Origin of the sequence: Flavobacterium psychroterrae, assembly GCF_018380615.1 — a bacterium.
Classification (GTDB): Bacteria; Bacteroidota; Bacteroidia; order Flavobacteriales; family Flavobacteriaceae; genus Flavobacterium; species Flavobacterium psychroterrae.
Genome location: NZ_JAGYVZ010000020.1, coordinates 57,672 through 114,439 on the forward strand (window position 1 = coordinate 57,672; position 56,768 = coordinate 114,439).

The 56,768-nt window shown below is 35.6% G+C and carries 40 protein-coding genes and 2 tRNA genes (1 of these 42 only partly in view); 21 read left to right on the forward strand and 21 right to left on the reverse strand.

Annotation, left to right across the window (positions count from 1 at the left end; translation table 11 throughout):
- The 3 genes from KHA90_RS19000 to proS form a co-directional block, all read right to left on the reverse strand.
- A tRNA-Glu gene (locus tag KHA90_RS19000) sits at nucleotides 1-6 on the reverse strand; it reaches 66 nt to the left of the window's first position.
- Between the two features lie 46 nt (nucleotides 7-52).
- A tRNA-Glu gene (locus tag KHA90_RS19005) sits at nucleotides 53-124 on the reverse strand.
- A gap of 77 nt (nucleotides 125-201) precedes the next feature.
- Nucleotides 202-1,680, reverse strand: coding sequence for a proline--tRNA ligase (gene proS / locus KHA90_RS19010; RefSeq protein WP_213304742.1), 1,479 nt, complete (start codon nucleotides 1,678-1,680; stop codon nucleotides 202-204).
- A 101-nt stretch (nucleotides 1,681-1,781) separates the two neighbouring features.
- Between proS and KHA90_RS19015 the strand changes: the two genes are divergently transcribed.
- From KHA90_RS19015 to KHA90_RS19035, 5 genes are all read left to right on the forward strand, one after another.
- Nucleotides 1,782-2,783, forward strand: a complete 1,002-nt coding sequence (locus KHA90_RS19015; RefSeq protein ID WP_213304745.1) for a hypothetical protein — start codon at nucleotides 1,782-1,784, stop codon at nucleotides 2,781-2,783.
- Nucleotides 2,784-2,827: 44 nt separating this feature from the next.
- Complete coding sequence (locus KHA90_RS19020; protein WP_213304748.1) at nucleotides 2,828-4,330, forward strand: OmpP1/FadL family transporter; 1,503 nt, start codon at nucleotides 2,828-2,830, stop codon at nucleotides 4,328-4,330.
- A gap of 245 nt (nucleotides 4,331-4,575) precedes the next feature.
- Nucleotides 4,576-5,889, forward strand: a complete 1,314-nt coding sequence (rimO, locus tag KHA90_RS19025; protein WP_213304763.1) for a 30S ribosomal protein S12 methylthiotransferase RimO — start codon at nucleotides 4,576-4,578, stop codon at nucleotides 5,887-5,889.
- Between the two features lie 42 nt (nucleotides 5,890-5,931).
- Nucleotides 5,932-6,507 carry a hypothetical protein gene (locus tag KHA90_RS19030; RefSeq protein WP_213304766.1) on the forward strand — a complete coding sequence of 192 codons (576 nt, stop codon included), beginning with the start codon at nucleotides 5,932-5,934 and terminating at the stop codon, nucleotides 6,505-6,507.
- Nucleotides 6,508-6,540: 33 nt separating this feature from the next.
- The gene (locus KHA90_RS19035; protein WP_213304784.1) at nucleotides 6,541-7,446 is read left to right on the forward strand and encodes an N-acetylmuramoyl-L-alanine amidase; all 906 of its coding nucleotides are present in this window, start codon (nucleotides 6,541-6,543) and stop codon (nucleotides 7,444-7,446) included.
- Nucleotides 7,447-8,108: 662 nt separating this feature from the next.
- On the opposite strand, the gene KHA90_RS19040 is transcribed toward KHA90_RS19035, so the two are convergent.
- From KHA90_RS19040 to KHA90_RS19070, 8 genes are all read right to left on the reverse strand, one after another.
- On the reverse strand, nucleotides 8,109-9,203 hold the full coding sequence (locus KHA90_RS19040; protein WP_213304797.1) for an outer membrane beta-barrel protein: 1,095 nt from the start codon (nucleotides 9,201-9,203) through the stop codon (nucleotides 8,109-8,111).
- Nucleotides 9,204-9,813: 610 nt separating this feature from the next.
- Nucleotides 9,814-10,533 carry a glycoside hydrolase family 5 protein gene (locus tag KHA90_RS19045; RefSeq protein WP_244860435.1) on the reverse strand — a complete coding sequence of 240 codons (720 nt, stop codon included), beginning with the start codon at nucleotides 10,531-10,533 and terminating at the stop codon, nucleotides 9,814-9,816.
- 22 nt (nucleotides 10,534-10,555) lie between these two features.
- On the reverse strand, nucleotides 10,556-10,777 hold the full coding sequence (locus KHA90_RS25460) for a hypothetical protein (RefSeq protein ID WP_244860437.1): 222 nt from the start codon (nucleotides 10,775-10,777) through the stop codon (nucleotides 10,556-10,558).
- A 13-nt stretch (nucleotides 10,778-10,790) separates the two neighbouring features.
- Entirely contained in the window at nucleotides 10,791-12,026 is a 1,236-nt protein-coding gene (locus tag KHA90_RS19050; protein WP_213304800.1) for a glycoside hydrolase family 27 protein, read from the reverse strand.
- Between the two features lie 93 nt (nucleotides 12,027-12,119).
- Nucleotides 12,120-13,175 (reverse strand): IPT/TIG domain-containing protein, encoded by a 1,056-nt coding sequence (locus KHA90_RS19055; protein WP_213304803.1) that lies wholly within the window; start codon nucleotides 13,173-13,175, stop codon nucleotides 12,120-12,122.
- Between the two features lie 18 nt (nucleotides 13,176-13,193).
- On the reverse strand, nucleotides 13,194-14,792 hold the full coding sequence (locus KHA90_RS19060; protein ID WP_213304821.1) for a RagB/SusD family nutrient uptake outer membrane protein: 1,599 nt from the start codon (nucleotides 14,790-14,792) through the stop codon (nucleotides 13,194-13,196).
- Nucleotides 14,793-14,803: 11 nt separating this feature from the next.
- Nucleotides 14,804-18,001, reverse strand: coding sequence for a SusC/RagA family TonB-linked outer membrane protein (locus tag KHA90_RS19065; RefSeq protein WP_213304824.1), 3,198 nt, complete (start codon nucleotides 17,999-18,001; stop codon nucleotides 14,804-14,806).
- 312 nt (nucleotides 18,002-18,313) lie between these two features.
- A complete protein-coding gene (locus tag KHA90_RS19070) occupies nucleotides 18,314-19,192 on the reverse strand; it encodes an AraC family transcriptional regulator (RefSeq protein ID WP_213304827.1) in 879 nt (292 codons plus the stop codon).
- Nucleotides 19,193-19,493: 301 nt separating this feature from the next.
- Between KHA90_RS19070 and KHA90_RS19075 the strand changes: the two genes are divergently transcribed.
- From KHA90_RS19075 to KHA90_RS19100, 6 genes are all read left to right on the forward strand, one after another.
- Nucleotides 19,494-20,630, forward strand: coding sequence for a glycoside hydrolase family 26 protein (locus KHA90_RS19075; protein WP_213304830.1), 1,137 nt, complete (start codon nucleotides 19,494-19,496; stop codon nucleotides 20,628-20,630).
- 332 nt (nucleotides 20,631-20,962) lie between these two features.
- On the forward strand, nucleotides 20,963-22,354 hold the full coding sequence (locus KHA90_RS19080) for an MFS transporter (RefSeq protein WP_213304833.1): 1,392 nt from the start codon (nucleotides 20,963-20,965) through the stop codon (nucleotides 22,352-22,354).
- A gap of 28 nt (nucleotides 22,355-22,382) precedes the next feature.
- Nucleotides 22,383-23,573 (forward strand): glycoside hydrolase family 130 protein, encoded by a 1,191-nt coding sequence (locus KHA90_RS19085; RefSeq protein ID WP_244860439.1) that lies wholly within the window; start codon nucleotides 22,383-22,385, stop codon nucleotides 23,571-23,573.
- Nucleotides 23,574-23,578: 5 nt separating this feature from the next.
- Nucleotides 23,579-24,772, forward strand: coding sequence for an AGE family epimerase/isomerase (locus KHA90_RS19090; RefSeq protein ID WP_213304836.1), 1,194 nt, complete (start codon nucleotides 23,579-23,581; stop codon nucleotides 24,770-24,772).
- Nucleotides 24,773-24,970: 198 nt separating this feature from the next.
- The gene (locus tag KHA90_RS19095; RefSeq protein WP_213304839.1) at nucleotides 24,971-26,260 is read left to right on the forward strand and encodes a glycoside hydrolase 5 family protein; all 1,290 of its coding nucleotides are present in this window, start codon (nucleotides 24,971-24,973) and stop codon (nucleotides 26,258-26,260) included.
- 102 nt (nucleotides 26,261-26,362) lie between these two features.
- Nucleotides 26,363-28,342 (forward strand): glycoside hydrolase family 97 protein, encoded by a 1,980-nt coding sequence (locus KHA90_RS19100; RefSeq protein WP_213304853.1) that lies wholly within the window; start codon nucleotides 26,363-26,365, stop codon nucleotides 28,340-28,342.
- A gap of 109 nt (nucleotides 28,343-28,451) precedes the next feature.
- Here the strand turns inward: KHA90_RS19100 and mgrA are convergent, their stop codons facing one another.
- The 4 genes from mgrA to KHA90_RS19120 all read right to left on the reverse strand — a co-directional run bounded on the left by mgrA (nucleotide 28,452) and on the right by KHA90_RS19120 (nucleotide 34,600).
- Nucleotides 28,452-29,408, reverse strand: coding sequence for an L-glyceraldehyde 3-phosphate reductase (gene mgrA / locus KHA90_RS19105; RefSeq protein ID WP_213304856.1), 957 nt, complete (start codon nucleotides 29,406-29,408; stop codon nucleotides 28,452-28,454).
- Between the two features lie 206 nt (nucleotides 29,409-29,614).
- On the reverse strand, nucleotides 29,615-31,912 hold the full coding sequence (gene bglX, locus KHA90_RS19110; protein ID WP_213304859.1) for a beta-glucosidase BglX: 2,298 nt from the start codon (nucleotides 31,910-31,912) through the stop codon (nucleotides 29,615-29,617).
- A gap of 239 nt (nucleotides 31,913-32,151) precedes the next feature.
- On the reverse strand, nucleotides 32,152-33,531 hold the full coding sequence (locus tag KHA90_RS19115) for a sialate O-acetylesterase (RefSeq protein ID WP_213304862.1): 1,380 nt from the start codon (nucleotides 33,529-33,531) through the stop codon (nucleotides 32,152-32,154).
- Nucleotides 33,521-34,600 carry an SGNH/GDSL hydrolase family protein gene (locus tag KHA90_RS19120; RefSeq protein ID WP_244860441.1) on the reverse strand — a complete coding sequence of 360 codons (1,080 nt, stop codon included), beginning with the start codon at nucleotides 34,598-34,600 and terminating at the stop codon, nucleotides 33,521-33,523. Before KHA90_RS19120 ends, KHA90_RS19115 begins: the two co-directional genes overlap by 11 nt.
- Before the next feature lie 220 nt (nucleotides 34,601-34,820).
- Here KHA90_RS19120 and KHA90_RS19125 point away from each other — a divergent pair, with 220 nt between their 5' ends.
- On the forward strand, nucleotides 34,821-35,330 hold the full coding sequence (locus tag KHA90_RS19125; protein WP_213304868.1) for a C40 family peptidase: 510 nt from the start codon (nucleotides 34,821-34,823) through the stop codon (nucleotides 35,328-35,330).
- A 105-nt stretch (nucleotides 35,331-35,435) separates the two neighbouring features.
- Here the strand turns inward: KHA90_RS19125 and KHA90_RS19130 are convergent, their stop codons facing one another.
- The gene (locus KHA90_RS19130) at nucleotides 35,436-37,010 is read right to left on the reverse strand and encodes a L,D-transpeptidase family protein (RefSeq protein WP_213304871.1); all 1,575 of its coding nucleotides are present in this window, start codon (nucleotides 37,008-37,010) and stop codon (nucleotides 35,436-35,438) included.
- Between the two features lie 344 nt (nucleotides 37,011-37,354).
- On the opposite strand from KHA90_RS19130, the gene KHA90_RS19135 reads away from it, so the two are divergent.
- The 6 genes from KHA90_RS19135 to KHA90_RS19160 all read left to right on the forward strand — a co-directional run bounded on the left by KHA90_RS19135 (nucleotide 37,355) and on the right by KHA90_RS19160 (nucleotide 43,644).
- On the forward strand, nucleotides 37,355-38,200 hold the full coding sequence (locus KHA90_RS19135) for an RteC domain-containing protein (protein WP_213304874.1): 846 nt from the start codon (nucleotides 37,355-37,357) through the stop codon (nucleotides 38,198-38,200).
- Nucleotides 38,201-38,448: 248 nt separating this feature from the next.
- Nucleotides 38,449-38,814, forward strand: a complete 366-nt coding sequence (locus KHA90_RS19140; protein WP_213304877.1) for a helix-turn-helix domain-containing protein — start codon at nucleotides 38,449-38,451, stop codon at nucleotides 38,812-38,814.
- Between the two features lie 12 nt (nucleotides 38,815-38,826).
- Nucleotides 38,827-39,135, forward strand: coding sequence for a helix-turn-helix domain-containing protein (locus KHA90_RS19145; protein WP_213304880.1), 309 nt, complete (start codon nucleotides 38,827-38,829; stop codon nucleotides 39,133-39,135).
- 85 nt (nucleotides 39,136-39,220) lie between these two features.
- A complete protein-coding gene (locus KHA90_RS19150) occupies nucleotides 39,221-40,678 on the forward strand; it encodes a DUF3945 domain-containing protein (protein WP_213304895.1) in 1,458 nt (485 codons plus the stop codon).
- 6 nt (nucleotides 40,679-40,684) lie between these two features.
- Complete coding sequence (locus KHA90_RS19155; RefSeq protein ID WP_213304898.1) at nucleotides 40,685-42,769, forward strand: type IA DNA topoisomerase; 2,085 nt, start codon at nucleotides 40,685-40,687, stop codon at nucleotides 42,767-42,769.
- Entirely contained in the window at nucleotides 42,769-43,644 is an 876-nt protein-coding gene (locus KHA90_RS19160) for an ORF6N domain-containing protein (protein WP_213304901.1), read from the forward strand. Before KHA90_RS19155 ends, KHA90_RS19160 begins: the two co-directional genes overlap by 1 nt.
- Nucleotides 43,645-43,672: 28 nt before the next feature.
- Here the strand turns inward: KHA90_RS19160 and KHA90_RS25735 are convergent, their stop codons facing one another.
- Nucleotides 43,673-46,948, reverse strand: a complete 3,276-nt coding sequence (locus tag KHA90_RS25735) for a protein NO VEIN domain-containing protein (protein WP_213304904.1) — start codon at nucleotides 46,946-46,948, stop codon at nucleotides 43,673-43,675.
- A 26-nt stretch (nucleotides 46,949-46,974) separates the two neighbouring features.
- Here KHA90_RS25735 and KHA90_RS19170 point away from each other — a divergent pair, with 26 nt between their 5' ends.
- From KHA90_RS19170 to KHA90_RS19180, 3 genes are all read left to right on the forward strand, one after another.
- Complete coding sequence (locus KHA90_RS19170; protein WP_213304907.1) at nucleotides 46,975-47,565, forward strand: MT-A70 family methyltransferase; 591 nt, start codon at nucleotides 46,975-46,977, stop codon at nucleotides 47,563-47,565.
- A 112-nt stretch (nucleotides 47,566-47,677) separates the two neighbouring features.
- Nucleotides 47,678-48,115 carry a DUF1896 domain-containing protein gene (locus KHA90_RS19175; RefSeq protein ID WP_213304910.1) on the forward strand — a complete coding sequence of 146 codons (438 nt, stop codon included), beginning with the start codon at nucleotides 47,678-47,680 and terminating at the stop codon, nucleotides 48,113-48,115.
- Entirely contained in the window at nucleotides 48,102-53,507 is a 5,406-nt protein-coding gene (locus KHA90_RS19180) for an N-6 DNA methylase (RefSeq protein WP_213304924.1), read from the forward strand. The genes KHA90_RS19175 and KHA90_RS19180 overlap by 14 nt, the downstream gene beginning before the upstream one ends.
- A 10-nt stretch (nucleotides 53,508-53,517) precedes the next feature.
- Here the strand turns inward: KHA90_RS19180 and KHA90_RS19185 are convergent, their stop codons facing one another.
- From KHA90_RS19185 to KHA90_RS19200, 4 genes are all read right to left on the reverse strand, one after another.
- Complete coding sequence (locus KHA90_RS19185; protein ID WP_213304927.1) at nucleotides 53,518-54,342, reverse strand: RteC domain-containing protein; 825 nt, start codon at nucleotides 54,340-54,342, stop codon at nucleotides 53,518-53,520.
- A 155-nt stretch (nucleotides 54,343-54,497) separates the two neighbouring features.
- On the reverse strand, nucleotides 54,498-54,845 hold the full coding sequence (locus KHA90_RS19190; RefSeq protein ID WP_213304930.1) for a nuclear transport factor 2 family protein: 348 nt from the start codon (nucleotides 54,843-54,845) through the stop codon (nucleotides 54,498-54,500).
- 353 nt (nucleotides 54,846-55,198) lie between these two features.
- Nucleotides 55,199-55,600 carry a hypothetical protein gene (locus KHA90_RS19195; RefSeq protein WP_213304933.1) on the reverse strand — a complete coding sequence of 134 codons (402 nt, stop codon included), beginning with the start codon at nucleotides 55,598-55,600 and terminating at the stop codon, nucleotides 55,199-55,201.
- Between the two features lie 460 nt (nucleotides 55,601-56,060).
- Nucleotides 56,061-56,666, reverse strand: coding sequence for a LysR substrate-binding domain-containing protein (locus KHA90_RS19200; RefSeq protein WP_262899369.1), 606 nt, complete (start codon nucleotides 56,664-56,666; stop codon nucleotides 56,061-56,063).
- Between the last annotated feature and the right edge of the window lie 102 nt (nucleotides 56,667-56,768).

The following is a 56,768-nucleotide window of genomic DNA, read 5'->3' on the forward strand; positions in this document are numbered from 1 at the left end:
CGGGCCATTTTAATTCTCAGTATTTCAAGAAAATTTTGCAATAAAAAAGTAGTAGCCCGTAGCGGAATCGAACCGCTCTTACATGGATGAAAACCATGCGTCCTAACCGATAGACGAACGGGCCTGCTTCTCTAATGCGGATGCAAAAATACAACTATTTTTAAGATGTACAATACCTGATGCAAAAAAAAGTAAAAAAAATTAATATGCCTTTGCAAACAACACTCTTTTCGAAGAAGGATTCCCAGTAAATACACAGGTTCCCGCCTCTTCTACAGCGTCTAAAGGAATACAACGAATCGTTGCTTTTGTTAAGTCTTTTATTTTCTCTTCTGTCTCAGCCGTACCGTCCCAATGTGCCGAAACAAAACCACCTTTTCCATCTAAAATTTCCTTAAATTCCTCAAAACTATTTACTTCCGTAATATGAGTATCACGATAATTTAATGCTTTATTAAATAAATCAGTTTGGATCTGTTCAAGAAGGTCATTTATGTAAGTAACGATTCCTTCACCAGAAACTGTCTCTTTTGTTAATGTATCACGTCTGGCAACTTCAAAAGTTCCGTTTTCTAAATCTTTTGGTCCAACAGCAATTCTAACAGGAACACCTTTCAATTCCCATTCAGCAAACTTGAATCCTGGTTTTTGAGTCGTTCTGTCATCATATTTAACTGAAATCTTTAATTTCTTAAACTTAGCCGTTAATTCATTAACTGCTGCGCTAATTTCAGCAAATTGCTCATCTGTTTTATAAATAGGAACAATAACCACTTGTATAGGCGCTAAATTTGGAGGTAAAACTAATCCCTGATCATCAGAATGCGTCATTACTAAAGCTCCCATCAAACGAGTAGAAACTCCCCAGGAAGTTCCCCAAACATGCTCTTGTTTCCCTTCGGCATTTGTAAATTTTACATCAAAAGCCTTTGCGAAATTTTGCCCTAAAAAGTGAGATGTACCTGCCTGTAATGCTTTTCCGTCTTGCATTAAAGCTTCGATACAATACGTTTCATCCGCACCTGCAAAACGCTCTGTTTCGGTTTTAATACCTTTAACTACCGGAATTGCCATGAAATCCTGAGCAAAATCAGCATAAACATTCATCATTTTTTCAGATTCCTCTAAAGCTTCTGCCTTTGTTGCGTGAGCTGTATGCCCTTCTTGCCATAAAAACTCAGCAGTTCTTAAAAACAAACGAGTACGCATTTCCCAACGAACAACATTTGCCCATTGATTTATCAATAAAGGTAAATCCCTGTAAGATTGCACCCATCCTTTATAAGTAGACCAGATGATCGCTTCACTAGTAGGACGAACAATAAGCTCTTCTTCTAATTTAGCATCCGGATCCACCATTAGTTTTCCGGGTTTGTCCGGATCATTTTTTAATCTGTAATGTGTTACAATAGCACACTCTTTTGCAAATCCTTCAGCATTTTTTTCTTCAGCTTCAAACATGCTTTTAGGCACAAATAAAGGAAAGTAGGCGTTTTGATGTCCAGTTTCCTTAAACATTCGATCTAACTCAGCCTGCATTTTTTCCCAAATAGCATATCCGTACGGCTTAATAACCATACATCCTCTAACTCCTGAATTTTCGGCTAGATCTGCCTTAACAACCAGCTCGTTATACCATTTCGAATAATCTTCTGATCTTGTAGTGAGGTTCTTACTCATATTGAATAGTTTGGCACAAATTTTGTTTTAATAATTTTAACTAAATAGTTTGACAAAACTAACTATTTTTGTAATGTGCAACAATAAAAAACACCACAGATATGAAAACTTCTACATCTCTCCGCCAAAACTCAAGTCATTTTTATATAATTGGATTTCTGAGTTTTCTATTAGCATCTTGTGGTTCTTACCAAAATACTTCATATAATGACAATGACGGAGTATATGGTGGCTCAACAAGAACATATGCTACAAATACCACAAACACCAACAATCAATATAAAGACTACTTTAAATCATTGCAAGATGATAATCAGCCAACTGAAATTTTCACAGACGTTGATTCTTACGGTAATTACTCAGATAACGACAGTACACAAACAGCTGCAACCGCTTATCCTGCCTGGGGAAGCGCAAATTCAGAAGTTGCTGTAAACGTATATTCTGACCCTACATGGTCAATGGGATTCGGAATTGGTTTCGGATTCCCATATTATGGATGGGGTTACGGAGGCGGTGGTTATTGGGGCTACCCAAGTTACTGGGGACCTAGATGGGGTTATCCGGGATGGGGATACCCAGGATATTGGGGTGGAGGTTATGGATATGGTTATAATAACTACTCTTACAGCTACGGAAGAAGAGGATCTGCCGCTTATTACGGAGGCAGAAACTATGCATCTAACAGAAGCTACATGACAAACAGAGGTTATAATACCAATAGAAACTACACTTCAGGAAGAAATTATAACACAAACAGAAATAGCTATAATTCATCAAACAGACAAAATGGCTACTCTGACTTTAGAAGAAGTTCTTCTGCAAGCGGAAGAACATATAATTCATCAAGTCCAAGTTTCACAAATAGAAGAGCTACAACTCAAGGTCAAAGCAATAGCTATGATTATTCTAACAGAAGATCAAGCAGCAACACAACCACAAGAAGTTACAACAATAACACAAATAGCTCACCATCAAGAAGCTACTCTCCTAGCCCATCTCGCTCTACGAATAATAGCGGCGGAGGAAGCATGAGATCATCTGGCGGCGGTGGAGGCGGTGGCGGAAGATCATACGGCGGAGGTGGAGGCGGAAGAAGATAATTAACTCTTCACAAATCTAAAAAATCACAATAAAACTTATCCAAATGAAAAAAATATTATTCCTACTTATTACAGGACTAACTGTCAGCGTCTCACATTCACAAGAAATATCAGATGCTGTTCGTTACTCACAAGACAACTTAACAGGAACAGCAAGATTTAGAGCAATGAGCGGTGCTTTTGGAGCTGTTGGTGGAGATTTATCCTCCATGAGTGTCAATCCTGCCGGATCTGCAATTTTCTCTAATAACCAAATGGGAGTAACTTTAAGCAATCAGAACATTAAAAATAACTCAGACTATTTTGGAAATCAGACGAGTGATAAAGAAAACTCATTTCTACTGAACCAAGCCGGAGCTGTATTCGTTTTTCATGATCATAATCCAAATAGCTACTGGAAAAAAATTGCTATTGGTGCAACGTATGAAAACACAAATAATTTTAACAATAATACTGTATCGGTAGGGACTAACCCAACAAATTCTATTGCAAATTATTTTCTGGCGTATGCTAACGGAATTTCATTAGGCGATATAACTCAAATACCTTACAGAGATCAATTTTACAATGAACAACAAGCGTATTTTGGATATAAAGGATATGTAATAAATCCAGTTGCAAATACTGACAACAACACTCAATACACTTCTAATGTTCCTGCAGGAGGTAATTATTATCAGGAAAACGAAACTCACACCAGCGGTTATAACAGCAAATTAAGCTTCAATATTGCTACATCATTTAAAGACAGACTTTATTTGGGAGCTAACTTAAATGTACACATTACAGATTTTAGAAGATCAAGCACATTCTACGAAGACAATGATAATCCATTACAAGCAACAGAAACTATATCAAATTTACGTTTCAACAACGAGCTTTACACATACGGTAACGGATTTTCATTTCAACTTGGTGCAATTGCTAAAGTTACGGAGTCATTCAGACTTGGTTTAGCATATGAATCTAACACCTGGTACGAACTTTATGACGAGGTTTCTCAAAGTTTATACACAACAACGCAAGCTACAGGAGGACAACCAATAAACAATAATGTTAATCCAAATATTGTAAATGTATATGAATCATATACGTTACAAACTCCTGGGAAAACAACTTTTAGCGCAGCTTATATATTTGGAAAATCCGGATTAATTAGTGTTGATTATGCTATTAAAGATTATGGAAATACTAAATACAAACCAACAAACGATGCTGGATTTAGAGGTGTAAACAGCGATATTAGCAATCAATTAACCAGCAATGGCGAATTAAGAGTTGGTGCCGAATACAAAATAAAACAATTAAGCTTGCGTGGTGGATATCGTTTTGAAGGAAGTCCATACAAAAACGGAACAACTATTGGAGATCTAAACAGCTATTCAGGAGGCTTAGGCTATAATTTTGGAGGAACTAAAGTAGATTTAGCGTACTCCTATTTAGAAAGAAAATCGAATCAGGGATTTTTCGCTACAGGATTCACTGATGGCGCTAACATTACATCGAAACTAAATAATGTTTCTTTGACTTTATTATTTGAATTGTAATTAAAAATAAATAGATGAATTGAAATTTCCGTCAGGGTTTACTTGACGGATTTTTTTTAGCCCTAATGATCCCGAAGTTTCGGGGAGATATCCTTTTATAACGGTCCCAGAACTTCAGAAGTCATAAAATACACGAAGCAGTCCTGACAACTATCATTAAGCTTGATAAAAAACAACTAAAAGAAACCGAAACAAGTGGTGTTTGGATAAAAAAAGTGTAATTTTGCACTCCAATTTATAAAAGTATGAGAGCCAAGTCTTTAAAAAAGAACAAAATTAACGTAATCACTCTTGGGTGTTCGAAAAATGTATATGATAGTGAAGTCTTAATGGGACAGCTTCGTGCAAACGGCAAAGAAGTGACTCACGAGGCGCCTGCAGCAGAGGAAGGAAACATCATTGTAATCAACACTTGTGGTTTTATTGATAATGCAAAAGCAGAATCAGTAAACATGATTTTGGAATATGCTGATAAAAAAGAGCGAGGATTGGTTGATAAAGTTTTTGTAACAGGATGTTTATCTGAGCGTTACAGACCTGATTTAGAAAAAGAAATCCCAAATGTAGATCAATATTTTGGCACAACAGAATTACCTCAACTATTGAAAGCTTTAGGAGCTGATTATAAACATGAATTATTAGGAGAACGTTTAACGACAACTCCAAAAAACTACGCTTACCTAAAAATTGCTGAAGGTTGCGATAGACCTTGCAGCTTTTGTGCAATTCCGCTAATGAGGGGGACGCACGTTTCTCAACCAATTGAAAAACTGGTTAAAGAAGCTCAGGGATTAGCTAAAAACGGCGTTAAAGAATTAATTTTAATTGCACAAGACTTAACTTATTATGGTCTTGATATTTATAAAAAGAGAAATCTTGCTGAACTTCTTGAAGAATTAGCAAAAGTAGAAGGCATTGAGTGGATTCGTTTGCATTATGCTTATCCTACCGGTTTCCCGATGGATGTTTTGGAATTAATGAAACGCGAACCTAAAATTTGTAATTATATTGATATTCCGTTGCAACATATTTCAGATTCTATTTTGAAATCTATGCGTCGCGGGACAACTCAGGCAAAAACGACTCAATTATTAAAAGATTTCAGAGCTGCTGTTCCGGGAATGGCGATCAGGACTACTTTAATTGTTGGATATCCTGGTGAAACTCAGGAGGATTTTGAAATTTTGAAAGATTTTGTTCAGGAAATGAAATTTGACAGAATGGGATGTTTTGCTTATTCTCATGAAGAAAATACACACGCTTATTTATTAGAAGATGATGTTCCTGCTGATGTAAAACAAGCCAGAGCAAACGAAATCATGGAATTGCAATCGCAAATTTCATGGGATTTGAACCAGGAAAAAGTGGGTCAGGTTTATAAATGTATTATCGACAGAAAAGAAGGCGCTCATTTTGTGGGAAGATCTGAATTTGATAGTCCTGATGTTGACAACGAAGTTTTGATTGATGCCTCTAAACATTATGTAAAAACAGGGGAATTTGTTAATATAAGGATAATAGAAGCAACAGAATTTGATTTATACGGAGAACCTGCTTAAATTTACCCTATACAATTATCAATTTTAGATAAAAACACTTTTATGAAAGCTATACAATCTTTATTTCTTTTGGTTTTTACCTTATTCTGCTTCAATTCTGTTTCTGCTCAATACGGAAACGGATATAACAATGGTTATGGAGGCGGCAATGGCTATGGCAATAATGGTTATGGAAGAGGTGGCGGAATGGGCATGGACAGAAGTATGATGGGCGGCGGACCGCAAGGAAACACCAGCAAACCTAAAGAAGCATCACCCGAAGAAAATGCAGCCAGAATTGTAGAACAAATGAAACCGGTAGTAAATCTTGATGAACTTCAGGCTATTGCTATTGCAAATGTTTTTACAGACAGCATGAAAGAGCAAGGAATTCTTTTAAAAAATGAAGGCAGCAGTCAAGATGAAAAACTGGAGCAAATCAAAGCACTGAGAGAAAGCACTACAAAAAAAATAACTGCTTTTTTAAATCCGGATCAGATTGAAAAATATACCACTTTCATGGCTGAATTCAAAGAGTTAAAAAAACCTTCGAAATCAAAAAAGAAAAAAGATTCTAAAGAAAACAAAGACACAAAAGAAGTTAAAGAAGATACCGAAGCAACAAAAATTAAAGAATAATTGTTTCCAACCTCATCTTAAAATTTAAGCATTATGGCAAAAAAACATTTTTGTTATCTGATATTAGCACTTATTATTACTGCTTGTTCGACAAACCCTTATAAAACCACAGAAAAGGTTTACGACAAACAATTAAAAACATTAGAAAATCAAATTACAAATAAAGAAGCTCAGCCTATACCTGCGGTTAGTCCTGTAGTTATTGACACTACATATGCAGCACAATTGGGTATTGTAAAGGATACTTTATCAAAAACAGGATCTACTTATTTACTAAATGGAGTAAGTACAGAATGGATTGGAACTGTGAACTTTAATTTAAGAAAGCCAAGCTTTATTGTTATTCATCATACTGCGCAGGATTCAATTCAGCAAACAATTAAAACATTTACCATTACCAGAACACAAGTTAGTGCTCACTACATTATTTCTGAAAACGGTAAAGTAGTTCAAATGCTGAATGATTATTTAAGAGCATGGCACGCCGGAGCATCAACCTGGGGGAAAAATACAGATTTAAACTCTTCTTCAATTGGAATTGAACTTGATAACAATGGTTCTAAACCTTTTACAGAGGCTCAAATTAGCAGTTTAGTAGCGCTTTTAACAAAATTAAAGAAAGACTATAATATTCCGACGCAAAATATCTTAGGTCATGCAGATATTGCTCCAGGCAGAAAACAAGATCCTAGCGCTCTTTTCCCATGGAAAACTTTGGCAGAAAAAGGGTTCGGAATCTGGCCGGATGAAGTATTGGAAGAAGCACCTTTTGATTTTAAAATCGAACAGGCGTTGAGAATTATTGGTTATAACACCAAAAATCTTTCGGCAGCAATTCAGGCTTTTAAATTACACTATATACAAACTGATGCAACTGCAACTTTAGACAGAAAAACAATAGATACTATTTACTCTATTTACAAAAAGCAAATTCAGTAAAAGAATATATAATTCAAACATAAAACGCGTTTCTAAACATTTAGAAACGCGTTTTTTTACGTACAAAATTGCGCAATCCAGATAACTATCAAAATAATGATTTTAGTATTTTTTGCCACGACCCGAGCGATAGCGAACAGGCGAAGCAATTTCACGAATTAACACAAATTAAATGCTGTTTAGCCACAGATTAAAAAGGATTAAAAATGATTTTTTGTCGTACGAATTAAAACAAATAGTTAAGTCGCAGAAATATGTTGACAAATAAAAAATTAGTAAAAATTCGTGAAATTGCTTCGCCTGTTCGCTATCGCTCGGGTCGTGGCAAAAAAAAAGACTAACATTAATCTTTTGAATCAAAACAAAAATTTGTGGACCTATATTAATTTTAACCAAGAGTCCGATAAGATTTAATTTTACTTTACACATCGAAAACACAAAGCTCACAAAGCCAGATCAACACCAAGCTTTGCGGACTCTGTGGTTAAATTTTATTAGCCAATAAAAAATATTGTATGTTTTTTAAAGGTTCGTGTTGATCCAATCTTTTTAAATCAATTTAATCTGTGGCAAAAAAACACCATTCAAATAAAAAAGCTGCCAAAACATGAGTATGTTTCGACAGCTCCAAAAAAAAAAAAAAAAAATATCAATCTTTATCTCTAGAAAGAGTAAGTTGTAGCAATTAATCCGTAGAAAGATCCTCCTGTTGGCAAAGCATCTTTATCTAAAAAGATATCTTCAGAAGCAGCATCGTATCTTAACTCAGGAATTATTGTTAGTTTTCCAACTTTATAATTTAAAGAAACTGTATTTGCAAAAACACTAGATCCTGTTAATGTCCCTAAACTTGGTGCCGCATCCTTAGCATCAAAATATTCAATTCTGTAAGCTAAACTCAAAGATGGTTTGAAAGCATAATTTGCATATCCTACTATAGAAAACCATTCACCGTCTAACGTGCTGTCAAAGTCATTTTTGCTTTTAGCATAAGTTGCATTAAATCCAAGTCCGAAACTATCACTTATTGTTTTTGATGCAGTTAAATCAAACTGAGTTTTATTTTCATCAGATGGTATAACTAAAGTTCCAGGAGTAGGATTAGTACTTCCTGTTGTAAAGTTTAAATAAGCACTTCCTGTATCACCAATATATCCTATTTGTCCTATGTACGTTTTTTGACTTGAACCTGCATCCATTGCAGATTTAAAATCAGTAGGATTTGTGACACCAAGCATCGCTGTAAACTTTCCTGATGTATATTGTGCTTTTACTCCAGTATTAAAGAACGGTCCATAAGAAAAAGCATAAGACATACTGTAGTTTTTATTATCTACTGCATCTAATACTTCATATCCTATATGTGTTCCAAAACTTCCTGCCACTACTTTAAATTTGTCTGTTATTTGATACGTGAAAAATAATTGTTTTATTAAAAATTTTGCATTTATATCTTTATCTGTTGTTTCATTATATGAAAATTCCCCTGCTCTTTTTCCGAAACCTAAATCTACAAAAACAGAAGCTTTTCCGAACGTATGTGATGCTTCTACGGAAGCCATTCCTAATTCGAATGAATCTTGTGAGTTGGTAAAGCTCGTTAATCCATTCATTTGTTTTGAAAAATCATATTTATAGTAAGCGTCTGCCGATCCTCCCCAAGTAGTTGCCGGTGAAACTGAAGCTTCAGTATCATCTTGGGCAAAAGCAAAAGAACTTGTTAACATCGCGGCTAAAATGTGAAATACTTTTTTCATGTGTAATTGGTTTTTAGTTATTAATTGATTCTGGTTAGTTAATCTTTTATATATCTATGTAATAGTATAAGTCATTTCTAAAACCTCTTATTCGCCGCCAAAACATCCTCATTTTCATTAGCGAATTTATTAACTTTTGTATGAGGAATAGACCTGAAGCCTATTTTTTTGACGATTTCATAGCAGAATTATGGATTACAAAAATTAAATTAACAATAATCGTGATTTGACATTTATACTTAATTATTTTTGAAAATTCAATAACCACTTCAACGTGTTTTAAGCCTAAAAAACAGATCAAAACCTAAAAAGGTACCCTGAAAAAGAATTATTAAACGTAAAAAACATCTTAAAAAACAAAACACCCCTATAAAAAATAGGGTATAATAAAATAAAGCAAAAAAATCAGCAATTTAAATTCATAAAAAAGCAAATCCAAATTATAAAACGAGACAGTTAAAATTCTTACAAATACTTTCGTAAATTATTATTATAGTTTTTCAAATTTCTATAATTGGTAATGAAATTTGAAATTACTATTACAAGAAATAAAATAAAAAAAGCCTGTTCAACTTTTTGAACAGGCTTTTGAAAAAACAGAAAACAAAATCTAATCTTGTGTATTGTATTTTCTTAAAAACTCACGAACTTTAATACCGGATTCTTTTAAATCCTGATCTTTCCATTTTCCTTCGGATTTTGCAGATTTTTTTAAAATTGAACATGTTTCATCTTTATCCGAAACTGACCATGTTATCCAGCTTAATTTTTTAGCTTCCATCCAATCTATATATTCTTGCCAGGCTTTACTTTTTAATGGCCCATCACCAGTAGCTTCCATACCGGCAGATTCTGAAACAAAAATTGGCAAACCATTTTTTATAGCTTCGTCGGTTCTGTCTCTTAATTCTTTACCATGTGTCGCAGCATAAAAATGCATAGTGTACATTATATTATCAAATCCTTTAATTGGGTCGGCAGCTGGAAGATTTACATCCTGATCCCAATGTGGTGATCCTACTAAAATAATATTATGAGGATCATTTTCCCTGATTACCTTAATTACTTCTTCGGCGTAAGCCTTAATTTCCGGCCAGGATTCATAATCGGGTTCATTAAAGATCTCATATATTATATTAGGATACTTTGCATACTTTTTAGAAACCTCACCAAAAAATTCTTTCGCTTCTTTGAGATTAATATTATGACTGTGCCAATCGATTATCACATATATATCAGATTTTATAGCTCCGTTTACAACAGCTTCTATTTTTTGTTTAGAAAATTGTTGTTCCTTTATATACGACATTTCTCCTAACTCAATTCCCATTGCTGCACGAACAACATTGCAATTAAAATCTTTTTTTTAACCAATTAACCGCTTTTTCATTATAAAATCTCGGCCACATACTATGCCAGCCAAAACTCATTCCGCGTAAAACGACTGGGTTACTATTTTTATCTACCAATTGAGTTCCGCGAACGCTTAATTGACCATGATGTTTTACAAATTGGGCATTTGAAACAGAAACGATCATTAATAATGTAAGAGTAAATATTTTTTTCATTTTCATAATAAATATGATTTTAAGGAATTAATCGCAAAGTAATTACGTCATGCGGAGCAATATCAGCAGTGAAATTCTTTTTTGTAGTTCCAATTTCCTTATTCTTCCAAAGATCTTTTAGCTTAAAAAAAGCTTTACTGAAATTAGCTTCATAACCAAAATCAGTATCTTTGATGATATGTTTTTTCCAATCGAAGTTGACTTTTTTAGGCACTTCACTCCTATTTAAAAAAGTTACAGCCCAGTTCCCATTAGATAAAGGTTTTACCCAGATTTCTAAACCATCTTCGGCTGAATATTTAAAACCCTGAATTCCCAGTTTATCCTGATCGACAGCTATTAGTTCTTTGTTGGTTAATATTGCTAAAGTTTCTTTTGACATTTTTCTGAAATCATTTCCGGCAACAAGCGGAGACGCCATCATACACCACATCGAGAAATGCGATTTATCTTCAATATCATTCATTTCGTTGCCAACTTCCATCATATCAAAATCATTCCAATGATCCGGACCAGAATATTTACGAATGTCTTTTCGCATTTCTACGATTTTCATAAATCCCCAGGATGACCAATTTCCTTCTTCATGTTTGAATTCGCAATCAAAACAAGGATAAATATCTCCGGAAATTCTCCACAAATTCCCAACTGGTTTTCCCCATTCCCACGGTTGATTATCGCCCCATTCACAAAGACTAAATACAATAGGTCTTCCTGCAGTTTTTAGCGCATTACTCATTGTTGTATAAGCTTCTTTAGCGGTAATTCCTTGTGTGTTACACCAATCATATTTTAAAAAATCAATTCCTAGTTTTGCATAAAATCTGGCATCCTGATATTCATAACCACGAGTTCCGGGATAACCTGCACAAGTTTGTGTTCCTGCACAATTGTACAAACCAAATTTCAAACCTTTACTATGCACATAATCTATTACAGCTTTCATTCCGTTAGGAAATTTAACCGGATCCGGAATTAAATCTCCATTAGCATCGCGTTCTCTGGTCATCCAGCCATCATCCAGCACAATATAATTGTAGCCCGCAGCAGCCATTCCGGAGGAAACCATAATATCTGCTGTTTCTTTTACTAATTTTTCATCTATACCTGTCCCGAAAGTATTCCACGAATTCCAACCCATTGGTGGTGTCATCGCTAAACCTTCAAATTTTCCTGCTAATTGCGTATGAGTATTCCCTTGGCTAAAGCCAAAATTTGACAAACACAAAGCAAATACTAAAATGATCTTTTTCATTATTAAAAATTCAAATTAATTATATTTTAAAAAAAAATATTCCCTAATTGAGTTGATTAGGGAATATTTAAAACAAAACTCAAAATAAATATCTTATTTCAATACAAATCCCATGTCATCCATAAGGATTGTATTTCCGCCAAAATTTCCAGATTCCTGTAAAGTCAACTGATCAAATGTTGTTGGATTTCCAATATCCGAAAAAGGAATTTCGATAGTGGTCCACGTTGACGTTAATGATTTTTTGATTTGATAAGCCCATCCGCCAAAGACGAAAGTTATACTTGCATTGGCATTTTGTGAGATACTCTTAACCTTAACTCTGAATGCTTTATATTTAGAAACATCTCTTGAATTAAATTTCATATCGGCACCATTCCATCCACCAAAAACAAACTTAATGGAGGATTCACCTTGTACTTTATCATCTTTAAAAGAAGTATTAAAAGTATCTGCGGTTTGCCAGGCATTGTGACCTGTATCTCCTTGCAATTCATCATCATAAAGCGCTGAACCAATTGCTTCAGCAGAAACCGCAGCACCAGAAATATTGCTAACTGTTACATATTTATCAGTTGCATTTGCCGGCATTTTAAATTTTACTTCAGTTAAAGTAGAAGAAACAACCGGTACATTTTCTGTTCCAACTTTTACAACAGGATTCAAAAAATAATCACCGTTAAGTGTCACTATATCTCCTTCGGCAGCATTTATGGAATTGAACCAATTAAAAGTAGGAACCGGAGGAGCAACCGTTAAATTAAAAACAGCCGTTCCTTTACCTGTAACAACTTTTAGCTCATTTGAAGCATTTGAATAAGGCGTTTTTTCATCTATTAATATCACTATATCCGTATCTGTTACTAAAGTTGGTCTGAAATAAGTATCAAAATCATTGAAATATACTTTTGTTACAGAAAGCAATCCTTTTCCATGAATGATATAGTAATTTTTTGGATCTACTAAAGTAACCGGAGTCGATGGCAAAAGATTTCCTGCTAAATCATAACCGGAACGTGATATTGATTCTATAACCGGCGCACCTGTATAAGCCGAAGCACTATCATCATTTGAGCATGAACTTAAAAACATTAAAGATAACATCCATGCCATACATGCTGTTGACGAAACAATTTTTATATTTTTCATATTTTTATTTTTAAAAAATTATTTAAAAGTATACGGTGCTACTTCTGTCAATTTTGGATTTTTAATCAAATCATCTGCCGGATAAGGCAATAAAAGGTTACTTGCAGAAATTGAAATGTGTTTTTCTACTAGCTTATCTCCTCTGTTTTGCGCTTCTAATATTGCTTTCGCTTTAGCAAAAGGCAAACGCCCTAAGTCAAAATAGTAATCCCCTTCGCAAGCTAATTCAGCACGTCTTTCTTTAAAAATATCATCAAATGAAATAGAAGCTTTTATAGGAAGTCCCGCTCTCAATCGAACTGCATTAAAAGATTTTAACGCCATTGCATCTGTTGTACTTCCTGACTGTCCGCCTAAAATTGCTTCGGCGTGAATCAATAAAAGTTCCGCGTAACGCATCATATAACTGTTCATACTGCTTTCTCCGTTAAACGGAGGATTAAATGGTCCTGTAATTGGCAAATTTTCTTTTCCGATTACGTATTTTTTCAATCCGCCACCAGAACTTTGGGCTTCGTTTTCGATTGCGAATGTATATCCTAAAATCAATGGAGAATCAACCGCAAGTGTTTGAGCATAAGTTAAATTTGGATAAAAATCACCCGGAAGCATAAATGTTTCTTTTCTTCTTTTATCTCCATCTTCAAAAACATTATGAATTAAATCCTGTGATGGTGCAATCTGACCTGAATAAGTCGTTTCAACCAATCGGTTTTCAGGAGCAAACAAAGTATTTGAAAAGTTTCCTTCAAAATAAGTTCCGGCTCCCGTCCATTGCCATGAAAAGATAGACTCTTCGTTATTGTTATTTTTCTGTAAAAATAAATCAGCAAAAGATTTTGTAGGCAATTCTTCTCCGCCTAACAATTTAAACTCTCCGCTATTAATAACTTCCTGAGCCATTTGTCTCGCTAGATCGTATTTCTTTTGATATAAATACACTTTTGCTAAAAATGCTTTTGCAGATCCGCTTGATACATGAGCATTTGAAGCATAGTCAGAACCTCTGTTTTTAGTTCTTAAATTCGCAATGGCAAATTTTAAATCATTTTCGATAAACTTGTAAACATCTTCGGTAGGATTACTTGGAATTACAAAGTTTTTAGAATAATCAGCATTGTTTTCGATAATTGGCACATTTCCCCATAATCTTACCAGAAAGAAATAAGAAAAAGCTCTGATAAAATGTGATTCTCCCAATGCATTATTCAGCGCTTCTTTACTCACATTAGGTCCAACACTTTGAGGCAGATTACTGATATATGCATTAGAATTTGCAATAGCACCAAAACATGATCTCCACGCATCTGATATAAAAGCTTGTGAATTAGTAAAACTCAAATCTGTGAATTTTCCAAAATCGTTATATTGACTCGCATACATATTACCAGAAATTACATCTGTAATACCGTAAAATGCCGATTTATTCATATTAAACCATACAAGACCGTACAAGCCGTTACTGGCATTATCCAGTTTAGAATCTGAGTCGTAATAGTTACCAATTGTAGGAGTTCCTTCTGCAGGCACATCAAGAAAATCCTGAGAACATGACGATGAGATCAGTAATAGCAACGCCATAGCAACGGCACCGTTTATTTTTAGTATATTTTTCATATTAATTCGTATTAAAATTCAACATTAAAACCAAAAGTTATTTGTCTCGGCATTGGGTAACGTCCGTTATCAACACCTGATAATAATGCGTCCTGGTTATAAGAACCCACTTCAGGATCATATCCTTTATATTTAGTAAATGTGAACAAGTTTTGTCCTGAAGCATAAAGCCTCAATCTGGATAATTTTAGTTTTGAAATGACATCCGAAGGCAAAGAATATCCTAGAGTTACATTCTGAATTCTTAAATAAGAGCCATTTTCAATAAAGCGGGTTGAAACCGCATTGTTGATATGATCGTAAGTTGATGGCGTTGGCAATGAAGCATCTACATTTGAAGCCGAATAAAAATCAGCCGCTTCAGTCAAATAGTTTGTTCCTAAATTACTGTTAATTGTACCTGACGCACGAGTTAAATTCATTAACTTATTTCCTGCCGTTCCCTGAACAAAAACAGATAAATCGACATTTTTATATTTAAAGTTATTGGTAAAACCATAAGTGAATTTAGGGTTTGGATTTCCAATATTTACCATATCTTTTAAGTCTATAACGCCATCATTATTTTGATCTTTGTAAATCACATCACCTTTTTGAAAACTTGGCAATAATGAATTTGTTCCGTTTTTAAGTACCACTTTATTACCCGTTGCATCTGCATGACCGTAAGTAGTCAAATCCTCATCTGTTCTGTAAATTCCTAAAGCCTCGTAACCAATAAATGAACCTATTGGCAAACCTTCCTGCGTTCTTGAAACCGTTACTGTATTATAAGCAAGAGTTCCCATTGTTTTTACAATATTTAATCCCGCCATATTAGTAACCTCATTTACATATTTAGTAAAATTCAGGTTCGCATTCCAGGAAAAATCTTTTGTGAATTGATTAGTATAACCAAGTGTAATCTCAATACCTTTATTTTCCATGCTTCCAAGATTAAAATACGGAGGATTTACGCCACCTTCATAATCTCCACCACCAGAAAGGTAGTTAGGCAAAGGAACCTGATACAAGAAATTTTTAGACACTTTTTTATACAAATCAACCGAAGCCGTTAGTTTAGATTTGAACAAAGCAAAATCTAAACCTAAGTTAGTCTGATCCTGAGTTTCCCATTTCAAATCTTTATTAGGTGTATTTGATGGCAAGTAAGATGTTCCCATTGAACTGTTAATCAAGTGTAAATTTGCATCATACAAATTATTTCCAATTTGGTTATTTCCGGTTTGTCCCCAACCAAATCTAATTTTTATACCGTCAACATATTTTTTAGTCCCTTCCATAAAAGATTCATTAGAAAGTTTCCATGAACCGCCTACAGAACTAAAAACACCCCATTTATTGCCCACGAAAAACTTTGAAGAACCGTCAGTTCTTACTGCGGCAGAAATTCCGTATTTATCGCCATAATCATAAACAACCCTTCCTAAATACGAAGCTAAAGTTTGAGTTCCTGAATATACACCGCTTGTAACCGCTTTAGGCAAATCTGAAGCCGCAAGTGATTTATCATTATTATCTTTATAACCTTCACCTGTAATAGTGTATCCTTCCCAGTGCGCTCTGTTAGATTCCTGGACTGCCAGAACTGTAAAGTTGTGTTTACCAATAGTATTTCTATAAGTAAGCATGTTTTTTAAGTTCCATGAATTTCCGCTTGACGGATTGTAATATAAATTAGCAAAACTTTTTACCGCATTCCCTAATGAGTACATAGGATCAAAACGCTCGCCTAAATTGTCATATAAATAACCACCGGCCTCAAAACGATATTCTAAACCTTTGAATAAATCAACCTGAGTATAAAAGTTTCCTGAATAATTTTTTCTTACCAATGTATTAGATCCTAATAGAGATGTTGCTACAGGATTAACAAACGATGTAGCTCCTCCTGCCGGCGGACCTGCAAAAGCGCCCGATAATTCTCTAACTACCACATCCGGAGTTGCTAATAATGAAGTTGCCACTACTCCATTAAACTGACCGTTTAAAGTTAATTTTTCATCCGTAATTGCACCACTTACATTAATACCAACTTTAATAAATTTATTAACTTTTGCATCAAGATTAGTTCTAAAATTATATCGTTTAAAACCGGATTCAATTACAATACCTTCCTGATTTAAAACGCCACCGGATATGTAATAATTAATTCCTTCTTTTCCACCAGAAAAAGACAACTGATTTGAAGTCATAATTCCAGTTTCATAAATTGCATCCTGCCAATCTGTTCCTTGTCCTAAAACTTCAGGATGAGCAAATTCTGGACGTTTAGCCGTAGGATCATAAACCTCAGCTAAAGCATTTTGATGAACTGCATATTGCTGCAAATTCATAGAATGTAATTTCTTAGGAAGATTACTGATAGAATAAGAATTCTCAAAAGATAGTTTTCCCGTTCCTTTTTTACCAGATTTTGTAGTTACAATTACAACTCCGTTTGCACCACGTGAACCATAAATTGCTGTGGCAGAAGCATCTTTAAGAATATCAATAGATTCAATATCATTAGGATTAATAAGTGCCAAAGGACTTAAAGTGATATTACCTGAGTTAGAAAAGTTCGAATTTCCCGATGCATTTCTACCAGAAGTAGAGGAGTTACGGGCATCACCGGAAATTGGCACACCATCAATTACATATAAAGGCTCGTTTGTTCCTGTTAAGGATGAAACACCTCTAATTTTTACCGAAACATTACTTCCCGGTTCCCCAGAATTACTGCTTACCACAACACCGGCTGCTTTACCCTGCATCATCTGGTCAAATGAAACCACTTTTAAATTCTCAATATCTTTTGAACTAATACTGGAAATAGCACTATTGATGTCTTTTCGCTTTTGAGTTCCGTAACCTATTACGACTACATCTTTTAAGTCTTCGGCATTCGTTTTTAAAACTACATTGATTGTTTTATTTATTCCAACAGCTATTCTTTGGGTATTAAACCCAATAAATGAGAATACTAAAGTTGAATTTGCAGGCACATCAATTGTATATTTTCCGTCGAAGTCAGTAGAAACCGTGGTTTTTTGTCCTACAACCGAAATATTTGCTCCCGGAATAGAAAGTCCTCTGTCATCTGCAACAATTCCTGATACTTTTACCTGCGCCGAAATAAAATTACTGGTCAGTAACAAAAATAAAATCAAGGGAACTACTCTGTGGTTAGCGTTCCAATGAATGAAGTTAGTCATTAGTTTTTTCATAATAAAGTTTGGTTAGTTTAAATTTGTTATCCATAATTCAAGTTGTAAAAGGTTGGTGTTTTATATCTTAAATTATTTAACAAATCTATAACAGTAGAAAACATTAAATCGATAGTATTATATCATTTAATGATAATATTTTTACTATACCACTTTAAAAAAACATATATGAAAATAAAACAGAATAAAAATTACATTATTCGGAAATACCACCAGTCAAACGACTATAAACTATAAATAAAAATTAACAAAATCATCAAAATGCAAACGATTTCGTTAAAAATAATATTTGTTTGTGCAAAAAAAGTATCACTACAAAATACGCTTTAGTCCAGAAAAATCTTCTCTATACTGACTTGGCGTACAATTTTTAATAGCTTTAAAACTACGATTGAAGTTCGCAATATTATTAAAGCCCGACTTAAAAGCAACTTCAGAAACACTCATGTCCTTTTCTACAAGCCAACGCGCGGCATAACCAATACGGATATCATTAATATAATTCACAAAAGTTTTTCCCGTACGTTTCTTTATAAACCGATTGAACGAAATAATCGACATACTCGCAATATTTGCAACATCCTCTAAAGTGATTTTTTCTGCAAAATGTTTCTGCACATATTCGTAAACCAATTTCATTTTATCATAATCATCAAACGTATCATAATCGACTGTATAAGTCGAAAGTAAACGTTGATTTCTGGAATTTGCCAAATCATATAACAAAGACGTAATTTCGAGAAAGTAGTCCATACCATCTAGTTTAGAGAGTTTTACCAGTCTTGGTGTTAATTCTTCTGCAACTTTTTTAGAAAATAAAATCCCATGAATCGATCTATTGAACATATCTCTAATAGGATTCATAATTCGTCTTGCAAGAAAGGATTCATGAAATAAATCATTATGAAACTGGATCGTAATTTCATGAATTTTTTTGCTCGTGCATTTATTTAATTCCCAGCCATGATATAAATTTGGACCAATCAAAACCAATTCGACATTGTCAATTTCCTCAATATTATCACCCACAACACGCTTCACTCCTTTTCCATTTAAAATGAAATTGATCTCAAATTCCGGATGATAATGCACCGGAAAATCAAAGTTGTCTTTTACTCTGTCGAAAACCAAAAAACTATCTCCAGCCGAAAGCGGAGCAATTTCTCTATAAAAATTTTTAGTGCTACTCATCTTTAAAACGATTTTAGAAAGAATATTGATTTTTTTGTTTGCAATAATATGATATATAATTGATAAAATAATATTAACTATACAATAAACATCCGATTATCTTTGAAAAATAGAATTATCATTTTTACAAAAACTACATTCATAATAAACATTAATCATTTTTAATGTAATATCTTTTTATAGTTTTGATAATTTTAATCCAAAAACAGTATCGAATTTCAAATTAACAAATTAGCTGCTTTTTAATTGATTGCCAATTTATAAATCACAGTTATTAAACTGAATAACAAGCATATTTGTAATGAAAAAAAACATTATAACCTTAATACTTATAGTAGTTACAGGAATTTCATGTTCTGCACAGCATCCTGGCAGTAATACTAATTTGTCACTTTCAGATAAAAAAGCAACATCTGAGACCGTTTCTCTTTATAAAAAACTGAATCAATTAGCGCAAAAAGGATATATGTTTGGTCATCAGGACGATCTTGCGTATGGAGTAAACTGGAAATACGAAGACGGTCGAAGCGACATAAAAGATGTTGTTGGCGATTATCCTGCTGTTTATGGTTGGGACCTTGCCGGTCTTGAAAAAGACAGTCCTAATAATATAGATGGCATTCCGTTTGCAAAAATGAAGCAATACATAGAAGAAAGTCACGAAAGAGGCGGAATCACAACTATAAGTTGGCATTTTGACAATCCCGCAACCGGAAAAAGCGCTTGGGATAATACACCAAATTCACTTAAAACAGTTTTGCCGGGTGGAGAAAATCATCAAAAATTTACTATTTGGTTAGATAAAGCCGCAGAATATCTTTTATCATTAAAAGATAAAAAAGGAAAAAACATTCCAGTCCTGTTCAGACCTTATCACGAACTTACCGGAGGATGGTTTTGGTGGGGAAAAGGAAATTGTACACCTGAAGAATTTAAAGCATTATGGAAATTTACCGCTGACTATTTACAGAAAAAAGGCGTTCATAATTTGATTTATATTTATAACACCGGCGGTTTCAACTCAGCAGAAGAATTTTTAACCAATTATGCCGGAGATAATTATGCAGATATTCTAAGTTTTGATTCCTACCAGAATAATGACGATAAAGAAGGAAAAAAGTTTATTGACGAAGTACAAAAGCAACTTAAAATCATAAACGAAATTGGAACAAAACACCATAAATTAATTGCGATAGCCGAAGCAGGTTATGAAGCAATTCCAGACCCAAAATGGTGGACAGGAACTTTATCAAAAGCCATTGGCGACTATAAAATCTCCTACGTGTTATTATGGAGAAACCATGGCTGGCAGGAAAAAGAACAAAAAATGCATTATTACGCCCCATTTTCCGGACAAGTAAGCGAAAAGGATTTTATTGAATATTATAAGCTCGATAAAACCCTATTCGAAAAAGATATTAATAAAATTAAAAATTGAGAATTAAAAATTAAAAGTCCGCTTAAATAGTGTCATCTGCGTGCTGAAAAATTCAACACAGAGAAACATAGATTTAAAGCCTAAAAAAAGAAAACAACAAAGAAACATATTTCTTTCACATAGTTGGCTATGTTCATTTAAATAAGTGAAACGCCTTTTTTTAATTTACAAAAACTATGTTTCTATGTGTTTAAATATCGCAATCAAAATAAAATCTGTTTTTATCCGCGTTTTTACGAAGTAAATCTGTTTTATCCGCGTCAAAAAATCAACAAATAAAAACATTAAAATAATTAACCAAATCTAACTTACAACCATTTTAAAAAAAACCTATGCACGACAAAATTAGTTTAAAAGAAAAAGTAGGTTACGGTCTTGGAGATGCTGCATCATCCATGTTCTGGAAAATTTTCAGTATGTACCTCCTCTTTTTCTACACCGATGTTTTCGGGCTGGCACCTGCCGTTGTTGGAACCATGTTTTTGATTACCAGAATCTGGGATTCGTGTTTCGATCCAATCGTAGGAATCATCGCCGACAGGACAAAAAGCAAATGGGGAAAATTCAGGCCTTATTTATTATGGGTTGCCGTGCCTTTTGCCGTAATTGGTGTACTGACTTTTTACACACCGGATTTTGACGAAAAAGGAAAAATAATCTATGCTTACGTGACTTACTCAGCAATGATGATGATTTATTCCTTAATCAATGTTCCGTACGCTTCTCTTTTAGGTGTTATGTCATCTGATCGAAAAGAAAGAAATACTTTATCGTCTTACAGAATGGTTTTTGCCTTTGGAGGAAGTTTATTGGCACTTTGGTTAATTGAGCCTTTAGTAAATTATTTCGGCGGAAGCCTGAATTCTAAATCTGGTTGGTTGGCGACAATTTCCGTTTTTGGAGTTATTACAACCGCTTTTTTCTGGGGATGTTTCTTCTTTACTAAAGAAAGAGTAAAACCCATTTCAGACGAAAAAAATAATCTAAAAGAAGATTTACAAGATCTATTAAAAAATAAACCGTGGTGGATTTTACTTGGCGCCGGAATTGGTGCTTTGGTTTTCAACTCGATTCGGGATGGAGCAGCCGTTTATTATTTTAAATATTATGTAAGCAACAGCGTAAACTTTGATTTTTCCCTTTTTGGAACAGATTTTCACATGACGCCAACTTCTATTTATTTGGTTCTGGGACAAGCTGCAAACATTATCGGCGTCATTATAGCAACGCCAATTGCGAATAAAATTGGTAAAAAGAAAACCTTCTTTGGCGCAATGGCATTAGCTTCAATTTTGAGTTTGATTTTCTATTTATTTGGAAAAAATGACGTTTTCCTAATTATGAGTTTTCAGGTATTAATCAGTATTTGTGCCGGATGCATCTTCCCATTAATCTGGTCAATGTATGCAGACAGCGCTGATTATTCTGAATGGAAACAAGGACGCAGAGCCACAGGATTGGTATTTTCAGCTTCATCAATGTCTCAAAAATTTGGGTGGACAATTGGTGGCGCCGGAGCAGGATGGCTTTTGGGTTATTACGGTTTTCAGGCAAATGTTGAACAAACTGCCACAGCTCAAAACGGAATTCAGTTAATGTTAAGTATTCTACCCGCCATCGCAGCAATAATATCAGTCATTTTTATCGCATTCTATCCATTATCCGAAGAAAAACTTCAGGTAATTGAACAGGATTTAAACGAAAAAAGAGACCAAATCAATTAAAATAATACAGATACAGAAATCTATTTATATGACAGCAATAGCCACTTCAACTACATTTCACGATAGAAAAGTAGCATTAGAAAAAGAACATAATACGCTAATCGGACAAAAAAATGCTCCTCAGGATACTGCTGGGAACGGCATATACGAACGCTATAAAAACCCGGTTGTTACAGCAGCCCATATACCGTTGAACTGGCGTTTTGACCTTAACGAAAAAACAAATCCGTTTTTACAGGAACGAATTGGCATGAATGCCGCTTTTAATGCCGGAGCCATGAAATGGAACGGGAAATATTTGCTTGCCGTTCGTGTAGAAGGAATCGACAGGAAATCTTTTTTCGCTATAGCAGAAAGTCCAAACGGAATAGACAATTTTAAGTTTTGGGACAAACCCTGCGTGATTCCACAAACCGAAGAACCGGATACAAATGTTTACGACATGCGTTTGATTCACCATGAAGACGGTTGGGTTTACGGTATTTTTTGTACCGAAAGAAAAGATCCAAAAGCACCAAAAGGCGATACAAGCTCGGCTGTAGCCAATGCCGGAATCGTGCGCTCCAAAGATTTAATAAACTGGGAAAGACTGCCGGATTTAATCTCAAATACAGGACAACAACGCAACGTAGTTTTGCATCCTGAATTTGTAAACGGAAAATATGCTTTATACACACGTCCGCAAGATGGTTTTATTGATGTTGGTGCCGGTGGCGGAATAGGTTTAGGATACGTTGAAGACATGACAAACCCGGTTGTAAAAGACGAAAAAATAATTTTCGGGAAACAATATCACACTATTTATGAATTGAAAAATGGTCTTGGCCCTGCTCCTATCAGAACAGAAAAAGGGTGGTTGCATCTTGCGCACGGAGTTCGCAATACTGCCGCGGGATTACGTTATACATTATATATGTTCATGACTGATTTGCATGATATTACAAAAGTAACCCACGTTCCCGCAGGACATTTTATGGGACCAGAAGGAATTGAAAGAGTTGGCGATGTGTCCAATGTTTTATTCTCAAACGGATGGATTGAAGACAATGACGGAACCGTTTATGTATATTATGCATCATCAGATACGAGAATGCATGTTGCAGTTTCATCTGTAGAAAAACTGGTTGATTACGTTACAAATGCGCCGGCAGATACCTTTATATCAGCAGGTTCTGTGAAAACCATTATCAATCAAATAGAAAAAAATACCGCAATATAATTATCGTGTCAGTACAACTAAAGCAACTAAAATCTGAATTATCAAAAGAACTTGATTCTATTTTGAATTATTGGTCGAAAAACACGATCGACAATCAAAATGACGGTTTTATTGGTCAGATCGATTTTCACGATCATATTATTGCTAATACAGAAAAAGGTTCTGTTTTAAATGCACGGATTTTATGGTCGTTTTCTGCGAGTTACCAAATCACCAAAAACGAAGAACATAAAAAATTAGCAAAAAGAGCTTTTGAATTCTTGTCAAACAATTTTTATGATGCTGAATTTGGAGGTTTATTTTGGAGTATTAATACTGACAAAACACCAAAAGACACTAAAAATCAAATCTACGCTTTGGCTTTTGCGATTTATGGTTTATCTGAATATTATGTTATTTCCAAAGATGATAAAGCACTGGCAATAGCAATAAATCTATATTTAAAAATACAAAAACACAGTTACGATCCTGTAAACAAAGGATATTTTGAAGCTTTAACCCGCGATTGGCAGCCTATCGAAGATTTACGTTTGAGCGATAAAGATGCGAACGAAAAGAAAACAATGAATACACATTTGCATATTGTTGAAGCGTATGCGAATTTATTCAAGGTTTGGAAAGATAAAACGCTTCAAAACGATATTATTGAATTATTACAAACCATAGAAAAACATTTCATCAATACCCAAACGGGTCATTTACGCTTGTTTTTTGATGAAAACTGGATCGAAAAGCCAGACGTTATCTCCTACGGACATGACATTGAAGCGGCATGGCTTTTATTACAATGTGCAGAAATTAGTGAAGATGAAAATCTAATTGCGAATTACAAGAAATACGCGATTCAAATGGCAGAAGTCACCAAAGAAGGTTTAGATACTGACGGCGGTTTATGGTATGAATTTGATCCCGAAAAGAACGAATTAGTTGCCGAAAAACACTGGTGGGTTCAGGCAGAAGCTTTAATAGGTTTTTATAATGCTTATCAATTAACGGAAAATGAAAGCTATTTAAACATTGTTTTAAACAACTGGGAATTCATTAAAAAACATATTTTAGACAAACAAAACGGCGAATGGTATTGGGGAATTAACAAAGACAATTCTTTGATAGAGAAAGACAAAGCCGGATTCTGGAAATGTCCTTATCATAATGGTCGTGCTTGTTTAGAACTTATTGATAGAATAAAAACGGAATAATTGCCCGCTGATTTTACGGATTAAACGGATTTTTGCAGGTTTACATTTTTTTGTCATTGCGAGAACGACTTATGAAACCTAACCCCCTAGCCCTGTCCCGGTAGCTATCGGGAGAAGTGGAAATCCTTTTATTTTTTTCTTTAAAAAAAAATAAAAGATTGAAACGATAGCAGGAAACAGCTCCTAAAAAAATAAATAATGAAAAATATATTTCTAAAAACCCTCGGATTAGCTTTAATTTTCTCGACAATCGCTTGTCAGGCGCAGGAAAGAATTACCGTAAAAGGAACTCAATTTTACAAAGGAGATAAACCGTACGCGTATATTGGAACTAATTATTGGTACGGAAGTTTATTGGCTTCAAAAAAAGTTGGTGACCGAAAAAGATTGCTTCGGGAACTGGATTTAATGCAGAAAAACGGAATCGATAATCTAAGAATTCTTGTTGGCGGCGATGGCGGAAAATATGATTTTACCGTTCGTCCGGCGTTGCAATATGAGCAGGGAAAATATGACGAGGATTTGCTTGACGGATTGGATTTCCTTATTAACGAAATGAGCAAACGTAAAATGTATGCAGTTTTGTATTTAACAAATAACTGGGAATGGTCCGGCGGAATGTCGCAATATTTAGAATGGAATGGAAAAGGCGCAATTCCTGTTCCGGCAATTCCACCAAATACATGGCCGCAATTTATGTCGTATACCGAACAATTTCATAGTTGTGAACCTTGTATGAAAGCTTTAGAGAATCATGTGAAGTTTATTATTGGAAGAACAAATAAATATTCTAAAAAGAAATATACCGAAGACAATACCATTATGGCGTGGCAAGTTGGGAATGAACCAAGACTTTTTACGGTAGAAAACGAAACAAAATTCACCGTTTGGCTCAATAATATTGTAGATTTAATTGATAGTTTAGACAAAAATCATTTGGTTTCGACCGGTTCTGAAGGTAAAAACAGCTCGAATGACAGCATGGAAATTTTTGAAAGAACACATCAAAATCCGAATATTGATTATTTGACGATGCACATTTGGCCGAAAAACTGGAACTGGTTTAAAGCTGATAATGCAGAAAAAACAATGCCAACAACACTGGAAAATGCCGGAAAATATATTGACGATCATATTAAAGTTGCCAACAATTTAAAACGTCCTATTATTATTGAAGAATTTGGTTTACCAAGAGAAAATGAAGATTTAACCGCAGGATCTTCGGTTGCAAACAGAGATGTTTTTTACAACTATATTTTTAGCCGCGTTGCCGAAAGCGTTAAAAATAATGGTCCGTTACAAGCAGCGAATTTCTGGGGTTTTGGCGGTGAAGGAAAAGCGATTACCGCAGACGGAAAATGGAATCCCGGCGATCCGTTAACTACAGATCCTCCGCAGGAACCACAAGGATTAAACTCTGTTTTTTCTTCGGATAAATCGACATTAGATATCGTGAAAAAATATAATTTAGAGCTAAATAAAAAATAAAAATTTTAAACCATATAAGTGATATAAGAAATTATAAGCCAAACTTTGTGCAAAATTTAAATGAACTTATATAACTTATATGGTTTAAAAAAACATTCCAATATGAAAAAATTACTTCTTTATTTTTGTCTTTTAGTTTTGAATATTGCCTTTTCTCAGAAGAAGCAAGATTTTGTTTTGAATTCTCCGAATGGGAAAATTGAAGTCAGAATTTTGGTGAATGAAAGAATAAGCTGGACGATTTCTCATGAAAAAGATTTGATTTTATCACCTTCGGCAATGTCAATGACTTTGGATGAAAATGTTATTTTAGGGCAAAATGCTGTGGTTTTAAATTCAAAAAAAGAAAGTGTAGATACTTCATTCGAATCTCCATTTTATAAAAAGAAATCGGTTCAAGATAAATACAATCAGTTGACTTTGAATTTTAAAAATGATTTTGGCATTGAATTCCGCGTTTTTGATGATGGTGCAGCGTACCGATTTATCACTAAAAAGAAAAAAGATATTACTGTAAAATCAGAAGAAGTTAGTTTGAATTTTGATCAGGATTACAAAACTTTAATGCCTTATGTTCGCGATTTAAGAAACCCGAAAGATTCTTATATTTCTTCATTCGAAGCCCATTATGAAAACAAAAAAATAAGTGAATTTGCAAAAGATACTTTGGCTTTTCTTCCCTTTTTAATTGATTATAAAAACCACAAAAAAGCAGTTTTTCTTGAAGCAAATCTGGAAGATTATCCGGGATTATTTGTTACTAATAATAAATCAAAATTGGGTTTTGAATCTCGTTTTTCTAAATATCCTTTACAGGAAAAAAACGGCGGTTTTAATAATATCAACAAATTAATCACAGAACGAGCAGATTATTTAGTCAAAACAAAAGGAAGAAGAACTTTTCCGTGGAGAGCGATTGTAATCTCTGAAAATGATTCGGCTTTACCCAATAATGATATGGTGCAGAAATTGTCTGAACCATCAAAAATCAAAGACATTTCATGGATAAAACCCGGAAAAGTGGCTTGGGATTGGTGGAACGACTGGAATATTTACAACATCGATTTTAAAGCCGGAATCAATACTCAAACCTATAAATATTACATTGATTTTGCTTCAAAAAACAAAGTTGAATATGTGGTTTTAGATGAAGGCTGGAGTCTGGAAGATGATATTATGAAACACAACCCGAATGTCGATCTCGAAGCTTTGATTGTTTATGGAAAACAACGAAATGTTGGTATTATTTTATGGAGTTCCTGGATGGCTTTGACCAAAAATACAACAGGAATTTTCAAGAATTATGCAGATTTAGGAATAAAAGGTTTTAAAGTAGATTTCTTAGATCGTGATGATGCTAAAATGGTAAATTCCGTTTATGATATTGCACAAAAAGCAGCAGATTATAAATTACTTTTGGATTTTCACGGCATGTACAAACCAACCGGAATTCAAAGAACTTATCCTAACATTTTAAACTTTGAAGGTGTAAAAGGTCTGGAAAATAATAAATGGACACCAAATGACGATGTTCCTTTATATGATTGTACGATTCCGTTTATCAGAATGATCGCCGGACCAATGGATTATACTCCCGGAGCGATGCGAAATGCAACCAAAAGCGAATTCAAACCAAGTCACTCCAACCCAATGAGTCAGGGAACAAGATGTCATCAACTCGCACTTTACACCATTTTTGAAGCGCCTTTGCAAATGATGGCAGATAGTCCAACGGCTTATATGAAGGAACAGGAAAGTACTGATTTCATTGCAAAAGTTCCAACGACTTTTGATGAAACGGTTGCCTTAAAAAGTGAAGTTGGAAAACATGTTACAATCGCCCGAAGAAAAGCAAACATCTGGTACTTAGGCGCAATCACAAATTGGGATTCCAGAGAAATTACAATTGATTTTTCTTTTCTTGAAAAAGGCAAAAAATTCGAAGCAGAAATTTTCTCAGATGGATTAAATGCCGATAAAGCTGCCGTTGATTATAAAAGAGAAATTATTACTATTGATTCAATGACCAAATTAAAATATAGATTGGCAAGCGGCGGAGGTTTGGCAATGATTATTAAATAAAATGAGAAAAATTATCTAATAAATTCTTTACGTAATTCTATACGTTTTCAAACTCGAAAGGTTTTTAAAACCTGTCGGGTTTGAAAACGTGATAATTATTTATAAAAAATCAAGATAAAATCTTCTCAATCGCATTCAATTCATCTTGAGAAAATTCCAGACTCTGTAAACAATCAATATTATTATTTAACTGTCTCACAGAACTGGCGCCAATTAAAACCGATGTAATACGTTTGTCTTTTTGCAGCCAAGCAAGTGCCATTTGTGCTAATGATTGATTTCTATTCTGTGCGATTTCATTCAGTTGAACTAATTTCTGAATTCTTTCAGCCGTAACCTCATCTTCTTTTAAATGTCCGTTTGGATTATGTGCTCTGGAGTTTTCCGGAATTCCGTTTAAGTATTTATCCGTTAAAAGTCCTTGTGCCAAAGGTGAAAAGGCAATACAGCCCACTCCTTTTTCTTCCAGAACATCTAGTAAACCATTTTCAACCCAACGCTCTAACATTGAATATTTGGCTTGGTGAATTAAACACGGCGTTCCCAATTGTTTTAAAACATCAACCGCAACACGGGTTTCTTCAGCCGAATAATTACTGATTCCTACATATAAAGCTTTTCCGCTTCTAACAGCATAATCTAATGCCATCATAGTTTCTTCAATTGGCGTTTCGGGATCAGGGCGATGCGAGTAAAAAATATCAACATAATCGACTTTCATTCTTTTTAAACTTTGGTCTAAACTTGACAATAAATATTTACGAGAACCCCAATCACCGTAAGGTCCGTCCCACATCGTGTAACCTGCTTTCGTCGAAATGATGATTTCATCGCGTAAGTTTCCCTGAAAATTATGCCATAAAATTTTACCAAAATTAGTTTCTGCAGAACCTGGAACCGGTCCGTAATTATTGGCTAAATCAAAATGGGTAATTCCTTTATCAAAAGCTTCTACCGCGATACTTTCCGCATTCTCAAAATTGTCTACTGACCCGAAGTTGTGCCACAATCCTAAAGAAATCTCAGGCAGTAATAACCCGCTTTTTCCACATCTGTTATATTTCATTATTTTAGTTTAATTGGTTGAAAGTTTAATAGGTTTTAAAGGTAAAAAAAACTCTCGCAGATTTTGCAGATTAAGCGGATAAAAAAAATCTGCCGAATCTGCAAAATCTGCGAGAAGAATATTTTCCTCATTTTTAATTAAAAAATATAACTTTACACCTCTGCGACTTTGCGCGATTAAAAAACATCGTGCCTTTGAGGCAAAACCTACTCTTTTATCTCAAAACCACTTTCCAATCCTTTATCAGAACTTCCTCCAACCATAACCTTAAAACTTCCAGGTTCAACTAAATAATTTCCATCATTATCATAAAAACCAAGTTCTTTTTCAGTCAAAGTAAAACTTACCGTTTTAGTTTCACCTTTTTTCAGGTTTACTAATTCAAACCCTTTTAATTCTTTAATTGGACGAACAATACTTGCAAATTCATCATGAATATACAATTGAACCACTTCTTTTCCGTCATAATTTCCTGAGTTGGTAACTTCAACGCTAACCTGAACATTTTCTCCTTTTGCAAAAGTAGTTTTATTGATTTTAAGGTTTTTATAATCAAACTTCGTATAACTCAATCCAAAACCAAACGAATACTGAGGTGTTTTCTCCACATCCATATAATGCGACCAAAAAACGTTTTTATCGCTATCAATTGGCCTTCCGGTACTGTATTTGTTGTAATAAATTGGCACCTGACCCACATTTCTAGGGAACGACATTGGCAGTTTTCCGCTCGGGTTATAATCGCCGTATAAAACCTGCGCAACCGCATTTCCGGTTTGAGTTCCTAATTGCCAGGCTTCAACAATTGCCGGAACATTTTCAGCAGCCCACGGAATACTCAACGGACGACCGTTATTCAAAACCAAAACTACATTCGAATTCACTTTATAAATTTCTTCCAATAATTCCTGTTGTAATCCCGGCAGATTCAAATCAGTTCTGCTTCTTCCCTCGCCACTTTGAAATCCATATTCTCCTAAAACCATAACAACAACATCAGCATTTTTTGCGGCTATTTTTGCAGCTTCAAATCCGCTTTTGTCTGTTGTGTTGAAAACAGTTTCTGTTAAAAAAGTAGCCTTCTGCGAAAGCAAATCGGTACCTTTTTCAAAAACCAATTGATTGTCTTTATATTGCTGCATTCCTTCTAAAACCGAAACCGCTGTATTATCATCTGCAGCAATTCTCCAGCTTCCAAGCGGACTATTTTTATCGTTTGCCAAAGCACCAATCAAAGCTATTTTCTGTCCTGATTTTTTCAGCGGAAGCAAATTTTTCTCGTTCTTTAGTAATACGATAGATTTCTTTGCCATATCCAGAACGCCGTCATTATTAGCTTTATTTCCAACAACTGCTTTTTCACGTTTTTCGTCGCAATATTTATAAGGATCATCAAACAATCCCAATTCAAATTTTACACGCAAAATTCTTCGAACGGCATCATCAACCAAAGATTCCTTTACTTTTCCTTTCATTACCAAAGTTGCTAGTTTTGCTATGTATAAATACGATTCCATATCCATATCAGATCCCGCAATTACACCTTTTAAAGTTGCGTCGGCTTCATCTTTTGCATAACCGTGCGCAATCATTTCGCGAATTGAAGCATAATCAGAAATTATAAAACCATCAAACTTCCATTTCCCTTTCAGGATATCTCTTTGCAGAAAAACATTTCCTGTTGCAGGAACGCCATTCAAAGTATTAAACGAATTCATAAACGTACGAACTCCCGCTTGCACAGTCGCTTCAAAAGGCGGTAAAACCGAATTATACAATTTAGAATTACTGATATCTACAATATTATATTCCAATCCAGCCTCAACATAACCGTAAGCTGCAAAATGTTTCGCACAAGCCGCAATCGTATTTACTTTCGCCAAATCTTCAATAGTTTCACCCTGAAAACCGTGAACTCTCGCAATCGCAATTTTGCTTCCCAAATAAGGATCTTCCCCTGCACCTTCCATCACACGTCCCCAGCGAGCATCGTTCGCCACATCTACATTTGGACCAAAAGTCCAGTTAATTCCGGATGCCGAAGCTTCATCAGCCGCAATCGCCGCCGATTTTTTAATCGCTTCCAAATCCCAACTCGCCGCTTCTGCAAGTGGAATCGGGCTTAACGTTTTATAACCGTGAATCACATCAAAACCAATAATCAGCGGAATTCCCAATCGGGTTTCTTCCACCGCAATCTTCTGCACCGCACGAACTTCCTTCACACCACGAACCGTAAGCATCGAACCCACCCATCCTTTTCGCAAATGTTCATATTTCAGTTCCTCACTTCCGCCCTTTGGAGCCGGTCCCGTAACATCCCAAAATCCGTTATATTGGTTCATTTGCCCCACTTTTTCCTCCAAAGTCATCAACGGCAAAAGCAAGTCAATTCGTTGTTCAATCGTTTTATTTTTATCCAGATACGGTTTTTTCTGTGCATTCATATTTCCAGCAGTAAACAGGGCAAAAACCCCAATAGTTATTATTTTTTTATTTTTCATGGTTTTATAGTGGTCTGATAGTTTATTTAAAGGTACTAACGTTCTTAGACACTAAGATGCTAAGTTTAGCTTAAAAAACTTTGCGCCTTTGCGTCTTTGAGAGATTCTAATTATACATTACGAGACTTCGCCTTCAGGCTGACAATGAATGAGATAAAAAAACCAGCGAAAACCCGTTTAAACCCGTAAAATCCGTGGGCAAAAAATCTAAAATCTTAAGTCTAAAATCTAAAATTCCTCTACTCCGCAATAAAACAAGAAGCCGGCAAATTAGCTTTATTAAACAAATCAGATTGTATTGTATTTCCCCATGCAAATCTCACTTTTGCAGGCGCAGCCACTTTTTTACTTACCAAAATCAACTGATTATTTTTTAACGAAGCTTCTGCGGGATAAAATATTCCATCGGCTCCAGCCAATTCAAACTGATTTGAAGTCTTATTTTTGAAATACAATCCATCCGAATAATCAAACGAAACGATCGCTTTGTTTTTATCGATCTTTAAACCTTTAAAAAGCGGACTATTCACTAAACCTAAATTGAATTTATAAGTTTCGGCCAAAGCCAAATTTGCTAAACGAATTCCAACATCTTTTTTATTCTTTGGATGAATATCAATCGTATCCGAAATATCACTGATGACGACCATTCCTGCTTTAGGAACTTCCTTCAGGATTTTTCTTTGAGAATCTCTCACAGTAACATTCGAGAAGTTGTTACTTCCTGTTTTATATGGCGCAATTTGAACAAAGTAAAACGGAAATTCATCATTCCACGCTTTTCTCCATGACGTAATCAAAGCCGATAACGTTTTATCATAAACCAAAGAACCAACATTGGATTCGCCCTGATACCAAAGTGTTCCTGCAATCTTGAATCCAACAAAAGGATAAATCATTGCATTATAAGCACGCCCGGGTTGGCGCGGTCCGTATTCTTGTTCGTTTAGTTTTTTGGCATTTTCTAATAAAACAGGATCGTTCTGAACGACTTCTTCCGGCATCCAGATTTCGGCGGGAGTTCCGCCCCAATTGGAGGAAATTAATCCTATTGGGACATTTTTCAAATCTTCTTGTAAACGTTTGGCAAAAAAGTAACCAATTGCGCTGAAGTTTTTCATCGTTTCGGGAGTCGATTCAGCCCAGTTTCCGAGTAAATTATTTTGAGGACTTGTTGCCGTTAATTTTGGAACAGTAAAAAATCGAATATTAGGATTCGTAGCATTTTTCATTTCTTCTTCACCATTATCAATTCCCCAACTTACTGACATTTCCATATTGGATTGTCCTGAACAAACCCAGACTTCACCAATCAGAATATTTTTCAGCACAACTTCATTGTATCCTTTTATACTGATTGTATAAGGTCCTCCGGCTTCTGGAGTTTTTATATAAAGTTCCCATTTTGCCTGATTGTTCGCAACAACTTTATATTCCTGATTGTTCCAGCTCGAAATTAATTTGATTTCTTCTTTTGGATTTGCCCAACCCCAAATTTTCACTTCAGAGTTGCGTTGTAAAACCATATTGTCGCCAAAAATATTCGGAAGTGTAACGTTTGCCATCATAGTACTGGAAATCATCAGAATGAAAACAAACTTAAATATATTATTTTTCATTTAGTAACTTTTTTAAGAATGGAGCATATTCATCTGCCAGAACTTTATGATCCGCAACATCAGGATGTCCTGAACAACCTTTTGGTGTCATGGGTTTAAATTTAAAAATCAGGATTGGTTTATGAGTTTTGTCTTCCGCGAAAGCGTCTTTTACTTTAGTTAGGCAATCTTCAAAGACAACTCCTCTTTCTCCCCCAACCATTGGGCTATTTGTAATCACAATTTGAGCTTTCGGATTGTGTACGTACAACATTTTGATAAAGTTGATGTAATTCGAAATATACTTTTCAGGATTAAAAGGCAAACGTTCTTTTTTACCATCACCGCCAGAAAAATCATTTGTTCCTAAGGCGATACTAATGATATCAGGCCGAAAAGCAAAATCATATTTAGGTTTCGAATTGTCTTTGGTTAAATACAAATTCTGATATACGTCTGGCAATATGGCTTCTTCTTGATTTTCGTCATTCCAGTTTCTGTACATTCCAATTCCCGAAACAGAACTCATCAAATAATCAACACCAATTACTCTGGAAAGTACTGGTCCGTAGGCGTAATATCCATTATGGTGATCGAAATATTCGCCTTTATCACACGGAACATCAGACGGATCGCTCGCTGCCCCGCAAGTAATGGAATCGCCAATAAATTCGATTTTCTTTTTCTTTTTAGATGTAATCGAAGTCAGTTTTGCGGTTGTTCCAGCAAATAGAATTCCGCCGCTATGCGCTTCTGTAGTTTTATAAATCTCAAGAGTATGTTCATTTTTATTTGAAGTTGTTTTTATCGGGAAAGATTGTGCTGCTCCTTTTTCGATTCTGATTTTCCCGATATACTTTCCATCCAAAACCAAAGAAACATAATTATGATGTTCCCAGGAATCAACACTTTGAAGCGAAATATCACATTTGTTTCCGGTAAAATTAAATGAAACTGACGATGCCGTTCCTATCAAAATAACACTATTATTCTGGAGTTTTTCGACGCGACCTTGATAAAGAAAAGTATTGGTTTTGCTTTGTGAATTCGTAATAACTGAAATCAGTAAAAACAAAATTAAAATGGGCATTTTTTTGAGAAACATAATTTATTTGTTAAAATATAAATACGATTCACAAATATATCCGAAATAAGATAAACAGAAAGATACTAAAACATCAAAAAGCAATAAAAAAACACCAAAAGAGTTTTACTTATATAGTCTGTAAATACTCATGTTATCAAACATTCCTTTGATATTCAAAAGCAACGATATATCTTTATAAATTAAACCTTACAACAACTTTTGAATGAAATCAACATTATATATAGCATTTGCACTAACCATTTTATGTTCTTCTTTCACTTGTAAAAAAGAAAACAAGACTGTTATTCATACTATTAAAAACAGAGAAACTTCGATAGATCGTGATTCTATCATTTCATTTTCTAAACAATTTATTGGCATATCTTATTTATATGCAGGAAATGATCCTAAAAAAGGATTTGATTGTTCAGGCTTTGTCAACTATGTTTTTAAACATTTTAATGTGAGCGTTCCAAGAAGTTCAAGCGGTTATAAAAATTTAGGACCAGCAAAAAAAGCCGAAGATTTTAAGCTTGGAGATGTTTTAGTTTTTTACGGTTATAAAGACAAATCTATTATTGGGCACGTGGGAATCATTTGTGAAGCTAACGGAATGCATTCAAAATTCATACACGCCTCATCGGGAAAAGCAGGAAGCGTCACAATTAGCGATTTAGACTCTGATCATTACAGTAAACGCTATTATAAATGTGTTGATGTCTTGCCTAAATAAGTTTTTTTTTTGCCACAAATTACACGAATTTTCGCGAATTGCATTTTAATTTCAAAATAAAAAATTAGTGCAAATTCGTGTAATTCGTGGCAAACCTTTTTTTATTTATTCCTCAGTTAAGAGTTTTATCAAACTTTCATCTCTTTTATAAACATCTTTATAAAAATTCAAATTGCCGTCGCGATCTACCCATGCGGTAAAATAGCCAATGTAAACCGGAATTTTCTTTTTAAGCGAATACCAGCTTTCTTTACCGGCGTGCATTGCTTTATCAATTTTAGCAGTGGTCATGCTCGGATCTTGTTTTAAAAGTTCGATGGCCAATTCTCTAGGTTTTCCTACGCGAACGCAACCGTGACTAAAGGCTCTGTTTTCTCTTTCGAATAAACTTTTTGCCGGCGTATCATGTAAATAAATATTATTTGAATTTGGGAATAAAAACTTCACCAAACCAAGCGAATTATTTTTCCCAGGTAATTGACGAACAGCGCCGTTATTCCATTCCAGATTTTTCTGAGCCAGATAATTTTTATTCTTAGCCATTCCGGGTTTTATCTCACTTTTTATAATACTTGGCGGAACATTCCAATACGGACTAAAAACAATATTATTCATCATTCCGCTAAAAACAACGGTTTTAGTCATTGCTTTACCCACTACAACCGGCGACACAAAAGCAATATCATGGTTGCGAATCAAATACAATCTAAACTCAGGAATATTAACCTCAATATATTCTTTTCCTTTTTCAAGTTCAGGATCAATCCATCGGCAGCGTTCCATATTGGCAATAATTGTTTTAATTCTGTCCGAAACCGGAATATTCAATTCGGCAATATGTTCCGGTAAAATGATGTTTTTTGGTGTTAAACCGTGATGTAATTCATAACTTTTAATTGCTTTAATTAAAGTTGAATCACAAATATTACTTTTAGAATTTTCTTTAAGCTCTCCGGTAATATAAAGTCTTTCTCTAATTTGTCCTATTGCAGCAACAGAATCTCCATTTTTCAGGCTTTTAAAATCCTCGCCAACTTCAATTGTTTTCCATCCGCCTTTTTTCTCAATTTCTCTATACTGATGAAGCGCATCACGAAGCTTATAATACTGGCTAAACATTTTGCTTTTTTTATCATCACTAATTGTCGCTTTTTTATAAATTGAGTCTGAAAAAACCTGATAATTTACTTTTTTTCGAGGTAAAAGCCATTCTAATGATCGGGTGGTTTTTTCGTCTACGCCAGAAACTTTCTGAACATAATAAAAATACAAATTGGTAATCATCAAATCTGTATCTGATTGCGAAAGCTTGTTTTCAGCTGTATGTTCAAATATAGGATTGATCTTTTCGTTATAGGCAAAATTAGCTTTCAAACCTTCCTGATCCAATCCTTTGTATTTATTAAATAATGTATTGCCATATTCTACTACTCCTTTATTGTCCAGCCATAATTGAGTAGAATTATTTTTTTTGTATAGTGCTAAAACCTCATTCTGAAATTTAACCAATTTAGGATATGTTTGATAGAAGGTTACAATTCCAGAACTATCAATGTTGATTTTGAGCTCTGGTATCACTTTTTCTGTAGTCTTTGAATCTCCTTTTTTTTCGGGCTTCTTATTACAAGAAACAGTACTCAAAAGAATGACAACAGCAACAAGCGGATACAAAATTTTCATAATATTTTTTTTTCATAAAAAGATTAGCAAAGCCCAAAGTGGCTTATAAAGAGTAGTTTACAAAGGTGTAAACCTATGTCGGTAACGATTTAGTAATGGTGCTTACTGCACTCGCTTTCATCTGAATACCTTGTAAATCATTAATGCAAATGTAATAAATAAAGGGTGAAATACGTCGGTATTTCGCCCTTTTCTTCTTTATCTTTCACCGTAAAATAGCTATAAAAATCTCCCCACTGTGGTGAACCTGTGGGATTGGTTTCGATATTTTTTCCAAATTTTGGCATACCAACAGTAGATGATGCTCTGAAAAATATAGTAAGAACTTCTAAAAGATTTATGCTATGGAAATCGTGTTGAGTAAAATATTAGCGCAAATTCAGCATCGGGAGGACAAACTCTCTTCTCAAATGATGCCAGCGGCGGAAGAGGCTTACAAAATGACCTTATTCCTCAGAGAAATGCTGTGTAATGTAAAATCGCAAGTTTTAAAAACAGGTTTTAAAGATGAACAGCAGGAGATTGAATTTTTTAGGAATATTAAACCGCAAATTTTAGGGAAGCTCATTTACTATAATAAAGTATTCCGCATCGAAACTACTTGCCCTGTAAGCACCGGCAAAATACATCAAAACTTTTACGAAAACCTGTTAAAAAATCTAAAATCAAAATATAAGGAAAGTATTTGGAATGAGGATTTTTACAGGTACTATCGTGCAGGAAGAACCGACCGTGATCATACTTATTTCAGACTTGGACAAATCAATTACCATGATGGATTAAAGAGTGGCGTATTCGAAATTGATCTCAGTTTTTCAACCTATTATGACAACAAGATCTCCTACATTATAGCGAACGAATTACTCTATACTTATATGCTTACGAAAATTAACCCCGGGGAAAACCCTGATACAATTCTGCAAAACGTAGATGCAAACAAGGATATTTCGTGGACCAACTCTCAAAATGCACTTATCGAACTAATCTACGCCCTTTATGCTTCAAATTCCATTGCTTATGGAAAAATGGGTATCCGAAAATTGGCTTTGATATTTCAGGTGTTATTTCGAACACCATTAAATAACATACACCACTCTTTCCACCGGATGAAAACAAGGGCAGGTTCGCGAACGGCCTTTTTAGACCAGCTCAAAATATCCCTCGAAGAATATATGGATAAAGACATTTAGCAGTTTTATACAACAATTTAAAAGCAGTACCCAAAAAGTACTGCTTTTTCTTTGCCCATATATGCCAATTGGCAAATACTCTCCAAACTCCATTACAAAACAATTCAAATACTCCGAAGCACTTATTAAACAAGTGGCTCCTAGTATCTCAAAAACTTTCAAAAAACCGCCAAACCAATTGGCAAGGATTGGCAGACAAACTCTGCCAACCTCAGCAACTTTGCATAGTAAACTTTAAAAGCTACGTAATGAAAATAATCACCATTGAAGAGGAAGCCTGGCAGCAGCTTAATAGCCGAATCAATGCCATTGCCGACTATCTGAAAAAGCAAGAAGATAAAAGCTACGATGACCTGTGGATTAATAACCACGAGGTATGCCAATACTTGCACATCAGCGAGAAAACCCTTTGGCGGATGCGCACCAAAGGCGAGATAGCTTATTCAAAAATCTATGGGCAATATTTCTATACCATTGGAGCCATCAAGGACATGCTCAACGCCAATGCAATACAAAGCAGTGAGGAGTTTGTACTGGAACTTATGGCAAAAGGCAAAAGCTATGTTGAAAAAGGCAGAAAGCTGAATACGAACAAAAATAATAAGAACTCTTAAAAGCATATTCCTATGAATATTGACAGAATGGAATTTTTGGCGTGGATGGAACGCCTGATGGCTCGTCTCGATATGCTGGGCGACAATATAGACGGCTTACATAAGAAACGCAGCAGTATAGATGGCGATGAATTGCTGGATAATCAGGATTTACTACAAATGTTAAAAATCAGCAACCGTTCACTACAACGGTATCGCTCAATCGGAAAACTGCCCTATTACACCATAAGCGGAAAACTGTATTACAAATTATCCGATGTTCATCAATTTATACGGGAAAGTTTCAACCCGCCAACAACTAAGTTAAACGCCACTAAGTGACAAACAGTGCCTTTGAATGCCACTTCATGTGTTGCAGTAAATGCTTTATTTACTTTCGGCACCGAAACCTTAAAATTTTGAGATTATGAGCGATGACACTACAAATAAACAGGCAGAGCCAGAACAATTATCGGACATATTGTTGGTGCTGGATAAAGAAAAAATGAAAATCCAAGCCGTAAAAAGTATCGATAAAAATGGAAAAATGGAAACCGTTGACCCTACAAAAAAGAACCAAAATGAATTTATGCGGGTGGACAAACAAGGCGATTTCATTTCTAATTTCTTCTCTAATTTTTACAGACAGTTGAAAGACCCTACCAAATTTACATTTTTCAAAGTACCAGCCGATAAAGCCTTAGAGAAAGCAAAAGAATTTCAAAAGCAGGTAGACAAACCTACACCAGAAGGCGAAAAACAAATGAAAAAAGACGAAGTGAAAGTTGAGCCTGAGCATAAACAAGAAAATCAAAAAAATATGGAAACAACCGAAAAAGCACCGGAAAATAATGAGTACCGCTATAAACCGGAACAGATTGATTGGGAAACAATGAACAATCTGGGATTAGGCAAAGAACGCCTTGAAAAAATGAATTTACTTGACCCATTATTGAAAGGTTTTAAAACCAATGAGCTTGTACCTGTAAGTCTCAATCTCGGTAGTGCCGTTACCCGGATGGATGCCCGTCTTTCCTTGCAACATAATGATGAAGGTCAGGTAGTGGTCGCTATTCATGGTATCCGTAAAGAACCGAACTTAAGTTTTGAATTTTTTGGACACAAATTTACAGATGAAGACAAGAAAAACCTGCTTGAAATCGGAAATATGGGGCGTGTGGTTGATCTTAAAAATTCTAAGACAGGCGAAATGATGCCATCCATTATTAGTGTGGACAGGTTGACCAACGAATTGATTGCACTGAAAACAGAGTACATAAAAATCCCTGATGAAATAAAAGGTGTAAAACTCAATGATGAGCAAAAACAAACTTTAATGGAAGGTAAACCGCTTCATTTAGAGGGAATGATTTCTAAAAAGGGAACTGAGTTTGAAGCCACGGTACAATTCAATGCGGACAAACGTTATGTAGAATTCCTTTTTGACAGAGGCAATTTCAATCAGCAAGCACAAAGCAATGGGCAGAATAATCAGCAAAACAATTCACAGGAAGTTCCGAGAACTTTCAGAGGTAAGGAATTGGATAATGAACAATACGATAAGTTCAAAGCCGGTCAGACTGTTTATATCAGTGGTCTGACAGACAAGCAAGGTAAACCATATCAAGGTTACATCACGTTGAATAAGGAAACCAACAAAACCGATTTTTCTTTCCAAAATCCCGATAAGTTTAAAGAACAGTCGAAACCAGCCGATGCTCATAAAACACAAACTGCGGTTAATTCTGATGGAAAAACCAACGAAGCTACCAAGAACATCAAAGAGCCTTTACAGACTAAACAACAAACGCCAAAGGATAAAAAACAACAAGAGCAGCAGGAAAAACCGGAAGCAGCTGCTAAATCCAAAGGCCGTAAAATGTAACACAATATGAAAACAATAATTGCAGAAAAACCAAGCGTAGCACGGGAAATAGCTAGCCTTTTGGGGGCATCCGAGAAAAAGGATGGTTACCTGACAGGCAACGGCTATTGTGTTACGTGGGCATTCGGTCATTTAATAGGATTGGGAATGCCCGAAGATTACGGGATTACGGGATTTGATAAAGCATCATTACCGATACTTCCAAACCCTTTTATATTGACTGTTCGCAAGGTAAAAAAGGATAAAACTTATATACCTGACAGCGGAGCATTGAAACAATTAAAAATTATTAAAGAGCTATTTAATCAAAGCGATAGCATAATCGTGGCAACCGATGCAGGCCGTGAGGGCGAACTCATTTTCAGGTATATTTATGAATACCTCAAATGCAACAAGCCCTTTGAACGGCTTTGGATCAGTTCGCTTACCGAAAAAGCCATCAAACAGGGTTTTGACAACCTGAAAGATGGAGCAGCATTTGACGGATTATATCAGGCAGCACAAGGCAGAAGCCGTGCCGATTGGCTGGTGGGCATCAATGCCACACAGGCACTTTCTATCGCTGCCGGGAATGGGGTTTATTCACTCGGAAGGGTGCAGACACCAACACTGGCCTTAATCTGCAAACGCTATCTGGAAAACAAAAACTTCCTGGTAAAGCAATATTGGCAAATACAGTTATCGCACAGCAAAGAGTTTATCGATTTTAAAAGCATTTCCAAAACCAGATGGGAAGACAAAAAGCTTGCCGATGATACGCTGAAAGCCATCCAGCGAAGCGAAACGGCGACCGTTACATCGGTAGAAACCAAAAGCGTTACAGAGCAACCGCCCTTACTTTTTGACCTTACCGGTCTGCAAAAAGAAGCCAACAAAAGGCTCAACCTTTCTGCCGAAGAGACCCTGAACATTGCCCAAAGCCTATACGAAAAGAAGTTCATCACTTACCCACGTACCGGAAGCAAGTATATTCCTGAAGATATGTGGGCAGAAATCCCCAACCTTGTCAGGGCTTTGCAGGATAGGGAAAGCTGCAAACAAGCAATAACCAAGATAAAATGGGGACGCTTCAATAAACGTATTGTGAACGATTTGCGTGTTACCGATCATCACGGCTTATTAGTTACCGATAAAGTACCATCTGCCCTGAGTGCAAAGGAAAATGCGGTGTATGATATGATTGCGTTTCGGTTACTCGAAGCGATTTCACAAGCCTGTATCAAGGAGCTGACTGATGTTGCTTTACAGGCATTGCATTACGATTTTACCACAAAGGGCTGTAAGATTATGGAAGCTGGCTGGCGTTCCATCAAGGGCAGTTTCTCTGATGATGATACGGAACCCGTACAGGATCTGCCCGAACTGAAAAAGGGCGATGAACTTAAAATCAAGGAAGCCACCGTTCTCGAAAAGCAAACCAAACCTCCTGTACTCTATACCGAAGCAGGGCTTCTGTCGGCGATGGAAACAGCCGCAAAGGAAATTGAAAATGAAGAAGAACGGAAAACCCTGAGAAATATCGGTATTGGTACACCTGCAACAAGAGCATCAATTATTGAAACGCTGTTCACCCGCAATTATATCCAAAGGGAAAAGAAAGCCTTAATCCCGACCGAAAAAGGATTGCAGGTATATGAATTGGTAAAAGACCAAAAAATTGCAGATGTGGCAATGACTGCCGAATGGGAACTGGCATTGCAGAAAATCGAAAACAATGAAGCGGATGCTGGTGCATTTCAAAAGGAAATGGAAAATTATGCTTCATCTATCACCAATGAACTGCTGCAAACTTCCATTGCCAACGAGAACCTGCCAAAGCTTGTTTGCCCTAAATGTAAAAGCCAACAGCTTATTATCCGCGATAAAATAGTGAAGTGTTCCGATGAAGTTTGTAACTGGGTTCAGTTCCGCAATGTATGTGGCGTACAAATCGGCATGGCTGATATCGAAAGCCTTGTCATTAAAAGGAAAACTTCACTTATCAAAGGAATGAAAAGCAAGGCGGGAAAGAAATTCGATGCCTATATCGTGCTGAATGACGATTACAGAACTTCTTTTGAATTTGATAAAACCAAAAACTATAAAAAGTGATGGATAATAAACCCCTTATTTCTCCCGAAGAACTCAAAAACCTGATTTATACGATACGTGGCAAGCAAGTAATGGTGGATAGCGACCTCGCTTCCTTATACCAGGTGGAAACAAAGAACCTCAACAAAGCCGTAAAAAGAAATATTGAAAGGTTTCCTGTTTCTTTCTGTTTCCAATTGACCGAAGAGGAAGTTGAAAACTTGAGGTTCCAAATTGGAACCTCAAGTTTAAAATATGGCGGAAGACGTTATTTACCCTATGTTTTTACTGAACAAGGAATAGCAATGGCTTCTGCAATACTTCGCTCAGATATTGCAATCAAAGTCAGTGTTGAGATTATGGAAGCCTTTGTAGAAATGCGCAGAATGCTGATCAGCAATGCTTCTTTGTTTCATCGGCTAGACAAAATTGAAATTAAGCAGCTAGAAGCAGAACAAAAATTTGAAGAGATCTTTAAGGCCTTGGAAAGCGATAAGCTTCACAGTGAAAAAGGTCTTTTTTATAATGGGCAGATTTTCGATGCCTATACTTTTGTGTCAGATATTATCCGGAGTGCCAAAAGCTCCATTATCCTGCTGGATAATTATGTGGATGATACAGTCTTGACCTTATTGGGAAAACGGAATAATAATGTATCCGCAACCATCTACACCAAAAGTATCAGCAATCAGCTGAGGCTGGATTTGCAGCGGTACAACAGCCAGTATTCGACAATTGATATTGAGATCTTTTCCGATGCACACGACCGATTTTTGATTATTGACGATACGGAGCTTTACCATATCGGAGCTTCACTCAAAGACTTAGGCAAAAAATGGTTTGCCTTTTCGAGAATGGATATTGAGGTTGTGAGAATGCTGTATTTCTTGAAATAACAGGCAAGCCTGTAATTCTATATGATTTTTATTTTATTTTGGTTTTTAGAAATTCGATGATAAAAGTTTCAAATTCAGCCATATTTATCCCTTTACTAATATAAGTTTGTGGAATTAATGTTCTAAAATCACCATCGAGATGTATGGTATCTGGCTCACTAGATTTATTTAGTACATCAATTAAATGAACAACGTTACTTCCAATGTCATTATTAAATTTTATAAGATCTTTAATTTCATTGATATTCTCTACCTTATATTTATTCTCTTCATTGTAATTAGTCATGTCAACACAGCATAGCGAATAGTTTTCCTTTTGCTCAAAGGCTCTAAGCGTTTGGTTTTTTGACATCCTTACGGAGTTATTAGCATCCCACCGTGATTTGACTTCAATATAATATACTGGTACAGTATTAAGTAAAATAACAATATCCTGTCCATCCTGAACATTTTTGATTTCAGCCCTAATAGCATCAGGAATTAAACTTGTTATAGCATTTCTCAAAACATTTTCTATATGCGTTCCAATTGTATATTTGTATTGAAAGTTTGCATTTTCTTGCTGTTTCTGCATAAATGCTTCTTTACCAAGTCTGATGATGTCATCAATATTAGGATTTTTACCAAGTTCAGCAAGTTTCTTAATCTTCGATGAATCAAGACTTAAAATTGAGAATGAATCTTCTCCATCCGCTAATTCAACAAGAATAGAAGATCGTTTACTGAACACAATTGGAAAATACTTTTCGTATTCATCTGTACTTTTGAACTTTTGGATTATATCTATAATATATTCCTTTAGCGGATGATTCTCTATAGTCGTGAATTGGGTAGTTTCAAAAAAAGCTGTTTCGATTTTCTCTGTGAGATTTCTAATGGTTTTCTTGTCTTGCCCTTTTAAGTATTTAGCAAATTCTTTATGGATTAGGTTTGCTCTAATAGGAAAATTTGGCTTTATTATTTCATCATAAATGTTTTTAATTTCTTCAGGAATATTGTCATCAACCTTTAGAAAGTTCTGAGCAGAAAGTTCATATAATTGATTCGGGAATACCGCCAAAGTGCTGAAAATTTCTTCATAGTCATAATATGAAGGCCCTATTTCTAAAATATCTTTTAAAAAGTGTAAGTTTTCAATGACCCACTCAGAATTTTCTTTACTTAAATCATTTAAAAACAAACGAATTAACCGACGTTGCGGTACTCTATTATCTAACTCGTCATCTTTTATGGTCGGAATTTCAATAGTAGAACTATCAAAGCTATAATAATCGCAAATCAGTTTAATTAATTTTGTTGGTACGCTGGCAGACTCTAATGATGAAGATATTTTTGAATAGCAGATTACTGCTCCTAAAAAATCAGACGATATTTCCGAAGTAAGTGTTTTGTCTTTAACCTTTTCAGCTATTGCTGCATTAATATCGGTTGTGTAATTTTTTCTAGTGTAAGGGTTTAACTCTAGTTCGAATTTAAATTCTGGATCAATATGCCGCTTTGGAATATCCGGCATAATAATATCAGCAATATCAACCAATTCTTTTGGTAAACTGACGTTATTGTTCAGACCCGAGAACAGTCTAAATTCTCCTTTGATATTAGGAAGAAGTTCAAATGAATTGAACAAATCCCCATGGCCATCTTTAATCAAATGTTGATATAATTTTTTCAATTCCTGTGTGTGAGGAATGCCCATAAGATTGCCAACCTCTTTTATTTTGATTGCAAGATCCCTATAGCTAATGTATTTAATTTCGTTAAGATTCCATTCTTGAATAATTGATGACCATTCTTTTGTTAAGTGCTTTAATGGTGTGTTATCCCAAAAGAAATCTACCAAAGTAAAAATTGACTCAAAAACATAATCATCGTGGAGTAGAATGGGGTCGATAAAAATTGAATTAGATACAAGAATATTTCCAGCTTTTGATTCAACTAATGGAAATGATTTAAAACGATCTATCCAAGAATACTTTAAATCCTTGAAATATCCATTTAGTAACGGTTTATCGCTATCTGTTCTAAAATTTATACGAGCTAACTTTATTGGATTTATTATTTCTTTTGCATTTGATTCGACGTATTCAAAAATTAGTCTGGAAGCAGTATCTATTAAGTTCTGGTTGGCTTCTTCTTCATTTTGATTGTCCTCATTATTTGATTTCAAATACAAACCATTACGTGGTTCATTAGGGAGGAAATGTCTTGAATGTAAAAGGTAATTAACACCAAAATCCTGAGTACCAACTAACGGATAGAATAAAAAAAGTTTAGGCAATTCGCTACTTAAATCCGTGGCAGTCAAACTTGTCGAAAATGGTAAGATGACAGTAATTTTATTATCATCTGATTTTAGATAGAAAACCTCGACACTATCCTTATTAATTAGAATCGACGCCTTATGAAGTTTGTCTTGTAAAAAAGTTCCATTTCGTTGGTAAACCGTTGTTTCTCCTGATAGATCTTTTACAGTGACTTTCCGCAGTCTTGGATTTAAAGTTATTACGTAAGGCAAAATTGTACGTAAAGAATTGACTGCCTTTATAGCGCAATCTTTATTATTCTTTGAAATTGTTTGAAATGAAAATACTGTATCCGGGTATGGTGGTGACAGTTTACTTTCATCATTCAATAGTCTGCTTACCTCTTTTTTCAAAAGTCTGATTCGTTGCCCTAGTTCTTTCCAATTATCTGTATTCCGATCAATGTAAAAATTATTTAAAATTACGTATCCATCGTCTTTTATTAAAGCCCCACTAATTTCAATTCTCTTTCCAAATGTATGAGAAGTAATGAACCCTGTACCATATTGACCAACTGGTTCATTGTCTTCAAATGTTATTTTCCTTTCTTCGAGCGTTTTGGAACTTACCTGCTTGAAAAGACAATCAAGGGTCATAGGCGTAAATGGTTGTCCGTTATGTTTGAAAACGAAATGATCTTCTGTTAGAGTAATGGTAATATCACAATCGTCACTGAGATCTATGGCATTTTGAAAAAGTTCCCAAATCGCACGATTAGCATCATTTTCTTCTAGTTTTTTTATTCCTTGAATGATCTTATCAGCATGCTGTTTCATGTCGTTTAACTCTGATAAATCCTCATAAGACAGAGTTATATCAAAGTTTTCTTGTTGTTCATCCATTATTAAGAGCCATTTATAAATAAGTTGATTTATTGAGACGTTAAATGTACAAATTAATCTGCTTGATATTAATTTGTTCCATGCCAAACCAAACCTCTCAAAGCCAAACCCTGCCACTAGAATGGCACCGTTTATTCTCTTGGATAATTTAGCTATCACTAGAAAATTATCTAACAATCAGAATAATGAAGGGTAGTAATAAGAGAAGAAAATACGATGTTATTTATGCCGATCCTCCTTGGCAATTTAAAGTTTGGAGCAATAAAGGTGCTGGGCGAAGTGCGGAAATTCATTATAACACCCAAAGCATTAATTTTTTAAAGGATATGAATATCCAAGCATTGTGCAATCCTAATTGTGTACTGTTGATGTGGGTTACCTTTCCCTGTTTGGAACAAGGTTTGGAACTTGGCAGGGCTTGGGGTTTTACCTATAAAACGGTAGCATTTACATGGGTAAAAAGTAACAGAAACAATGCAAACCCCTTTGTTGGCATGGGATATTACACAAGGTCAAATGCGGAAATAGTTTTGCTGTTTACAAAAGGAAAAACACTTGAAAGGAAGGCAAAAGATGTACCACAAGTCTTGGTATCGCCACGGGGACGGCATTCAGAAAAGCCAGACGAAATAAGGAAACGTATTGTTCGCCTATTTGGCGATGTACCAAGATTGGAACTCTTTGCAAGACAAAATTCTTCTGAAACAACTGAAAATATTTTTGATGGCTGGGATCTTTTTGGTAATGAAGTCGATAATTCTATTGAAATACCCTAAAGCACTTCCGTCAAACGCTACCTATCAAAGCCATACCCTGCCACTTCTCTAAAAGCTTTCATTTCGTGTTCTAATTTTAGATTTCAAGCGAAAATCTAAACAAAATTAAAGTATGGATACACCACAAAAAGACCTATCGTATTTCAGGTTACGACTTCAAGAATCATTAAACACGAGTTTTCCCGAAAAAGCACACGACCAAAAGTTTATAGACCAACGTTCAACGTGGGCTGCCAATGCTTATGAGGGTACCTTTCGTTCGGGGAATGCCATTGAACAGTGCAATGAAATAGCCGACTACATACTTTTCGAGGGTTTACATTTCTCCAAATTTGATACGGTTTTCCAAGTGGTCTGTAACGAATTCGACACGATAATGGCCGACGAGGAACTACGACCATTCGCCCTGAAAATGTTCAATATTTGTGAGCCTTTTTTCTCCAGCTATGAGCTAACTGATGACTTTGCATACGGTTATGAGTATGAGCTGCTCTACACCGAGATAACGGGAACCATCGCAATATGGATTGAGGAGAATGGGCTTCAGTAAAAAGGCACATCTCCAACAGAATATCGATGCCCTGCGAATTGCTTTCAAACTTGAAAAGGAGAACCGACAAGCCAACGTAGGCGAAAGACTGCTAATGACGCAATACAGCGGATTTGGCGGTCTTAAATTGGTATTGAACCCCATAGCGAATGAAATAGACATCAATAATTGGAGAAAAACCGAACATGACCTTTTCCCGATTACTCAAGAACTCCACCAACTACTAAAAGAAAATTCCCAAGACGAAAAGCAGTACCGCAGTTACGTGGACAGTATGCGGGGTTCGGTACTTACAGCATTTTACACACCGCCGCAGGTCATAGATGTTATTTCTGCAACCTTGCGTGAAAGCGGTCTTAACATTCAGAAATTCCTTGAGCCCTCCGCAGGTATTGGGTCATTTATACAATCCTTTGCAGAAAATCAAAAAGCAAATGTTACTGCCTATGAAAAAGATCTGCTCACAGGCAAAGTTTTAAAACAGCTTTATCCCGAAAGCACTATCCGTATCAGCGGTTTTGAGGAAATCCCCGAAAAGGAACAGAACAGCTATGATGTAGTTGCCAGCAATATCCCTTTTGGCGATACATCCGTTTTTGATCTTTCCTATTCCCGAAGCAAGGACACGGTAAAGGTACAGGCTGCCCAAAGCATTCATAATTATTTCTTTTTGAAAGGAACCGATATGCTCCGTGAGGGCGGCTTGCTGGCCTACATCACTTCGCAGGGCATTCTCAACAGTCCAAAGAACGAACCAGTACGAAGGGCATTAATGCAGGATAATAACCTGATTTCAGCTATCCGATTGCCTAATAACCTGTTTACCGAATATGCAGGTACAGAAGTCGGAAGCGACCTGATTATCCTTCAAAAGAACACGGCAAAGCAAGGCCTGAGCGAAACCGAAGAGCTGTTTTGCCAAAGCAACCGAACGGAATACGATACACCGAGCAATGCCTTATTTCAGAACAGCACCAGGATTGTGCATACCAATAGTAAATTAGATAGCGATCCTTATGGGAAACCTGCATTAATATATTCGCATAGTGAAGGTACCAGTGGAATTGCCAAAGACCTTAAACAAATGCTTTCGGAAGATTTTGGAAAGTATCTGAATTTAGCTTTGTACAAAGGCGAACGGAACGAGGAACCTGTAATACAAATCCCCACTACTCCAAAGGTAACACCTCCAATTGTCGAACCTGTACTCATTCCATATGAACGACCTCGTTTTACACCACCAACCAATTTACAGGAAAGCCCGCAGGAAATAAAACAACTGAGTATTTTCGACCTCTTTGAAAATGCCAACGAACCAGTACCTGTTATTGTGCCATCCAAAAAAGCTACAACAACAAAAAGGCAAAGCACCAACAAAAGCAGAAGTGCAATAGGTCGCCAAACCGACCTATTCAATATACCACAACAATTCTCTACGCCACCAGTTACCAATAAAATTGCAAACGGAAGCACATCAACCAATAGTAAAAAGCAAGAAGGTATCGGCGACCTATTTTCGGGTATCAGTAACAATGTCGAAACTAATCAAACAACCGTTCCTGGCACTATTCCCGAACCTGCTCCTTACAGTGGTAAACTGGAATCATTCCACCGAAACGAAGGTCTTGTTGTAGATAAGGATTGCGTAGGCCACCTGCATGATGTAAATATGGCAGATGGTACGGCTGTATTCCACCCTTTACCGTTGCCAACATTGCAGAAAGCAAAAGCTGAGGCCTACATTGCTGTACGTGATATTTACCAAGAGCTTTACTTCAAAGAAGCAGCCTTTCAAACCGAACACACAGAAGAAAGGAAAACCCTTAACCTCCTTTACGATGCGTTTGTCAAAAAGTACGGTAATCTCAACAGTGCGGAAAATATCAAACTCATCAAAACCGATAGTTCAGGAAAGGAAATTCCTTATCTGGAACGTGTGGTTGGCGGAGTTGTCCATAAAGCCGATATATTCAGCCGTCCTGTAAGCTTCTCTACCGTAACCATAGCAACAGATAATCCTGAAGAAGCATTATCCGCATCATTGAATAAATATGGAAGCGTTGATTTGGACTATATGTCCAAAATCAGCGGAATTCCTGCTGATACTTTGAAAGAAGCCTTGCAAGGCCGAATTTTCTATAATCCGATCCAAAAGGATTATGAAATAGCTGAAAAGTGGATTGCCGGAAATGTTGTTGAAAAAGCAGCGGATATAAAAATCTACCTGGATAATAATCCCAATGACAATGAAGCCAAAGCAAGCCTTTCTGCCCTGGAAGCAGCCAGACCTAGACGTATCGAATTTGAGGAATTGGACTTCAACCTTGGCGAGCGGTGGATACCCACAGGTATCTATGCCCGTTTCGCTTCACATCTTTTCGATACCGAAGTACGCATCCACTACTCGGAAAGCACTGATGATTTCAATATCAAATGCGACCAGAAGAATGTGCATATATGGGACAAGTATGCGGTAAAATCCCAAAGCCGTACCTATGATGGGATTGCCCTGCTTAAACACGCATTGGTCAATACAACACCCGATATCACAAAGAAGATTACAATTGATGACAAGGAAGTAAAGGTTCGTGATATGGAAGCCATACAGATGGCCAATACCAAGATTGACGAAATCCGTACCGCTTTTGGCGAATGGCTCCACGCCCAAAATGATGAATTTAAAAACAGGCTGACCGACCAATACAACGATACTTTTAACTGCTTCGTCCGACCGAATTACGACGGAAGGCATCAGGAATTTCCGGGACTGGATCGCAAAGCATTGGGTATTGAAGATTTGTATGCAAGCCAGAAAGATGCAGTCTGGATGATAAAACTTAATGGTGGTGCCATCTGCGACCACGAAGTTGGTGCAGGAAAAACACTCATTATGTGTACCGCCGCACAGGAAATGAAGCGTTTGGGTATGGTACACAAACCTATGATAATCGGGCTGAAAGCGAATGTTCACGAGATTGCCGAAACCTACCGCAAAGCCTATCCGCACGCTAAAATATTATATCCCGGCAAGGAAGACTTTACACCACAAAAAAGGCAAAGGATTTTTGGAGACATCAAGAACAACGATTGGGATTGTGTGATACTGACACACGACCAGTTCGGGATGATCCCCCAATCGCCAGAGATGCAGAAGGAAATTTTGCAAGCCGAACTGAATAGTGTGGAAGACAACCTTTCGGCCTTGGAAGAACAGGGCAAGGAAATTTCAAGGGGAATGCTCAAGGGTGTAATCGTCAGGAAACAGAACCTTGAAGTAAAGCTAAAAACACTGGAACACGACATCGAAAACAGAAAAGATGATATTGTGGACTTTAAAATGATGGGCATTGACCATTTGCTGGTGGATGAAAGCCACCGCTTTAAGAACCTGATGTTCAATACCCGTCACGACAGGGTTGCCGGGTTGGGCAATATGCAGGGCAGCCAAAAGGCGATGAACCTTTTATTTGCCATCCGAACCATACAGGAAAGAACCGGAAAGGATTTGGGTGCTACCTTTCTTTCCGGAACCACCATCAGCAATTCATTAACGGAACTGTATCTCCTGTTCAAATACCTTCGTCCACAGGCTTTAGAAAAACAGGGCATCAACTGTTTTGATGCCTGGTCGGCGATCTATACAAGGAAAACAACCGATTATGAGTTTTCTGTAGCGAATAATATCGTTCAAAAAGAACGTTTCCGCTATTTTATCAAAGTACCCGAACTGGCACAGTTCTATTCGGAAATAACGGATTATAGAACGGCAAAGGATATAGGAATTGACCGTCCGGAAAAAAACGAGGTATTGTATAACATTCCGCCAACGCCCGACCAGACAAAATTCATCCAGAACCTCATGGAGTTTGCCAAATCGGGAAACGCAACGTTGCTTGGACGAGCACCATTGTCACCAAGTGAAGAGAAAGCCAAAATGCTAATTGCAACAGATTATGCTCGCAAAATGTCGCTGGATATGCGGATGATCAGCGGCAAATACGATGACCATCCTGATAACAAGGCTTCGCATTGTGCTGCAAAATTAGCCGAATATTATAACCGCTTTAATGCCCAAAAAGGGACACAATTTGTCTTTTCAGATTTGGGCACCTACAAGCCTGCCCAGTGGAATGTGTACTCGGAAATCAAACGCAAGCTGGCAGAAGACCATGGAATTCCTGCCAATGAAGTCCGTTTTATACAGGAAGCCAAGAACGACAAGCAACGCAAGGAGCTTATTGATGGTATGAACGAAGGGAAAATCCGTGTATTGTTCGGTTCTACCGATATGCTGGGAACAGGTGTGAATGCACAGAAAAGAGCCGTGGCCGTTCACCACCTGGATACGCCTTGGCGACCAAGCGACCTTGCCCAACGAGATGGAAGAGCGATTAGAAAAGGCAACGAGATTGCCAAGTTCTTTGCCGATAATAAAGTAGATGTAATTATCTATGCCGTGGAGAAATCGCTGGATAGCTATAAGTTCAACCTGTTGTACAACAAACAGCTTTTTATAGACCAATTAAAAACCAACAATCTCGGAAAACGTACCATTGACGAGGGAAGTATGGACGAAAAGTCGGGAATGAACTTTTCGGAATATGTGGCGATACTTTCGGGCAATACCGACTTGCTGTACAAAGCCAAGATCGAAAAGCAGATTGCCGGATTGGAAAGCGAGAAACAGGGTTTCAACCGGTCCAAGTACGCGTCCAAATATAAATTGGAAGATACTTCGGTAATGCTTGAAAGTGCCCAATCCCGTTTGGAACGCATGAGCCTGGATTGGAATAATTTTCAGCAACGCATACAAAAACGTTTGGATGGCACGACGGCAAACCCAGTTCAGTTGAATGGTTTGCCAACTGATGCAGATGTAAAGCAGATCGGCTCAAAGCTCAACCACTTTGCAGACCAAGCCCGCACCGGAGGCCAGTATGAAGAAATTGGCAGCCTCTATGGCTTTACGCTGTTGGTTAAAACAGAAGTGTCTCAAAAAGAAGGGGCAGATCTAAAAGTAAACCGGTTTTTGATACAGGGCGAGGGCAATATTAAATACAACTATAATAATGGCATAATAGCTAAAGATCCCGAAACGGCAGCCATGAATTTTTTAAAAGCACTGGAAAAACTGCCGGGCTACATTGAGCAGGAGCAAAAGAAAATCGGCGAATTTCAAAAAGACCTGCCTGTACTTCAAGGAATAGTAAGCGGTACATGGACCAAGGAAAGCGAGTTAAGTGAACTCAAAAATGAACTGGCCGCCGTGGAGAGAAAGATACAGTTGTCTATTACGCCAGAAAATAAGGAGACTAAGGATTTGACCAAAAACCAGAAAAAAAATCAGAATATTGTACAAACAAAAAACATTTATAATTTGGGTAGAATATAGCGATATTATCCTAAATTTTGTCCTCTTCATCCATCTTCTTAATCAAAGAATCACGCAAACTATCGAGAAATTTAGTTCGGTTTATTTTACGACTTTTAATTTCCATATATGTGTGATAAAAATCTCCAAGGTTGATGTCAAATGTACTTTCAAATGTCTTTGCAATAACTTTGATATCTATATTCCCATTATCGAATACCGCTAGCGAATACAGAGAATAGATTAATTCAATTAATGCAGTTTTGCTTCCAGTCCACTTCAGAGGAGATTTATCAGTTGGCTTTTTATACTTATTATTATTAAGTTGGTCTTCTAGATAGACTTGTATCAAGTCATTTGCAATAATCTTTGCTGCTTTATAATCGTGAGAAGTTGAAAATCTATGGTCTGTTTCAAAATACACTGTATCCAAGCTTAATTTAATATCATGTTTCCCCCTAACAAATAGTTTCTCGTCAATAAATGAATTGTTGGTTCTGTAATATTTATAGAATTCAAGGTTACTGTCAAAATATTTTTTGAGCTTCCTTAATTCGGCATTTAAGTATTTCCTAACAGCTTTTTTATCATTGGGTTTCTTTGTTTCGATTTTATAAATTGCATTATAATAAATAAGCTTTGAGACAATGACAGGCTTTTGATGTTTGAAAAAACTGATCTCTTCCTCAATATTTTTAAATTTATTATTTAAAACATACTCTTTCAACTCTGCAAGGCATTGTAATATTATAGGTATAACTGCTTCAATTCTAAGTATCGGACAATCTGTTTCAACCTCCAATTCGTTGATTGTAGTTTCGAGTTCAAAAAGCTTTTTATTGTAAAATTTATCCATAGAAATACTCTTAATCTCAAAATTTTATGGTACGAGAAAGGACTAGATAATATCCATTAAAAAAAGGCCTTGCTTTTCTGAAACTAATTTGTTGCTCAGTAAATATTTTAAAAATATTATTTCAAAACTATAATACCTTTTTGATTTATTAGCAATCAATTGTCTAAGATGACAAAGGCCTTCAGTTCGCACATTTTTCCATCACGGAATTTCCAAACGTCACATGCAGAATAGTTCGACATTTCACCTTTCGCATCTTTGAGACTTATCTCGCCCATTGAAACTACATATTCACCCCTTTCTATCATTAGTTCCATATTAAATATTGGGGGCTCTTTATATGTTTCAGCCATATAGCGTCGAACTGCTTCTTTGCCTTCAAGTATTTGATCTCCTACGAAGATCCATTTTGTATCCTCAGTGCAGTAGGATAAAAACCCTTCGTTATCACCTTCTCTAATTGCTGTATTTGCCTTTTCCAAAATGTCTTTATTTGTCTTCATGTTTTTTTAATTCTTAATTAGCACTTATGAATGACTATTTAATGTTAATTCATAGATCTGGTAAAATTTTGTGAGTCATGAGATTTCTCAATATAAATTAAGAAATCAAAAAAAAGGGACTATTCCACACTTAAAAAAGTGACCGACTTGACAGCAAACTGCATTTGCTCAAATCCATTAATATTGTTTTGAATTTTGAAAAAGCACGGAAAAAACATCTGCAGACATTGACTTGTATTAGCTATTTCAATAAAATCCAAAACATTCAGAAAAAAGCAAGTATGACTTCTTTACACAATAGGAGTCATACTTGCTTTATCATAAAATGGATAGTTAAAATTTAAGTTGACAATCTACTTATTGTATTTGATAAAAGTTGCCTTAACTGTCTTTTCTTTCAAATCTACAGAGGTACCGCTTGATGAAACCGTAGTTTTGTTCTTTTTCTTATCGTTTGCAGTAGCATAATTTGAATTCGACGACCCATATACTTCTTCATCTATCGAAAAAACTACACCATCAGCACCTTTCTTTTTTGCTAATTCAATAATTTTTTCTTGACATTTTTCTAAAGAACGAAAACCCTTTGCTAGTTCTGTCTTCCCCATAACAATATGAGGTTTTTCCACATCACTACTGTCATAATATTCATCTACTTTTTGAGTAGCTGGATAGCTTTTTCCAAAATATTTTTGTGCTTGTGCAGTATTAAAAATAAAAATACTGAATACTAGAATTAAAAATGTTTGTTTCATATCTTAATATAATTTCTGCAAAAGTAAGCAGGCTTACATTTTATTTTCACATTTTTAGAGTGAAGTGACATTATTAAGGATTGAAAGGATCATTTTATACAATGAAATTGCAGGGCGTAGTAATTATAATATTAACACTTAAAGTAATGATAGTCTTAATTTGCTCACTATTTTGCATATAACTGCTATTTTATCATAACATAGTTAGTAGATTAATATTTTTTTCAAATGATAAGATATGTAATAAGTAGAACCTCGTTCACAGAAAAAAAATCAAGTCAATACACGTAATAAACTTAAAATTATCATGATATAAAATAAAAAGCTTGATGTATTCTTTTGTTTGTATAAATTATAATCGTTAGTTAAAAAGAAATTTGCTTTAATATTTTACTACAATTCTTATTATGAAAAAATCATTAAAAATTTAATTTTAGACAAGTTACAACAATCAAAACAACTACAAATACATATCAATAAAAGCTTTCAAAGCTCTCGACGGTGATTCATTATTTCTGTAAATCAGTACTGTATTCATAGTTCCTACTTCCTTGTTCAAACCATAGGTAGAAATTTTTCTTCCCGAGTAATAATTTGAAACAACTTCTTCTGGCAAAATGCTAATGCCAATTCCTGATTCTACAAAATTTACGATACCTTCTATGGAGTTCAAGACTGTGCTTTTATAATGAATAATTCCTTTGGAGCTGAGCCAGGATTCTATTCTAGTTCTGAAAATACACCCTTCACCAAAGACAACAATATTTATAGGTTGATTTGCCAACATTTCTTCCAGTTTTGGACTATTAGAAGAAGTTAAAATAACAAGCTGTTCCTCTTTAACTTTGATTTGCGAAATAGCTTTACTATTAATTGGTGCAGATATAAATGCCGCATCAAGGTTATAGTTCATTACTTCACTAATAAGACTGTTTCTCATTTCTGATCTGAATTCCAAATCCACATCAGGATACCGATCTTGAAAATAGTTTAAAATATCTGGAGCTTTTAATGCCATTGTTGTCTCAATGCAACCAACTTTGCAAATTCTGGCAAAAGTGAGCATACCATTCCGGTAAAAGAGATCAGTTGATTCCGGTTTAAAGTGACCACCCTATTCTTGTAAAAGAGATCAGTTGATTCCGGTTCAAAGTGACCACCTCAAAAA

Excerpts from the sequence above, each read along its gene's own strand:
- proS (WP_213304742.1), bottom strand. The coding sequence starts at position 1,680 with ATGAGTAAGAACCTCACTACAAGATCAGAAGATTATTCGAAATGGTAT.
- KHA90_RS19015 (WP_213304745.1), top strand. The coding sequence starts at position 1,782 with ATGAAAACTTCTACATCTCTCCGCCAAAACTCAAGTCATTTTTATATA.
- KHA90_RS19020 (WP_213304748.1), top strand. The coding sequence starts at position 2,828 with ATGAAAAAAATATTATTCCTACTTATTACAGGACTAACTGTCAGCGTC.
- rimO (WP_213304763.1), top strand. The coding sequence starts at position 4,576 with ATGAGAGCCAAGTCTTTAAAAAAGAACAAAATTAACGTAATCACTCTT.
- KHA90_RS19030 (WP_213304766.1), top strand. The coding sequence starts at position 5,932 with ATGAAAGCTATACAATCTTTATTTCTTTTGGTTTTTACCTTATTCTGC.
- KHA90_RS19035 (WP_213304784.1), top strand. The coding sequence starts at position 6,541 with ATGGCAAAAAAACATTTTTGTTATCTGATATTAGCACTTATTATTACT.
- KHA90_RS19040 (WP_213304797.1), bottom strand. The coding sequence starts at position 9,203 with ATGAAAAAAGTATTTCACATTTTAGCCGCGATGTTAACAAGTTCTTTT.
- KHA90_RS19045 (WP_244860435.1), bottom strand. The coding sequence starts at position 10,533 with ATGGGAATTGAGTTAGGAGAAATGTCGTATATAAAGGAACAACAATTT.
- KHA90_RS25460 (WP_244860437.1), bottom strand. The coding sequence starts at position 10,777 with ATGAAAATGAAAAAAATATTTACTCTTACATTATTAATGATCGTTTCT.
- KHA90_RS19050 (WP_213304800.1), bottom strand. The coding sequence starts at position 12,026 with ATGAAAAAGATCATTTTAGTATTTGCTTTGTGTTTGTCAAATTTTGGC.
- KHA90_RS19055 (WP_213304803.1), bottom strand. The coding sequence starts at position 13,175 with ATGAAAAATATAAAAATTGTTTCGTCAACAGCATGTATGGCATGGATG.
- KHA90_RS19060 (WP_213304821.1), bottom strand. The coding sequence starts at position 14,792 with ATGAAAAATATACTAAAAATAAACGGTGCCGTTGCTATGGCGTTGCTA.
- KHA90_RS19065 (WP_213304824.1), bottom strand. The coding sequence starts at position 18,001 with ATGAAAAAACTAATGACTAACTTCATTCATTGGAACGCTAACCACAGA.
- KHA90_RS19070 (WP_213304827.1), bottom strand. The coding sequence starts at position 19,192 with ATGAGTAGCACTAAAAATTTTTATAGAGAAATTGCTCCGCTTTCGGCT.
- KHA90_RS19075 (WP_213304830.1), top strand. The coding sequence starts at position 19,494 with ATGAAAAAAAACATTATAACCTTAATACTTATAGTAGTTACAGGAATT.
- KHA90_RS19080 (WP_213304833.1), top strand. The coding sequence starts at position 20,963 with ATGCACGACAAAATTAGTTTAAAAGAAAAAGTAGGTTACGGTCTTGGA.
- KHA90_RS19085 (WP_244860439.1), top strand. The coding sequence starts at position 22,383 with ATGACAGCAATAGCCACTTCAACTACATTTCACGATAGAAAAGTAGCA.
- KHA90_RS19095 (WP_213304839.1), top strand. The coding sequence starts at position 24,971 with ATGAAAAATATATTTCTAAAAACCCTCGGATTAGCTTTAATTTTCTCG.
- KHA90_RS19100 (WP_213304853.1), top strand. The coding sequence starts at position 26,363 with ATGAAAAAATTACTTCTTTATTTTTGTCTTTTAGTTTTGAATATTGCC.
- mgrA (WP_213304856.1), bottom strand. The coding sequence starts at position 29,408 with ATGAAATATAACAGATGTGGAAAAAGCGGGTTATTACTGCCTGAGATT.
- bglX (WP_213304859.1), bottom strand. The coding sequence starts at position 31,912 with ATGAAAAATAAAAAAATAATAACTATTGGGGTTTTTGCCCTGTTTACT.
- KHA90_RS19115 (WP_213304862.1), bottom strand. The coding sequence starts at position 33,531 with ATGAAAAATAATATATTTAAGTTTGTTTTCATTCTGATGATTTCCAGT.
- KHA90_RS19120 (WP_244860441.1), bottom strand. The coding sequence starts at position 34,600 with ATGCCCATTTTAATTTTGTTTTTACTGATTTCAGTTATTACGAATTCA.
- KHA90_RS19125 (WP_213304868.1), top strand. The coding sequence starts at position 34,821 with ATGAAATCAACATTATATATAGCATTTGCACTAACCATTTTATGTTCT.
- KHA90_RS19130 (WP_213304871.1), bottom strand. The coding sequence starts at position 37,010 with ATGAAAATTTTGTATCCGCTTGTTGCTGTTGTCATTCTTTTGAGTACT.
- KHA90_RS19135 (WP_213304874.1), top strand. The coding sequence starts at position 37,355 with ATGGAAATCGTGTTGAGTAAAATATTAGCGCAAATTCAGCATCGGGAG.
- KHA90_RS19140 (WP_213304877.1), top strand. The coding sequence starts at position 38,449 with ATGAAAATAATCACCATTGAAGAGGAAGCCTGGCAGCAGCTTAATAGC.
- KHA90_RS19145 (WP_213304880.1), top strand. The coding sequence starts at position 38,827 with ATGAATATTGACAGAATGGAATTTTTGGCGTGGATGGAACGCCTGATG.
- KHA90_RS19150 (WP_213304895.1), top strand. The coding sequence starts at position 39,221 with ATGAGCGATGACACTACAAATAAACAGGCAGAGCCAGAACAATTATCG.
- KHA90_RS19155 (WP_213304898.1), top strand. The coding sequence starts at position 40,685 with ATGAAAACAATAATTGCAGAAAAACCAAGCGTAGCACGGGAAATAGCT.
- KHA90_RS19160 (WP_213304901.1), top strand. The coding sequence starts at position 42,769 with ATGGATAATAAACCCCTTATTTCTCCCGAAGAACTCAAAAACCTGATT.
- KHA90_RS19170 (WP_213304907.1), top strand. The coding sequence starts at position 46,975 with ATGAAGGGTAGTAATAAGAGAAGAAAATACGATGTTATTTATGCCGAT.
- KHA90_RS19175 (WP_213304910.1), top strand. The coding sequence starts at position 47,678 with ATGGATACACCACAAAAAGACCTATCGTATTTCAGGTTACGACTTCAA.
- KHA90_RS19180 (WP_213304924.1), top strand. The coding sequence starts at position 48,102 with ATGGGCTTCAGTAAAAAGGCACATCTCCAACAGAATATCGATGCCCTG.
- KHA90_RS19185 (WP_213304927.1), bottom strand. The coding sequence starts at position 54,342 with ATGGATAAATTTTACAATAAAAAGCTTTTTGAACTCGAAACTACAATC.
- KHA90_RS19190 (WP_213304930.1), bottom strand. The coding sequence starts at position 54,845 with ATGAAGACAAATAAAGACATTTTGGAAAAGGCAAATACAGCAATTAGA.
- KHA90_RS19195 (WP_213304933.1), bottom strand. The coding sequence starts at position 55,600 with ATGAAACAAACATTTTTAATTCTAGTATTCAGTATTTTTATTTTTAAT.
- KHA90_RS19200 (WP_262899369.1), bottom strand. The coding sequence starts at position 56,666 with ATGCTCACTTTTGCCAGAATTTGCAAAGTTGGTTGCATTGAGACAACA.